Origin of the sequence: Planomonospora sp. ID67723 (assembly GCF_015711605.1) — a bacterium.
Taxonomy (GTDB): Bacteria; Actinomycetota; Actinomycetes; order Streptosporangiales; family Streptosporangiaceae; genus Planomonospora_A.
In genome coordinates this window covers 1,472,003-1,527,962 of sequence record NZ_JABTEZ010000001.1, presented here as the reverse complement: position 1 = coordinate 1,527,962, position 55,960 = coordinate 1,472,003, and the positions used below count along the sequence as shown (strand labels likewise).

Annotated in this window: 56 protein-coding genes, 1 tRNA gene, 2 pseudogenes and 1 riboswitch (2 of these 60 cut by a window edge); of the genes and pseudogenes, 24 read left to right on the top strand and 35 right to left on the bottom strand. The window is 69.5% G+C overall.

The window, feature by feature from the left end:
* Positions 1–147, bottom strand: the 5' end (the start) of a protein-coding gene (locus HS041_RS07280) for an inorganic phosphate transporter (protein ID WP_196439715.1). It extends 858 nt beyond the left edge of the window; 147 of the gene's 1,005 nt are visible here — the first part of the coding sequence; it begins with the start codon at positions 145–147; the stop codon falls past the left edge of the window.
* Positions 148–765 carry a DUF47 domain-containing protein gene (locus tag HS041_RS07275; protein WP_196439714.1) on the bottom strand — a complete coding sequence of 206 codons (618 nt, stop codon included), beginning with the start codon at positions 763–765 and terminating at the stop codon, positions 148–150.
* Positions 766–972: 207 nt separating this feature from the next.
* Between HS041_RS07275 and HS041_RS07270 the strand changes: the two genes are divergently transcribed.
* Positions 973–2,271, top strand: coding sequence for an MFS transporter (locus HS041_RS07270; protein WP_196439713.1), 1,299 nt, complete (start codon positions 973–975; stop codon positions 2,269–2,271).
* Here HS041_RS07270 and dcd read toward each other — a convergent pair.
* A complete protein-coding gene (gene dcd / locus HS041_RS07265) occupies positions 2,156–2,731 on the bottom strand; it encodes a dCTP deaminase (protein WP_196439712.1) in 576 nt (191 codons plus the stop codon). The two genes, HS041_RS07270 and dcd, sit on opposite strands and share 116 nt — an antisense overlap.
* Before the next feature lie 107 nt (positions 2,732–2,838).
* Here dcd and HS041_RS07260 point away from each other — a divergent pair.
* Positions 2,839–2,912 (top strand) — tRNA-Gly (locus HS041_RS07260).
* A gap of 92 nt (positions 2,913–3,004) precedes the next feature.
* Here HS041_RS07260 and HS041_RS07255 read toward each other — a convergent pair.
* From HS041_RS07255 to HS041_RS07210, 10 genes are all read right to left on the bottom strand, one after another.
* On the bottom strand, positions 3,005–4,183 hold the full coding sequence (locus HS041_RS07255) for a tyrosine-type recombinase/integrase (RefSeq protein WP_196439711.1): 1,179 nt from the start codon (positions 4,181–4,183) through the stop codon (positions 3,005–3,007).
* The gene (locus tag HS041_RS07250; protein ID WP_196439710.1) at positions 4,183–4,434 is read right to left on the bottom strand and encodes an excisionase family DNA-binding protein; all 252 of its coding nucleotides are present in this window, start codon (positions 4,432–4,434) and stop codon (positions 4,183–4,185) included. Before HS041_RS07250 ends, HS041_RS07255 begins: the two co-directional genes overlap by 1 nt.
* Positions 4,431–6,107 carry a replication initiator gene (locus HS041_RS07245; protein ID WP_196439709.1) on the bottom strand — a complete coding sequence of 559 codons (1,677 nt, stop codon included), beginning with the start codon at positions 6,105–6,107 and terminating at the stop codon, positions 4,431–4,433. The genes HS041_RS07250 and HS041_RS07245 overlap by 4 nt, the downstream gene beginning before the upstream one ends.
* Entirely contained in the window at positions 6,104–6,307 is a 204-nt protein-coding gene (locus HS041_RS07240; protein WP_196439708.1) for a hypothetical protein, read from the bottom strand. The genes HS041_RS07245 and HS041_RS07240 overlap by 4 nt, the downstream gene beginning before the upstream one ends.
* Positions 6,304–7,716: an FtsK/SpoIIIE domain-containing protein gene (locus tag HS041_RS07235; protein ID WP_196439707.1), complete on the bottom strand. Its 1,413-nt coding sequence runs from the start codon at positions 7,714–7,716 to the stop codon at positions 6,304–6,306. The genes HS041_RS07240 and HS041_RS07235 overlap by 4 nt, the downstream gene beginning before the upstream one ends.
* An 85-nt stretch (positions 7,717–7,801) precedes the next feature.
* Positions 7,802–8,107 carry a hypothetical protein gene (locus HS041_RS07230; protein ID WP_196439706.1) on the bottom strand — a complete coding sequence of 102 codons (306 nt, stop codon included), beginning with the start codon at positions 8,105–8,107 and terminating at the stop codon, positions 7,802–7,804.
* Positions 8,104–8,529 carry a plasmid replication, integration and excision activator gene (locus HS041_RS07225; protein WP_196439705.1) on the bottom strand — a complete coding sequence of 142 codons (426 nt, stop codon included), beginning with the start codon at positions 8,527–8,529 and terminating at the stop codon, positions 8,104–8,106. The genes HS041_RS07230 and HS041_RS07225 overlap by 4 nt, the downstream gene beginning before the upstream one ends.
* Positions 8,530–8,646: 117 nt before the next feature.
* Entirely contained in the window at positions 8,647–9,363 is a 717-nt protein-coding gene (locus HS041_RS07220; RefSeq protein ID WP_196439704.1) for a GntR family transcriptional regulator, read from the bottom strand.
* Between the two features lie 96 nt (positions 9,364–9,459).
* Entirely contained in the window at positions 9,460–9,762 is a 303-nt protein-coding gene (locus tag HS041_RS07215) for a hypothetical protein (RefSeq protein ID WP_196439703.1), read from the bottom strand.
* Complete coding sequence (locus HS041_RS07210; RefSeq protein WP_230878455.1) at positions 9,759–10,193, bottom strand: hypothetical protein; 435 nt, start codon at positions 10,191–10,193, stop codon at positions 9,759–9,761. Before HS041_RS07210 ends, HS041_RS07215 begins: the two co-directional genes overlap by 4 nt.
* A gap of 120 nt (positions 10,194–10,313) precedes the next feature.
* Between HS041_RS07210 and HS041_RS07205 the strand changes: the two genes are divergently transcribed.
* The gene (locus tag HS041_RS07205; RefSeq protein ID WP_196439702.1) at positions 10,314–11,531 is read left to right on the top strand and encodes an NsdA family TPR-like regulatory protein; all 1,218 of its coding nucleotides are present in this window, start codon (positions 10,314–10,316) and stop codon (positions 11,529–11,531) included.
* Here the strand turns inward: HS041_RS07205 and HS041_RS07200 are convergent.
* The gene (locus HS041_RS07200; RefSeq protein WP_196439701.1) at positions 11,512–12,075 is read right to left on the bottom strand and encodes an NUDIX hydrolase; all 564 of its coding nucleotides are present in this window, start codon (positions 12,073–12,075) and stop codon (positions 11,512–11,514) included. The two genes, HS041_RS07205 and HS041_RS07200, sit on opposite strands and share 20 nt — an antisense overlap.
* 170 nt (positions 12,076–12,245) lie before the next feature.
* Between HS041_RS07200 and HS041_RS07195 the strand changes: the two genes are divergently transcribed.
* Entirely contained in the window at positions 12,246–13,139 is an 894-nt protein-coding gene (locus HS041_RS07195; RefSeq protein ID WP_196439700.1) for a hypothetical protein, read from the top strand.
* A gap of 599 nt (positions 13,140–13,738) precedes the next feature.
* Here the strand turns inward: HS041_RS07195 and HS041_RS07190 are convergent.
* The 3 genes from HS041_RS07190 to HS041_RS07180 all read right to left on the bottom strand — a co-directional run bounded on the left by HS041_RS07190 (position 13,739) and on the right by HS041_RS07180 (position 17,365).
* Positions 13,739–15,178, bottom strand: a complete 1,440-nt coding sequence (locus HS041_RS07190; protein ID WP_196439699.1) for a helix-turn-helix transcriptional regulator — start codon at positions 15,176–15,178, stop codon at positions 13,739–13,741.
* A gap of 21 nt (positions 15,179–15,199) precedes the next feature.
* A complete protein-coding gene (locus tag HS041_RS07185; protein ID WP_196439698.1) occupies positions 15,200–16,069 on the bottom strand; it encodes a hypothetical protein in 870 nt (289 codons plus the stop codon).
* Between the two features lie 993 nt (positions 16,070–17,062).
* A complete protein-coding gene (locus tag HS041_RS07180) occupies positions 17,063–17,365 on the bottom strand; it encodes a tyrosine-type recombinase/integrase (RefSeq protein ID WP_374058830.1) in 303 nt (100 codons plus the stop codon).
* A gap of 199 nt (positions 17,366–17,564) precedes the next feature.
* On the opposite strand from HS041_RS07180, the gene HS041_RS07175 reads away from it, so the two are divergent.
* A complete protein-coding gene (locus HS041_RS07175) occupies positions 17,565–17,795 on the top strand; it encodes a hypothetical protein (protein ID WP_196439697.1) in 231 nt (76 codons plus the stop codon).
* Positions 17,796–18,383: 588 nt separating this feature from the next.
* On the opposite strand, the pseudogene HS041_RS40380 reads toward HS041_RS07175, so the two are convergent.
* The 3 genes and pseudogenes from HS041_RS40380 to HS041_RS07165 form a co-directional block, all read right to left on the bottom strand.
* A pseudogene (locus HS041_RS40380) lies at positions 18,384–18,821 on the bottom strand (DUF6461 domain-containing protein); the annotation flags it as partial.
* A 301-nt stretch (positions 18,822–19,122) separates the two neighbouring features.
* Entirely contained in the window at positions 19,123–19,518 is a 396-nt protein-coding gene (locus HS041_RS07170; RefSeq protein WP_196439696.1) for a hypothetical protein, read from the bottom strand.
* Between the two features lie 325 nt (positions 19,519–19,843).
* Positions 19,844–20,293, bottom strand: a complete 450-nt coding sequence (locus HS041_RS07165; protein WP_196439695.1) for a hypothetical protein — start codon at positions 20,291–20,293, stop codon at positions 19,844–19,846.
* A 462-nt stretch (positions 20,294–20,755) separates the two neighbouring features.
* Here HS041_RS07165 and HS041_RS07160 point away from each other — a divergent pair, with 462 nt between their 5' ends.
* Positions 20,756–21,952 (top strand): acyltransferase family protein, encoded by a 1,197-nt coding sequence (locus HS041_RS07160; protein ID WP_196439694.1) that lies wholly within the window; start codon positions 20,756–20,758, stop codon positions 21,950–21,952.
* An 86-nt stretch (positions 21,953–22,038) separates the two neighbouring features.
* Here HS041_RS07160 and add read toward each other — a convergent pair whose 3' ends face one another.
* Positions 22,039–22,983 (bottom strand): adenosine deaminase, encoded by a 945-nt coding sequence (gene add / locus HS041_RS07155; RefSeq protein ID WP_196439693.1) that lies wholly within the window; start codon positions 22,981–22,983, stop codon positions 22,039–22,041.
* 175 nt (positions 22,984–23,158) lie between these two features.
* A riboswitch (SAM riboswitch) is annotated at positions 23,159–23,249 on the top strand.
* Positions 23,250–23,256: 7 nt separating this feature from the next.
* On the opposite strand from add, the gene HS041_RS07150 reads away from it, so the two are divergent.
* Entirely contained in the window at positions 23,257–23,904 is a 648-nt protein-coding gene (locus tag HS041_RS07150) for a GNAT family N-acetyltransferase (RefSeq protein ID WP_255529548.1), read from the top strand.
* Between the two features lie 4 nt (positions 23,905–23,908).
* Here HS041_RS07150 and HS041_RS07145 read toward each other — a convergent pair whose 3' ends face one another.
* Positions 23,909–24,799, bottom strand: a complete 891-nt coding sequence (locus HS041_RS07145; protein WP_196439691.1) for an NAD(P)H-binding protein — start codon at positions 24,797–24,799, stop codon at positions 23,909–23,911.
* Between the two features lie 86 nt (positions 24,800–24,885).
* Here HS041_RS07145 and HS041_RS07140 point away from each other — a divergent pair, with 86 nt between their 5' ends.
* Entirely contained in the window at positions 24,886–25,311 is a 426-nt protein-coding gene (locus HS041_RS07140) for a winged helix-turn-helix transcriptional regulator (RefSeq protein ID WP_196439690.1), read from the top strand.
* Positions 25,312–25,550: 239 nt separating this feature from the next.
* Here the strand turns inward: HS041_RS07140 and HS041_RS07135 are convergent, their stop codons facing one another.
* Positions 25,551–25,928, bottom strand: coding sequence for a barstar family protein (locus HS041_RS07135; protein ID WP_196439689.1), 378 nt, complete (start codon positions 25,926–25,928; stop codon positions 25,551–25,553).
* A gap of 7 nt (positions 25,929–25,935) precedes the next feature.
* On the bottom strand, positions 25,936–26,364 hold the full coding sequence (locus HS041_RS07130) for a ribonuclease domain-containing protein (RefSeq protein ID WP_196439688.1): 429 nt from the start codon (positions 26,362–26,364) through the stop codon (positions 25,936–25,938).
* A 764-nt stretch (positions 26,365–27,128) separates the two neighbouring features.
* Here HS041_RS07130 and HS041_RS07125 point away from each other — a divergent pair.
* The gene (locus tag HS041_RS07125; RefSeq protein ID WP_196439687.1) at positions 27,129–28,031 is read left to right on the top strand and encodes a putative protein N(5)-glutamine methyltransferase; all 903 of its coding nucleotides are present in this window, start codon (positions 27,129–27,131) and stop codon (positions 28,029–28,031) included.
* A gap of 126 nt (positions 28,032–28,157) precedes the next feature.
* Positions 28,158–28,727, top strand: a complete 570-nt coding sequence (locus tag HS041_RS07120) for a DUF6624 domain-containing protein (RefSeq protein WP_196439686.1) — start codon at positions 28,158–28,160, stop codon at positions 28,725–28,727.
* A 123-nt stretch (positions 28,728–28,850) separates the two neighbouring features.
* On the opposite strand, the gene HS041_RS07115 is transcribed toward HS041_RS07120, so the two are convergent.
* The 4 genes from HS041_RS07115 to HS041_RS07100 all read right to left on the bottom strand — a co-directional run bounded on the left by HS041_RS07115 (position 28,851) and on the right by HS041_RS07100 (position 32,391).
* Positions 28,851–29,936 carry a serine hydrolase domain-containing protein gene (locus HS041_RS07115; protein ID WP_196439685.1) on the bottom strand — a complete coding sequence of 362 codons (1,086 nt, stop codon included), beginning with the start codon at positions 29,934–29,936 and terminating at the stop codon, positions 28,851–28,853.
* 35 nt (positions 29,937–29,971) lie between these two features.
* Positions 29,972–30,916: an RNA polymerase subunit sigma-70 gene (locus HS041_RS07110; protein WP_196439684.1), complete on the bottom strand. Its 945-nt coding sequence runs from the start codon at positions 30,914–30,916 to the stop codon at positions 29,972–29,974.
* Positions 30,917–31,005: 89 nt separating this feature from the next.
* The gene (locus HS041_RS07105; protein ID WP_196439683.1) at positions 31,006–31,641 is read right to left on the bottom strand and encodes an HAD family hydrolase; all 636 of its coding nucleotides are present in this window, start codon (positions 31,639–31,641) and stop codon (positions 31,006–31,008) included.
* A 117-nt stretch (positions 31,642–31,758) separates the two neighbouring features.
* Positions 31,759–32,391 (bottom strand): LysE family translocator, encoded by a 633-nt coding sequence (locus tag HS041_RS07100; protein ID WP_196439682.1) that lies wholly within the window; start codon positions 32,389–32,391, stop codon positions 31,759–31,761.
* A gap of 278 nt (positions 32,392–32,669) precedes the next feature.
* Here HS041_RS07100 and HS041_RS07095 point away from each other — a divergent pair, with 278 nt between their 5' ends.
* The 9 genes from HS041_RS07095 (at position 32,670) to HS041_RS07055 (ending at position 40,880) form a co-directional block, all read left to right on the top strand.
* A complete protein-coding gene (locus HS041_RS07095) occupies positions 32,670–33,914 on the top strand; it encodes an MFS transporter (protein ID WP_196439681.1) in 1,245 nt (414 codons plus the stop codon).
* A 124-nt stretch (positions 33,915–34,038) separates the two neighbouring features.
* Positions 34,039–34,737 carry a J domain-containing protein gene (locus HS041_RS07090; RefSeq protein ID WP_196439680.1) on the top strand — a complete coding sequence of 233 codons (699 nt, stop codon included), beginning with the start codon at positions 34,039–34,041 and terminating at the stop codon, positions 34,735–34,737.
* A 290-nt stretch (positions 34,738–35,027) separates the two neighbouring features.
* On the top strand, positions 35,028–35,711 hold the full coding sequence (locus HS041_RS07085; RefSeq protein WP_196439679.1) for a hypothetical protein: 684 nt from the start codon (positions 35,028–35,030) through the stop codon (positions 35,709–35,711).
* On the top strand, positions 35,711–36,430 hold the full coding sequence (locus HS041_RS07080; protein WP_230878453.1) for a thymidylate synthase: 720 nt from the start codon (positions 35,711–35,713) through the stop codon (positions 36,428–36,430). Before HS041_RS07085 ends, HS041_RS07080 begins: the two co-directional genes overlap by 1 nt.
* Positions 36,333–37,121 (top strand): HAD-IA family hydrolase, encoded by a 789-nt coding sequence (locus HS041_RS07075; protein WP_196439678.1) that lies wholly within the window; start codon positions 36,333–36,335, stop codon positions 37,119–37,121. Before HS041_RS07080 ends, HS041_RS07075 begins: the two co-directional genes overlap by 98 nt.
* Before the next feature lie 62 nt (positions 37,122–37,183).
* Positions 37,184–38,155 carry a 2-hydroxyacid dehydrogenase gene (locus HS041_RS07070; protein WP_196439677.1) on the top strand — a complete coding sequence of 324 codons (972 nt, stop codon included), beginning with the start codon at positions 37,184–37,186 and terminating at the stop codon, positions 38,153–38,155.
* A 116-nt stretch (positions 38,156–38,271) separates the two neighbouring features.
* The gene (gene pyrF, locus HS041_RS07065) at positions 38,272–39,105 is read left to right on the top strand and encodes an orotidine-5'-phosphate decarboxylase (RefSeq protein WP_196439676.1); all 834 of its coding nucleotides are present in this window, start codon (positions 38,272–38,274) and stop codon (positions 39,103–39,105) included.
* Between the two features lie 102 nt (positions 39,106–39,207).
* Positions 39,208–40,053, top strand: coding sequence for an inositol monophosphatase family protein (locus HS041_RS07060; RefSeq protein ID WP_196439675.1), 846 nt, complete (start codon positions 39,208–39,210; stop codon positions 40,051–40,053).
* Between the two features lie 173 nt (positions 40,054–40,226).
* Positions 40,227–40,880 (top strand): Pr6Pr family membrane protein, encoded by a 654-nt coding sequence (locus HS041_RS07055; RefSeq protein ID WP_196439674.1) that lies wholly within the window; start codon positions 40,227–40,229, stop codon positions 40,878–40,880.
* Between the two features lie 3 nt (positions 40,881–40,883).
* Here HS041_RS07055 and HS041_RS07050 read toward each other — a convergent pair whose 3' ends face one another.
* The 4 genes and pseudogenes from HS041_RS07050 to HS041_RS07035 all read right to left on the bottom strand — a co-directional run bounded on the left by HS041_RS07050 (position 40,884) and on the right by HS041_RS07035 (position 47,373).
* A complete protein-coding gene (locus HS041_RS07050) occupies positions 40,884–43,103 on the bottom strand; it encodes a heavy metal translocating P-type ATPase (RefSeq protein ID WP_196439673.1) in 2,220 nt (739 codons plus the stop codon).
* A 302-nt stretch (positions 43,104–43,405) separates the two neighbouring features.
* Positions 43,406–43,609: pseudogene (locus tag HS041_RS07045) on the bottom strand (heavy-metal-associated domain-containing protein); the annotation flags it as partial.
* Positions 43,610–43,754: 145 nt separating this feature from the next.
* A complete protein-coding gene (locus HS041_RS07040; RefSeq protein WP_196439671.1) occupies positions 43,755–44,762 on the bottom strand; it encodes a DUF8832 domain-containing protein in 1,008 nt (335 codons plus the stop codon).
* A gap of 130 nt (positions 44,763–44,892) precedes the next feature.
* Positions 44,893–47,373: a GcvT family protein gene (locus tag HS041_RS07035; RefSeq protein ID WP_196439670.1), complete on the bottom strand. Its 2,481-nt coding sequence runs from the start codon at positions 47,371–47,373 to the stop codon at positions 44,893–44,895.
* Between the two features lie 74 nt (positions 47,374–47,447).
* Between HS041_RS07035 and HS041_RS07030 the strand changes: the two genes are divergently transcribed.
* A complete protein-coding gene (locus HS041_RS07030) occupies positions 47,448–48,473 on the top strand; it encodes a phosphotransferase (protein ID WP_196439669.1) in 1,026 nt (341 codons plus the stop codon).
* A complete protein-coding gene (locus tag HS041_RS07025; protein ID WP_196439668.1) occupies positions 48,427–49,968 on the top strand; it encodes an amino acid permease in 1,542 nt (513 codons plus the stop codon). Before HS041_RS07030 ends, HS041_RS07025 begins: the two co-directional genes overlap by 47 nt.
* A 16-nt stretch (positions 49,969–49,984) precedes the next feature.
* Here the strand turns inward: HS041_RS07025 and lipB are convergent, their stop codons facing one another.
* The gene (gene lipB / locus HS041_RS07020) at positions 49,985–50,620 is read right to left on the bottom strand and encodes a lipoyl(octanoyl) transferase LipB (protein ID WP_196439667.1); all 636 of its coding nucleotides are present in this window, start codon (positions 50,618–50,620) and stop codon (positions 49,985–49,987) included.
* A 57-nt stretch (positions 50,621–50,677) separates the two neighbouring features.
* On the bottom strand, positions 50,678–51,334 hold the full coding sequence (locus HS041_RS07015; RefSeq protein WP_196439666.1) for a hypothetical protein: 657 nt from the start codon (positions 51,332–51,334) through the stop codon (positions 50,678–50,680).
* 232 nt (positions 51,335–51,566) lie between these two features.
* Between HS041_RS07015 and HS041_RS07010 the strand changes: the two genes are divergently transcribed.
* Positions 51,567–53,585 carry a sensor histidine kinase gene (locus HS041_RS07010; RefSeq protein ID WP_196439665.1) on the top strand — a complete coding sequence of 673 codons (2,019 nt, stop codon included), beginning with the start codon at positions 51,567–51,569 and terminating at the stop codon, positions 53,583–53,585.
* A complete protein-coding gene (locus tag HS041_RS07005; protein WP_196439664.1) occupies positions 53,578–54,231 on the top strand; it encodes a response regulator in 654 nt (217 codons plus the stop codon). Before HS041_RS07010 ends, HS041_RS07005 begins: the two co-directional genes overlap by 8 nt.
* Before the next feature lie 110 nt (positions 54,232–54,341).
* Here the strand turns inward: HS041_RS07005 and HS041_RS07000 are convergent, their stop codons facing one another.
* Entirely contained in the window at positions 54,342–54,551 is a 210-nt protein-coding gene (locus HS041_RS07000) for a PspC domain-containing protein (RefSeq protein WP_196439663.1), read from the bottom strand.
* Positions 54,552–54,800: 249 nt separating this feature from the next.
* On the opposite strand from HS041_RS07000, the gene HS041_RS06995 reads away from it, so the two are divergent.
* Positions 54,801–55,960, top strand: partial view of a M28 family peptidase gene (locus HS041_RS06995; protein WP_230878452.1) — the 5' portion only. The gene runs 403 nt beyond the window's last position; only the first 1,160 of its 1,563 coding nucleotides appear in the window; its start codon is at positions 54,801–54,803; the stop codon falls past the right edge of the window.

Sequence of the window (55,960 nt, the reverse complement as noted above, 5' to 3'; positions counted from 1 at the left end):
CGCCATGAACAGAGCGGCCCTCGGGGTCAGCGCGCGGGTCGAGACCGAGGTCGCGATCGCGTTCGCGGCATCGTGGAAGCCGTTGGTGTAGTCGAAGACCAGCGCCACGACCACCACGCCGATGACGAGGGCGAGCGAGAGGTCCACTTAGCTTTCCTTGACCGCGATCGACTCGATCGTGTTGGCCACGTGCTCGAACGCGTCCGCGGCCCCCTCGAGCTGGTCGATGACCTCTTTCATCTTCATGACGGTGAGCGCGTCGTACTCGCCGCTGAAGAGCTTGGCCAGCAGCCGCCGGTAGACCTGGTCGGCCTGGTTCTCCAGGCGGTTGACCTCGATCCAGTATTCGTTCAGGTTCCTCATCGAGCGAAGCCGGGGCATGGCCTCGGCGGTCAGCTCGGCCGCGCGCTCCAGGACCTCCACCTGTCCGACGACCTCCTTGGGGAGGTGATCGATCTGGTAGAGGACGATGAGGTCGGCCGCGGCCTCCATGAAGTCCATCACGTCGTCGAGATTGGACGCGAGGCGGTAGATGTCCTCGCGGTCGAAGGGTGTGATGAAGCTCTCGTTGAGCCGGTTCATGATCGCATGGGTGCGCTCGTCGCCGGCGTGCTCGCAAGCACGCATCTTCTCGGCCAGGGCTTCCCTGTCCGATCCTTCGCTGATGATCTCGACCAGTAGACGGGACGCTGTGACGAGGTTGTTCGCCGAGTCGGCGAACAAGCCGTAGTAGCTGTCCTCACTAGGTGTGAGACGCAGGCGCACGTCGATCTCCAGATGTGCGGGGATGGTCCGCAGAGAAGAGTAAGGGTTACCAGCGGAAATGCGAACTTCACCCGCTAGACGCCCCTTCTTCGCTCTTTGGCTACCCTGCGTATGCCTGGTGACACCCGAGCGCGGAGAGCTTGACGACATCTTTCCGCTGACCGATTTGCTGGCCTTTGACCATGTTATGCCGAATACTGGTCGCATATGGGGGTCCGGGGAGTCTGGCGAGAGCGCCCGTTCCGTCTTCTCTGGTGCGGTCTGACGGCTTCCGTCGCCGCCGACCACATCTTCCCCATCGCCGTGGTCGTCTCGCTCCTCCGGGACGGTCACAGCGGGTCCGTGGTCGGCGTGGTGCTCGCCGGCCGCCTGGTGGCGCTCGTCACCTTCGCCGTCTTCGGCGGCGTCTGGGCCGACCGATTACCCCGCCGGGTCGTGATGACGGCCTCCCAGTGCTCCCTGCTGCTGATCGTCACCGTGGCCGCCCTCTGGCCCTCCCCGGAACCCGTGGTCCTCGGCGTGGCGGTCTTCCTCGCCGGCGGCACCGAAGCCTTCTTCCGCCCCGCCTTCCAGGCATGCCTGGCCTCGATCCTCCCGATCCGGCTCCACCGCGCGGGCATCGGCCTGACGAGCGCCTCCTGGCGGCTCGGCGCCGTCGCCGGCTCCGTCACCGGCGCCCTCGCGGTCATGCTCCAGAGCACCCAGACGGCGCTCTGGCTCGCCGCGGCGGGCTTCATGACCGGCGCCCTGCTGCTCCGCCGCGTCCAGGAGCCCCCGGCGGCGCACGAGGACCGGCTGCCGGTCTCCGCCGAGATCCGCGAGGGCGTGGCCGAGGTCTCCCGCCGCCCCTGGATGGCCACCGTGATCTCCGTCACGGCACTGCACCAGACCTTCATCGTGGCTCCCGCCCAGGTGCTCCTCCCGGTCACGACCGTGTCACCGTACAGATCACCCCTGGAAGGCATGTACGGCCTCACCCTGGCGGCCCTCTCCCTGGGCGGCCTGATCGGCGCGCTCGTCGCCACCCGCCTGTCCCCGCGCCGGCCCGGCCTGGTGGCCATGGTCGCGCTGCTGCCGTACGGCCTCGTGCCGCTGGCCCTGATGGAGCCGATCGTCCCCGGCTGGGTCTTCACCTGCTACCTGCTGGCCGGGATCGGGCTGGAGATCTCCGCCATCGAGTGGATCGTCGGCATGCTCGGCACCGTCCGGGCCGACCGCCAGGCCCGGGTGGCCTCCCTCGAATGGATGGCCGCGCTGAGCATGACCCCCTTCGCCCTGGCGCTGACGGTCCCCCTCTCCGACCTCCTGGGCCGCGCCCCCTTCCTCGCCGCCAGCGCCGCCAGCGCCCTGCTCCCCCTCCTGGCCCTGCTCGTGCCGGGGCTGATCTCGTTCAGATCGGGGTGCGATGGAAGTTCAGGTACGAACGGCTCGGCGTCGGGCCCCGCTGCCCCTGGTAGCGAGAGCCGTACTTCTCCGACCCGTAAGGATGCTCGGCCGGCGAACTGAGCCGGAACATGCACAGCTGACCGATCTTCATCCCGGGCCAGAGCTTGATCGGCAACGTCGCGACGTTGGAGAGCTCCAGCGTCACGTGGCCGCTGAAGCCCGGATCGATGAAGCCGGCGGTGGAGTGCGTGAGCAGGCCGAGCCGGCCGAGGGAGCTCTTGCCCTCCAGCCGCGAGGCGAGGTCGTCGGGAAGGCTGATGACCTCGTAGGTGCTGGCGAGGACGAACTCCCCGGGGTGCAGGATGAACGGTTCGTCGCCCTCGGGCTCGACCAGGCGGGTGAGGTCGGGCTGCTCGGTCGCCGGGTCGATGTGCGGGTAGCGGTGGTTCTCGAAGACCCTGAAATAGCGGTCGAGACGCACGTCGACGCTGGAGGGTTGGATCATCTCCGGGGCGAAGGGGTCGATCTTCACCCTCCCGGACTCGATCTCGGCACGGATGTCACGATCGGAAAGCAGCACGGGGGCAACCTACCAACCGGCCGGGCAGGGATCAGCCGGGAACTCGATGTTCCAGACGGTCCAGAGTCGCGTGATTTTCCGCTAGAGTGGGGGCGCGGTTCACCGCTGCGGGTGTAGTTCAATGGTAGAACATCAGCTTCCCAAGCTGACAGCGCGGGTTCGATTCCCGTCACCCGCTCCAATCGCTAAGGCCCAGGTCAGGAACATGATTCCGACCCGGGCCTTGATCTTTTTCTGAGCCTGTTCTCACTCGCGTGCCAGATCCGTGCCAGATCAGTTGATCTTGGCTCCGACGAGAGGTGGATCGTCGCCGTCCTCGCCGCCATCCTGCTGCGGCTTGAGTCCCTCCTTGACGATCTCCCCCAACGCGTCGGCGATCACCCGATCCCGATCCTTTGCGGCGTGCAGATAGATCATCGCGGCCTTGGTGCTGGAGTGGCCCATCCGCGCCATCAACTCCTTGAGCGAGGCACCGGTCATCGCGGCCAGGGTGTTGCCCGTGTGACGCAGATCATGGATATGGATTGCCGGAAGCTCGGCCTCCTTGATCGCCCTGGCCCAGACCTTCGTGAAGTTGCTCCGCCGGAGCTGCGCGCCCTTCTCCCCCACGAAGACCAGGCCGTCAGACTCCGGCTCGCTGAACCGCTGGAGGTGCCAGGCCAGGTCACCCATGATGATCTCCGGCAGAGTGACCACCCGGGCCCCCGCGTCCGACTTCGGCCGGCCGGTGAGCAACTCCCCCGTCTTCATCTCCGAGACGGACGCCTCGATCCTGACCGTCCGCACCTCAAGGTCGAGGTTGTGACGCCGCAGGGCCGCCAGCTCTCCCCACCGCATGCTGCCGAACGTCGCAAGGAGGACCAGAGCGCGAAATCGGGGAGGCACGGCACCGGCGAGTTTGAAGACCTCCGGCACCGTGAGCACGGGCCGTTCCTCCGGCCGCTCCACACCGGCGTTCTTGATCCGGCACGGGTTCTTCTTGATCAGGTCGTCCTCTACCGCCGTGTTCAGGATGCCCCGCAGCAGGCGGTACGCCTTGGCCACGGTGGACGCTCCGGGGCCGCCGTCGCTCAGGAGCTTGGTGTGCCACTGCCGAACGTGACGCGAGGTGATCTCGATCAGGAGCTTGTTCCCGAAGGCCGGGAGGATGTGAAGCCGGAGCAGGCCCTCATAGAGCTGGGCCGTCTTGGGCCGGAGCGTCCGCTCACTCATCCACGAAGTCGCGTAGTCCCGGAAGGCGATCTTCCCGGCGTCCGGGTCCGTCCACTCCTGTTCATGGATCTCCGCCTCCTTCCTGGTGAGCCAGATTTCCGCATCGGTCTTGCTCGGGAAGGTCTGCGGGGCCGTACGTTCCACGCCGTCAGGCCCGGCGTAACGCGCCTGGAAACGTCCGGACGGCAGCTTGCGAACGGCCCCGAACCGGCGACGGTGCCCCTTGTTGTTGCCGCTCATCAGACGGCCCTCCTTCTGCGTGTGGTGATCGGTTCGACGAGCCCCGCCGCGATGAACGCCTCAAGCGCCGCTTCAGGGATGCGGACGTTGCGCCCGACGTGGACAAAGGTGATGCGCCGCTCTGCGATGAGGCGGCGGGGGAAGCGGACCGAGGTGTTCAGCCGTTCGGCTGCCTGCTCCACAGTGAGAAGCCGGCCCTGCGCCAGCTCGGGGAGGGCCGCGGCCGGGATCTGTGCGCTCTTCCTGGTCATGCAGCCTCCCCGACTGCCGAAAGATCGGCGATGGGGTGACCGATGGCTTCCGCTTGCCGGGCGAGGAGGGTTGCTCGCCAGCGCTGGCGGTCGGCGACCATGCGCAGCAGTCGCAGGGCGAGCGAGGGGACGTCGCCGTCTCCGGCCGGGACGGGCTTCCAGAGGTAGCGGTGCGGGTCGATCGGCTCATCGGCCAAGCCGAGGGCTTCCAGGACCCAGGTCCGGCGGTCGCGCTTGTGCTCGGCCAGGGTCTTGTTCGACCACTTCCGCGAGACCAGGACCCGGCGGCCCGCGTAGCCGAGGTGTTCGGGCTTGTGCGCCTTGCCCCGGCACCGGCCCGGCGTCATGCCCGGCTTGGCGTCCTTCGGCTGCACCCCGTACCGCAGCCAGTTCGGGCACGACGGCGAGCACGGCTCGTACCGCAGGGCCTCGACCAGCCGGGCCGCGTGATCCCGCCGAGCGGCGTCATCGGCGTCGAGGCTCTCGCCGAGGGACTTGGTCAGGTACTTCGACAGGTAGCGGATGCACTGATCGGCGTCCGGGGTCCCGGCGAGCACGCCCTGAACGTCGACCTGGTCACCGAAACGGATCACGTGCAGGGGTTCGGCGTCATCGTCGGCGTCGAGCCGGTCGAGGGCCTCATCCCAGGTGGGGAGAAGCTCTCCCGTGGTGGGGTCGAGGTAGTCGCCGTCCTGCCCGTCGGGATAGTCACCACCGTCGGGCAGGTCGGCCCGCGGCGTCCACACCGGCAGGTGATCGCCCTCGAAGCGGATCTCATCGGCCGCCGGCCACCACACCTGGTGATACGTCGCCGCCGTGATGGCCTTGATCTCCGCGCGGGGCAGGGTGCCCCGGATCGCCATGTGGAGATGAGGCGCGAGCCGCTTCTGAGGTTCGACGGATGCGAAGTACTGCACGTCATAGCCCGCCACCCGGCGCAGGTTCTGCACGAACCGGTCGACCAGCTTGGAGAAGTGCAGCGCGTCCCGAGCCGCCCGCCGGTAGTCGTAGGTGCTCGGGTCGACCGGCACGCCCTGCCCCGCCCGAATGCGGCCGTAGGACGGCAGGGTGAGCGTGATGAACATCGACGGCCGGTAGACCTTCCCATCGGTACCGGGGAAGGCTCTACCGAGCGTGGTGGGGCTCATGGCCCGCTTGGGCAGGTCCGGGGCGTCCTGGCGCCGCCGGGTCGAGCGGGAGCGCCGGGAGGCCGCCCGGCCGGAGAGACTGCCCCGCATCCCGGCCGCGTTGATCTCAGCGTCCAGTTCCTGGATCACGTCGTCCCACTCGGCGACCTCCTCGGGCATGCCGTCGCGTTCAGCGGTGTCCCGCTTGGCCTGCACGTCTGCACGGAACTCGATCAGCCATCGCTGCTCCTCGTCCGGCTCATCCGGGGTGGTCACCGGTTCGGCGTCCAAGTGCCAGCCCTCCCGGCACTGCGCCATGCGCAGGTAGCGGTTGCGCTTGGCGCACGGCGGACAGGTGGCCTCTCGGGTGGCCCCGCACGGGACGTTGACGTCCTCGCTCTGCCCGGTACGGACATCGAGCCGCCGCAGCACGATCGGGCGGATGCACACGCCGTTGTGCTTGGCGATCTCCACCGCCACGTCCAGCGCGACCGGCATCCGCTGCCGCTGCGCCCGCGACAGACCCCGGTCGTTCGGGTCGCTCATTCGTTCACCTCCTCACGGTGGATCTCGGCCAGCTCCGCCGCCAGGCGGAACACGGTCCCGTAGGGGTCGACGGTCACGGAGACGTTCGACAGCTCGAAGGCCACCACCCGCTGCGTACGGCGCGGCCCCAGCAGCGCCAGGATCGGCCGCTCGCAGATGCGGGTGATCTCCTCATCGGTGCCGTAGAAGCAGACCCTCACGCCGCCACCGCCTCGGCCATCACGCGGATGTCGGCATCGGAGACGTAGGCCGCGCGCACCCGGATCGGATCGGGCGAGGCTTCCAGGCGGACATAGCCGACGCCCGCTCCTTGCTCCGGGATCGGGGAGATGTGATCGGCCAGCGCGCCCCGGTCCCGGGCGCCGTCACCGAGGACCATGTCCACCTGCTCGGACTCGTCCAGCCTCAGAGCGATCTTGTCGGGGAACAGGTTGCGGATGTTCAGCACGTCCTTGCGCGGGTCCTGGAGCGCCGCCATCACCCCGACCCCGACCGCCCGACCCTGCGTGGTGAGCGTGGCCAGCGCGGCTGTGATGCGCAGTTTCAGGCCCTTGTCGGACTGGTAGGCGGTCAGGAACGCCACCTCGTCGACGACCACCAGGACGAAGGGGTCCTCCGGTGTCGGGGTGTGGGAGCGCTGGAGGCCGGCGAACCGGTCGGCCCGCTCCTGCATCACCGCCACGGCCGCTTCCAGCAGATCGGCGCACTGCTCCGGGGTCGCCGCGTACCGCTCCCCGAACAGGGCACGGCCGAAGGACAGTTCCATGCGCTTGGGATCCAGCGCCCAGATCTGCACCAGGCCCGCACGGACGGCCGGGAGCAGGCCGCGGATGGTCGACCAGATGACCGAGCCCTTGCCCGCTCCGGTGGCCCCGGCGACGAGGACATGGGTGCCGTGGACCTTCAATAGCCACGGGGTGCCGTCCTCGCGGGTGCCGACTCGCACCGGCCCCACCGATACCTCTTCCGGGATCGGCATCGCCGGAAGCGGCGTGACCAGGGGATCATGCCGGGGGAAGACGAGCACCAGGCGGCCCGCCCGCGCGATGGAGACCCGGCAGGAACGCGCCCCGAAGCCGTGCGCCAGGTGGTCGATGCGGTCGGCCCAGTCCTTGACCGCTTGGCCATGCAGCATCTTGACCGTCACGACGTCGGCCCACGAGGTGCAGCGCACCCGCACCAGGTGGGGGAGGTAGTCCCGGCCGCGCAGATGCCGCCCGAGCCCGGAGACGACCATCACGGCCTGCCAGTGCCGCCGGTAGATCCACACGAAGCGCCAGAAGGCCAGCAGCCGCCGGCCGACCAGGCGCAGGAACGAGGGCCGGTGCGCCGAGCACCACAGCGCCAGGGCGGTCACGGCCGCCGCAACCACGACCAGGCTCATGCGCCAGCCGTACAACCACGCCACCGCGCACGGGACGGCGACGACGGCCGAGGCGACCGGGTGCCGCCAGAGCAGCCGCACTAGGCCGGCGACGAGCCGCCAGGCGAAGATGACGAGCGTGACGAACGCCGGGGTGCGAACCACCGCCGGGCGGAAGACCACGGCGGTATCGGGGGTGGTGGAGACGAGATGCTGTGCCTCGTCGCCGGGCATCTTCTTGAACATTAGGCTGGTGTCCTCTCTTGAATCGCATCTGGGGAGAACCGAGGGGCCGCCGGAAGTTGCCGCTTCTGGCGGCCCCGCTTGCGTGTCAGGCCGCGTTGGTGCCGGCCGAGGTGGCGTGTTCGGCGTGCAGGTGCTCGCACATGGCGAGGTAGCGTGCGGTGGCGTCGGCGAGTCGGCGGGCGAGTGTTACGTCCTGGTCGGTGACCGGTCCGCCGCCCGTGGTGGACAGCGACACCCGCGCCTCGGCGCTGGAGATGGTCAGGATCGGCCGCTGGCGTTCGGTCTCCAGCACCGTGACCGCCAGGTCGCCGGTGTGGAAGGAGACGCCGAGCCGGGTCCCGTCGGCGTCGATCGACGTCGTGACGAAGGTGTACGGCTTGTGCTCGCTCACGCCGCGACCTCCTTACCGGCCGTCGTCTTGACCGGGGCTCCGGCCGCGCGGGGAGCCCGCATGGACGTGGCCCGGATGGAGTAGGCCAGGCGGCCGGTGTTCTGGCCGACGTACGGGGTCACGGTCATGCCGTCGAACTCGACCGGCACGAACGGCAGGCCCGGCAGCGCGGGCGGAACAACCGGCTCGACCGGCGACAGGATCTTGACCGACACCGTCTTCTGGCCGGCCTTCACCGCCGGGTCGGCGTCCATCACCGCGACCTGCCAGACGAGTTCACCGGTGGTCTTGTCCTTGGCGTAGACGGTCCGGCTGCTGGTCGAGGCGTCGAAGTCCTTGACCTGCTCGACCGCGCCGACGATGTAGCAGCCGTGCGGGAAGACCTGCTCGAAGCTGATCGGAATGGGTCCCTGGATAGCCATGATCACTCCTTTCATTGGGAACGCCCTTCATTCGGACGTCCACTTGTGCGGACAAGTTGAGAGTAAGCGATCCCACTCGTCCGCACAAGTGAATAAGCGGATCGAGTGGGAGAGCCGTCAGGTCACCGGGTAGACGTCGAGCAACTCATGCAGGTCCCCCGGCATGGCCACGCTCATGGCCAGCAGCACGGTTCCCGAGGCGTCGTGCACCGTGGCCAGCACCCCGAGCACGGGCGTGGACGAGCCGAGCACCTCGGCTTCCTGCTCGGTCGACATGCGCGCGGTCAGGCGTTCGGTGATGTGGTCGAAGCGCAGATGCTTGACCGCCTGGAGATGCTGGCGGATCCCGTGCCGCAGCGGTTCGGGCTTGTCCAGGTCGGTGCCGAGTGCCACCTCCAGCGGGAACCAGAAGGTCTCCACCGCGGAGCGTCGGCCGCCCTGCTTGGCCACCCTCCGGCGTTCGATCACCGGAGTCCGGGCGTCGACCCCCAGCAGGCGCGCGACGTGCCGGGGAGCCGGAACGCGGCGCACGTCGGTGATGCTCTCGGCGCTCTCGGCGTGCTCGGCGGTCTCCAGCGCGGGCCGGATCCGGTCGGCCGAGGTCTCCGGCCGGCCTTTGACAAACGAGCCGCGCCCGTGCTCGCGCTCGATCCACCCTTGCATGGCCAAGGTCTGCAACGCCCGCACCACGGTGGTCCGGCCGACGCCGAACTCCCGGACGAGCTGCGTCTCGGACGGCAGCATGTCACCGGGCGCGTATTCACCATCGGTGATGCGCTGCTGTATCGCCGTCATCACCTGGGCGTACTTCGGTGGGGCGAAGTCCATGCTCATCTCAACCGCCCGATCACTCTTCCACTTGTCTGCATAAGCACAGTACCGGCGGAGTGGAGACCTGTCAGGACCTCAGCACCCACGGGCATCTCGAGGTCAGCGGACCAGGCCCGCCACCAGCGCCGACCACATCTCCCGCGCTCTGCGGCACGACCACGCCTCACTGTAGGAGACGGCCCGCCCGCCGTCCCGGTCGACGGTGCGGCGGATGAACGCCAGTCCGCCGGCCTCGCACAACTCGTAGAAGGTCACCCGGTGCTGATGGCAGGTCCAGGCCACCACCCGCACCCGGCCGAACCGCGCCGCGCCGTACCAGGTCAACGCCCGGTGCTCATCCCGCACCGGAGGCAGGTGCAGGGACGGGCACGGCGATTCCCAGCCGAGGGCCCGAGCGTTCACGAGGTGACCCGCTCGAAGCGCACCGTCCCGGCCGGGTCCACCGTCGCCGTGAAGATGATCCGCCGGGACCAGTCGTCCGGGACGGTGCCGAAGTCGTAGACCCGGTGGACGATGCGCCCCCACACCGTCACGTCGGCCTGCGCAGGTTCGGCCGCCAGGCGGCGCAGCGCCGTGCGCAGGGTGTCCATCGCGGTGGCCTGCCCGGAGTTGGTCCCGCACGGTCCCAGCTCGTCGACCCCGGCGGAGGTGGAGAACACCTCCCATTCGAACATCTCCACGACTTGCGTGCTCGGGTCGTTGCTGTCGCAGTACAGGCAGTCCTCGCGCGCGGACATCTCCAGGTGCAGCCCCATGGCCGCCACGCATCCCCGACGAGTGACGATCTTCCAGCCGCGCCCGTCACACGCGGTGCACTTAACCGGTGTTGTCATGCCGGAAAGGATGTCCAACCAGACTTTCTCCGCCTATTCCACGCGGATATACCAGGGTGAGATATAGAGTCCGGCCTGTAGCGATGCACCACCTCGGGGACTGGCAACCGGAGGACGGGAATGCACGGGAACGCGTTCGACCCGATCGAGATCCCCGCTCAGGTGTGGGACCGCGAAGAAAGCCGGGAAATCCTCAAAAGCCGGGATGTAGCCGGGTTGTTCAACCTCGCTGTCAAGTACAGCGGCGCCACCCAGGTCCGCATCAGCACCGCCACCGGCATCCCGCAAGGCCGCATCAGCGAGATCATCCGCCGCCAGCGCCAGGTCACCGACCTGGAGGTGTTCGAGCGCATCGCCGCCGGCCTGGGCCTGCCCGACCACGCGCGCATGCTCTTCGGCCTGGCCCCGCTCGATACCGCCTCCCCGACCGGTGACCACGGAGGCGAGCACCAGGAGCAGATCGAGGAGCTGACGGCCCGCCTCGAAGCCTCCGCCGTTGTCGACCCCGTCATGGTCATGATCCTGACGATGGAGACCAACAGCCTCCGGCTGATGGACCGCCGCGTCGGCGGAGTGGCCATCGCCGACAAGATGCGCGCTCAGATCGCCCACATCGAACACGTCCACCGCCACGCGGTGCGGCCCGGCATCCGCGCCCAGCTCGCCCACGTCCTTGCCGAAACCTCGTCCCTGGCCGGCTGGCAGGCCATCAACACCGGTGCCCTGGCCGATGCGTGGGATCACTACGAGCGCGCCAAGGCCGCCGCCCGCGAAGCCGACAACCCCGCCGTCCTGGCCTACGTCTCCGGCGAGCAGGCATACGTGCTCATGGACCTGGGACGGCCGGCCGAGGCCACCGAACTCCTCCAGTACCTGCACGCCACCCATCGCGACCGCATCCCCCCGCGCCTGCGGACCTGGCTGGCCGCCGCCGAAGCCGAGGCCGCCGCCATCCTCGGGGATGAGGCCACCTGCCGCACCGCGCTGGAGCAGGCCGCCGCCCTGCTGCCGGACGGGGCCGCCGACGAGGACATGCCGTACCTGTCACTGGATCGCCATCACCTGGCCCGCTGGCGCGGCAATTGCCTGGTGCGCTTCGGCGATCCTGGCACGGTCGAGGATCTGCGCTCCGCGCTGGCCGGGATGGACGGCACCTACAACCGCGCCGAGTCTGCCCTCCGCTGTGACCTGGGCCACGCCCTGTTGGCCGGAGGGGAGCCCGAGGCTGCCCAGCCGCACATTCAGCGCGCCCAGCAGTTGGCGACCATGACCGGCTCCCGTCGTCAGCGCAAGCGCATCGAGGAGTTGTCCCGGGCGGTCAAGCGCGCCTTGAACTGAGCCGCGCCTGAGCCGCATACAGCCCGATCAACGTCCCTGACGTCCAGATGTCCCCGCGGGCGATCATGTCCGGGATCTCCGCCATCGGGATCCACTCGATGAGGTCCGCTTCCACCTCTTCACCGGTCGGCTTGCCGACGAGGTCAGCACCGCGGACGAGGAACAGGCTGTGCTCCGAATCCACCATGCCGGCCATCGGCTGGTAGGTGACCAGGTGCTCTGTCTCCTTGGGCCGGTATCCGGTCTCCTCCTCCACCTCACGGACGGCCGTCGTCATCGGATCCTCGCCCGCGTCGACCAGGCCGCCCGGCAGCTCCCAGCCCCACCGGTCGAACAGGAACCGGTGCCGCCACATCATCAGCACCCGGTCCTGCTCATCGACCACCACCGCGATAGCCGCCCGGTCCAGATGCACCGCGTGATGCTCGAACCGCTCCCCATCGGGGATCTCCACGTCGACCAGGCCCAGCCGGATCCACCGGTTGTCGTAGACCAGGCGTTCCCCGTGCACGATCCAGCGCGTCTGCTCTTCGTTGGTAGCCACACCGTGAAGTTACCGGCCGAGGTCGTCGACGTACATGGGGACCAGGGGGTCACCGACCCTCCTGGTTAGCTGGTCAGCTATAACATACGTTGCCGCACGCTCCGCGAGATATTTCCCTCTCCCAAGAGAAGGCACAACCCCAAAAGAACCATCAGCGTTATTATCTGCGAATGACTCGCGGAGAGTATGACCCCGTACCGTTCGGATCGGGGCAAACGACACGAAGGGAGATTATCAGCCGAAAATGGTTGATAAGTGTCGGATTGCTAGGATTGATCTTGGTGGTGGGTTCCGCGATCACCGCACTTCTATGGCCAGAACTAAATTCTATATGGTCATCCCTTCAACTTGAACTGGGAGCCACACTTCTTCTTTTCTCCGTTCTGTTCCACGTTGAGCGGACGTTTGTTCGTCGAGAAGTTAGGACGATTGCCGAAGACTTGATTCGGGCAATTACCCCAGATGATATCCCAAGAATGGCGAAAGAAGATCCCGAACAGCTCCAAAGGGTCGCAGATCCCCATGGCCCGGTCGCTATTGCCGAAGAGTGGAGGGAGGCGATTCTTCAGGGAGACTTCAAAAAAATTTGGCAGCTAAGCGAAGACAACTGGAAGCTCTGCCGAATTCAAGCATGGATTTATAATAATAGAGAACAGCTCAAGGCGTTCGATCGAGAAGACCTAGATAGGCTCGCCGAAGACCTCCTACAAAAAACGGAAAAGAGTCGCTTATGGCGCCCTTTTATTAAAAGCGAGAAGCTTCAATTTAAAGAAGCTTGGGGAATTGCAAGAAAAGAGCTCTGGGGTGTAGCCGGTAAGAGAAGATGCCTTGGGCCAAACTATGAGCTAGTTATTCTAACCCCGCTAGGGGAAAGAGAAACTGGCTACATCGTGAATGCCCCGGCAGGGTTGCCGGCAGCGATGCAGCTCCTCATGCATAAGTCGGATGGTCAGTGGAAGCTAGCAGCGTTTGGCGCTCATGCTCCTCCATTGCCGGGTTGGCCGCCAGCATGGTGGATTGAAGGAGATCCAGCCGCAGAAGCTGCGACGGATGAGGACGGATGAGCTCGCCGATTACCTATGAGTGGTGGTTGGCGATTCGTCTAGCACATATGCAGGCATTGCCGAATTGTTCTTGTAGGGATCAAGGGGCGGCGGCGCTGCGCGCCGTCGCCCGGCCCTGCGCCTGCCAGCGCGCGCCGGGCATGCGGCCTGGGGGCCGGTCCCGGCACGCGCGCAGGACTCCGGGCCGTCGCCGCACGAGCGCCGCGCCGTGCCTCCGGCGTCCGCCAGCACCTGGGTCACGCCGCCGCCCCAATGCGTCACGACGATCGCCATAGGGTGGCCGGAGTCTGATGTGGTCGGGGGCGATCGAAGATCCGGGGTTCGTTCCTCACCCCAGCTCACCGAGAAGCATGGCTCATCTATCGGCGCAGCGAGCGGCTGGCGCGCCGCCGTATTTGACCCTCTGCCACACGCCGCCGGTGCACTATGCGCCAGCTGTAATTAGGTGCTGCTCTATCCCCTACCCCTCCTCGATTGTGCACGATCCCCAAGGACCGTCAAGGTCCGTGAAGATTAGGAGACTTTCTACGGAACCTCTGGCTCTGAAATGAAATCAGCTAAATTTCATGTGCGACCATGCACTCTGTCTACCGCTGACTCTATTCGATATATTGTTGTTTAATTTTCACGAGATCTTGCCGACTAAAGATGGTTCCATCTGGATGCTTTTCCATGGCTAGCGCCAGGAGGCCGTTTGGAATCTGACGGCGCTGTGAGTCAATGAAGAAGGTAGACGATGCTATGTCATCCAATAAACAGTTAAAAAGACTTGCCAGATAGGAGGGGCCAGTGCCGGAGTAACCCCATGTGGCCGTGATGCCGTCGGAACCACCAGGGGCAAGGTATGTTCTTCCGTCGTAGGTGCAGATCCATACATCCTTGTCCAGAACAATAGATTGAAGAGGTGATGTCGATGGTAGCTTTTGTGGAACAGCTGCGAAATAACGCCCGTCATTGGCGCGGTAGGCCGGTAGGTTTGTTAATGGATCTCGAAGGAGGATGTCGTCGGAAGACGCGCCCAGCCATACAAATTCAGCACACCATGGGGTTTCGCAGAGAGACTCCAACCAGTTATCGACTATGGTGGAATTCCCAGGAATCAGTTGGGTTACAGAGGAAAACGAAAGAATTTTTTTATCGATCCATCCCTTTGTTTCATCGATGCATTGAGCTGCGAGCTCATCGGTTCGCGCACCGATTTTTGCCCATGCTTGCCTGCGAATTTCTAGACTTGGAACAGGGGAAGGTTCGGGCTCGGGAATTGGTTTAACTGGAAATGTTACATCTTTGAAGTCCTCGTATTTTTCCCAGTGACTCAGTTCCCATTCGGCTGACTTCATTGCTTGATAGCGAATGCGACTAACGAAATGGCGAAGCGTAACTGAAACAGGATCATCCTCTTGATAAGCATTTGCGAGCCTAAGGAGGAGTTTCTCGTCAAGACTGTTTTGTGCGCGCCCCATGATAGTAGGGCTGCCTGGCACCCAACGCATCATCAAATCATGATCCTGTAAAGCTGTTGGCCAGAAGGGTGCAGGATAACCTAAGGCCCGTTTTAGCTCTGCCCAACTAGGAAGATTGCTGTACTCGGGATCAGCGGGACTGAACTCCTGCAGCGTCTTACCAGTGAAGCCCCAGTCAGGACCCACGAGCAATATAGAGAAAGCATGGGAAAGAAGGCGAAGAATTTTTGACGATTTATGGTAAAAACTTGGATGGGCTGGGTAGACAAGGCATATTTCGCCATACTCGGTGTCCCAGGACAAAACCGCGTAATCCTCGATGATGCGAAGACCAAGGTATGGGCGTGGAGTCGGTGGTGGTCTTAGGTCTTTGAGCTTATAAGGATTAGCCATAAGATGACCACGACGTCCTGCCCACTGTTCTACTGCACGTTGCGACCAACGGTCGTGCCCCTCCTCGTCACGCACCGGGAGAGGGAATCCGAGCTGCCCTACGAGCTTCCAGGTATCGGGCTGTGACAGCTTAAGAAGAGATGCAACCTGCGCGACTGTCAAAAAGTCGGGCTGGCCCGCCATACGCTGCTCCTAACTGTGGTTCTACAAGACAGTATGCTCATGTCCAATATAAGATGAGATCTGTTCATGTAGCTGGAGTGCTGCATTATTCAATGTCTCGTACATGGCGTTCGCTTGTTCGCTATCCATGATTGCGGCATGCAATCGGTGCACAATCCCGTCAAGGTGTGATTCCATAGATTCGAGCTGATCGCCATGTTGCTCTAGCTCGTCGAGTGCAATCCCGGCGGATATTGTCCAATTGCGAGGGCTATTTGTTGGATCCCCTCCAGGTGGTGCGATCCAGTCTAGGACTTCCTGGAAGTGGTCGAGTATCTCGGCGTCTATTAGAGCTGTGTCAGATACAGCATGCAGTCGTGGCTGAACGTACTCGCGCAATATCGTTAAGTTGCTACGCATACCTTCAACCGTATCTGCGATAGTCGTCGGAGAAGCCCAAACATGGGTCCAAGCATCGCGACACCTAGAGCCTAGATCTACAATAGTAGAAATATTTTTTTCTGTTATCCTGCGCTTCTCTGGCGGGTTGATTAATATCTCTTCTATGGCATCCAACGCCTGGCCGCGAAGCTTAAAGAATAGAGATGATCCTTGTTGGAAAGTTATGTGATATGGCCGAGCTTGAAGTTGATTCGAATGAGCTACTATTCGAGTGGAGGAATCAAGTGCAAGGCTAGCAAGCGAGCGTCTCTGTTGCAGTTCTTCTCGATGAATCGTAATCTGATAGAGGACGATCACACCTACAGGTACAGCAAATAGAAATCCAGTGAGTGAGGATAGTAGGTTAGTAAAGAAAGGGCTGTTTTCCCATGCGCCCAGTGCATCTCCCACCAGGCCTGCCAGGCCGAGGGCTAACCCGATCCCCAACATGAAGGCTGCTATGGTCTTCATGTTGGTAGGGCTATTCAGCCAAGCTGATCTTATGAACAGCCCAGCTCGTTTGATAGACTCGACTGCCTGAGCTCTACGGTCAACCGTCACATACATACACTAGATCGGCCATGGCGCTGTGGGGTACGACTTCCCTCTGTACGTGCCGAAGTCGGTCAGGGCAGTGCCGATTACCCGTTCGTTACTCGGCGGCTTGTAGTAAGACGATCGATGCCGAGGCCCTACTTCTGCTCATCCTGGCATCGGGTGACCTCAGCTAAGGCGACAGCAGCGCTGGAGATGGGGCCACCCACTGGAACGAAGCATCTCGCAGATATCACGCTACCCGTGGGGTATATCTGGGATGATCTTGTGTAGTAGGGGTGAGGAGCGTGGTTTTGCCCAGGTGGGAGGACCCGTCCCCGTTGGGAATGCAGCCCTCTTGAAAACCGCTAAGCCTCCGGCGGGGGCACTTCGGCTCCGGGATGATCAACGTTGCAGCACGAAGGCCGTAGGTGGTTGAGGTGGAAGCTGGATCTTCCCGTCTGCCTCGTCCCAGGCAAGCCCAACATCTCGACTCCTCCGGATCAAGGCCGTCTGTGATCGTTGGCATCCCATGGCCGAGGAACGTCTACCGGCCGGCGTACACGCGAAGACGGCCTTGATCCTCCGTCCCCGAGCTGTTGCCCCTCCGGGGTGGGACGAGGCAGACGGGAAGATCCGGCGGGGGAAGTGTGCGCGTCCGCGCATGATCCGAAGCTTGATCGCGTGCCAGATGCGTGCCAGAACAGGCGGGGAACCACGGTCACTCACGGGGAATCACGGGGGCTGGACTCGCCCTGACCCGCACCCCTGTTTTCCCAGCTCAGGGCGGCAAGGTCAGTAGATGATTCCCAAGCTGACAGCGCGGGTTCGATTCCCGTCACCCGCTCCAATCGCTAAGGCCCAGGTAGGGAGCATGATCCCCACCCGGGCCTTGATTCTTTCCGAGCCTGCTCTCACTCGCGTGCCAGATCAGTTGATCTTGACCCCGACAAGGGGCGGATCATCGCCGTCCTCGTCGTCGTCCTTCTTCGGCTTGAGCCCTTCCTTGACGATCTCCCCCAGTGCGTCAGCGATGGCCCGATCTCGGTCCTTCGCCGCATGCAGATAGATCATCGCGACCTTGGTGCTGGAGTGGCCCATTCGCGCCATCAGTTCTTTGAGCGAGGCCCCGGTCATCGCGGCCAGGGTGTTGCCCGTGTGCCGGAGATCATGAATGTGGATTGCCGGAAGCCCGGCGTCCTTGATCGCCTTGGTCAAGGCGGCGGCGCGCACCGACCGCCGGGTCCGCCATACCCGACCAACTCGCCGTACCAGGGCCGCACCGCCTATCACACGCGAGGACCTGGCTGCTTCAAGACCTTCCGGAGGTTCGGCATTCACACAGGCCGGTCGGATCTTCTACTGTCGTTGTTAGCCAACCTGGGAGATCTTGCACCCGCGCTGTAGAAAGCGGCTGAAGAAAGGAAGCACCGTGAACGCGTTCACGTGGGTTCTTATTGTGGTGTTCGGTGGAGCAGCTGTCATCCTGATCCGGGACGGGTTGATCTCCAGACGCCGGCCTGGCCGGAAGCGCATCTCCGTGCCGGTCAGCATCTTGAAGGGTGCCCGCCTCCATGAAGCTCAGGGTGGCGTGGATGGGGTCATGCTTCTGAACCAGGAAGCTCGGCGTGCTCACGACCTAACCAAGAACCTCAATTACTGAACTGACTAGACGGTGGGAACATGGCAGCCACCCAGTACCACCCTCACGATCGCCTGCGGGTGGCTGATCACCGTACGTGGCTTGGGGGCGATCGACGGTCTGGGGCTTCGTTCCTCCGCCCCGGCCCACCGAGCACCGTGGCAACGAGGAGCGAGGTCTCCCTGTAGGCCGCGTGCCAGATCCGTGCCAGAACAGACGGGGAACCGCGGTCACTCACGGTCGACCGGCCCGCCCTGACCTGCACCCCTGTTTCCCCAGCTCAGCCCAGCGTGATCAGTAGCCGGCTCCCAAGCTGACAGCGCGGGTTCGATTCCCGTCACCCGCTCCACGAGTGAAGGCCCAGGTCAGGGAGCAAATCGCACTCGGGCCGCCCGCCGTACCGCGCCACGCCACGCCACGTCCAACCAACCCGCCGTACTGGGACCGCACCGCCGTCCCAGCTATCGGTGCAGGACCCGCCAGAGCGCGGCCACGACGGCCAGCACCAGGACGGCAAGAATCAACAGTTCAAACCAGCCCAAGCCGAACACAGGCACCCCTTCTCGGCCTCGATCACCGAATTTACGGTGGTCCTCCGGGCGAGCCCGGTCAAGACCCTTCGCCTCCGGCGGAGGCGCTCTGGCTCCGGGATGATCGCCAACGGTGCGTTCGCTGCCGCCGATCTGTCGGTGGCCGAGGCAGGGGCCCGCTCATCCCGTCTGCCATCGGCCCGGGACAAGCCGAGCAGACCACGGACCGGGGCGCCAGATCGTTCGCCCGCAGGGCGCCCACCTGGCGCCCGGCTCGCGCCTTACCTCCCCTGCGGGATTCGACGAACTCCCGCCTACTTCCTCGTCGGCCTTTGCACTCGGCAACCGTCCAGTCCCCGATGCGAGCGACCGTGATGATCTCCTCAAGGCTCTCCGCCACCTGGTGTGCGGCGACCTCTTCATTGGAGATGAGTCGGATGTCCCGTTCCTCGGCACCAAGTCGGTGGAGGACCTCACGCTCGTCCAGTCCATGAACGAAGGTGATCGTGTAGGCGGGGCCGAGCGGCCCGTCCTCAGGCCGGTCGTAACGGCTGGGCCGACTCCGAAGTCTCGCTCATTCACGCGAACCACCTCGTACGCCTCAGGGTTCGCAGCGAAATATGCCTCATGGACGTGAGGCCGCACCGCGCCCCTCGCCCCGGCTCCGCAACCGTAGGCCTCGGCCCGCTCCTGGATACACGGAGTGCCGACAAGGTGGACGATCCGAGTCGTCCGCATCGATCGGGACGGATAGTCCAACATGTTCCAGCAACCTGCACGAAATCCCGAACAGGTCTCGAGAACACCACGCGGGAAGATCAGGGGGTGGAAGACGTGCAATGCACGACCGTGCCCGGGGAAGGATCGACGGGAGGCTCATCGCAGATCAATATCTCCGGCGGAGTCATCGCAAGGCTGATTCCCTGCCCGAGCGGCACGATGAACGCAGCAAGCAGCCAGTACGACAGAGCGGGCCGTCCCGCGACAAGCCGGTATGCCAGAACCGCCATCAGGCCGAACACCAGTGAGACGAACAGCACCCAGACCGCCGTACCGTCAAGCCGAGGTGACCCGTCTGGGATGTACCACCCGGTCATAACAGCGATCACGAGAGAGACGTGAAAGATCGCTCCGAAGACCAGAAGCGCCAGGGTGATTCGGATGATCCGGCCGATGGCCAGGGGCCTGGGTTTCCGCATAAGATCATTCAGCATTCGCTTCCCGCTTCCCGCTCAATGTTCTTACGGGGAAATGCCGAGAATGCGACCAGAGCAACGCCGGCGAAGACAGCGGGAAAGAGCAGCTAGGTAGTTCGCCAGAGACGCTGCGGCCAGGATCACACCGATCCTGATGTTCGCCATAAGGCGATGAGAACGGGACGCCTCGGCCTTCGCCACGGTCTTCGCACTTTCGTCGGTGACAGATTTCCCCAACGATATGCGTTGCCGGATTGTGCTTATGAAGATCAAGTCGGCGGCGCGGAACCGCCGTACCGAAACAGCCTGCCGCACCCGCGCCACGCCGCCGCGGCGATGAGCTTCAGCCAACCCCGTTGTCAATGATCCGCCACGGCCGACCCGCATCGGCGCGGACCAGCGTGTATCCCCAGACCGTGGGACCGTTCGGCATGGAACCCTCGTCGCTGTGCCGGAGCACGAACTCCACGGGGACGTACACCGCCTCTCGGTAGCTCCCATCGTCCGGAGCCGCGTAATCGCGTTCCGGCCGCGGCGCGCCGATCCGCACGTGGGAGAACTTCGCGTCGTCGAACAGGCTCTCCTGCCGTTCGGCGAAGGACGGGGTCGACAGTTTCCTGCCCGCCGCGCTGTCGTGAGCATTGATCGCATCGATGTAGGCCGACACCACGGCCTGAGGAGACGCACCGACGGGAAGGACCGGTCCGTCGTCGGCATCCTGGCACCCCGCGACCGCCATGACGCCCATGAGGGCCAGGACGGACACGGCGACAATCCTGGCGAAGACCACCACAGGATCCATTCGTAACCTGGCTCTGGCGCGCAGAGCCCTCTGACGAAGTCACCAGATCGTATGCAACGGTCAGCCGTGCCACGTCCCATGATGGGTGGCGCAACCCTGCGGAGCAGGGGCGGTGCTACGCGTCGCCGGTGGTGGCGCCCTTCGGCGCGGGCCCTCGCACGGCGATCAGCCCGCACGTGCCGGGCGGCCAGCGCGTGCGCGCGGTCCGAAGCCGGGGACGCGCCGTTCTCCCCGGCCGTGATCCACACGGCGATCGACTCGGGCGGCGGCGGACATCGGCATGAGATAGGCGGTCCGGCCGACCTGCGGCTGTCCGATGACCCCGGTGCCGGTGCGGCCGCGGACGAGCAGGTGCGGCCGCGCGCGGCCGTACCTGCTCGTACTTGGCTCGTCGACCGCCGCCGTTTACGGGCGGATGCATATTTTTAGGACATTGATCGCTAACATCACCGGATGCTGACTATCCCGGTGGCAAAGCAGCAGACCAGTCGGCGCATGGCCTGGCTCGACGCCCTCCGCGGTATCGCCGCTGTGGTGGTGGTCTTCGAGCACGCCTTCAAGTTCCTGCTGCCCGAGGCGCGGATGCCGGTAAAAGCGGTTTTCGAGCCCGGATGGTACGGGGTAATGGTGTTCTTCCTGGTCAGCGGCTATATCGTGCCGGCGTCGCTGGAGCGTCGGGGAAGTGTGCGAGCCTTTTGGATTTCTCGTCTCCTCCGGCTGTATCCGCTGTTCGGGGTATGCGCGGCGGGTGTGGCGCTGCTGATGGCGGCCGGTTGGGACGGCCTGCACATCTGGTGGAGCTCGCGGCCGATATCCATGACGCTGGGGCATCTGACGATGCTGCAGAACCTGTTGTATATGCCGAACCTGGTCAATGTGCTGTGGACGCTGTCGTACGAGATGGCCTTCTACCTGCTGGTGACCGCGATGTTCAGTCTCGGCGTGCACCGGAGGAGCAGTGCGGGCGTGCTCGGTTTCACCGTGTCGGCCGTGCTGGGTGCGGGAACGCTGCCGGTCGCGCTGCTTTCGGCCGGTGGATCGGGGCGGATGCTGGCGGTGGCGCTGGCGGTGGCCACGCTGGTGGCGACGGGGCTGACGGCGGTGCTCGCGGGTTCAGGCCGGGTACGGCAAGCGGGCGCGGTCGTCATCGGAGTCACCGTGCTGGCGCTGCTGGCGGTCAACCAGAGCTATCCGGCCCCCGGGCAGGGGCTGCTGATCCTGGCGACCATGTTCGCCGGCACGGCGCTGTACAGGGCCGAGCAAGGCGAGATCTCCTGGAAGGAGGCGGGATGGGTGGTGCTGGTGCCGCTGGCCGGGATCTGGCTGGCGCGAGGCGAATTCGGCCTCCAGACGGCGATAGCCGCCGCCTGGATCACCTTCGTCGCCGGGATGGCCCTGCGGCGCCGCAGGGTGCCGGAGGTTCTGAGCTGGCTGGGGCTGATCAGCTACTCGATCTACCTGCTTCACCCGCTGCTGCTGGAGAGTGTCGAGCGGTTCTGGCCCGAGCCGCTGGTCGTGCCGCTGGGGCTGCGGTTACTGGCACTGGCAGGCGTGGTGGGGCTGCTGCTCGGAATCAGCACGCTGACGCAGCGTTTCGTGGAGGCTCCGGCGCAACGGCTGGGTAAGCGCCTCATCTCAGGTGACGGTTGACGTTCCGGAGGTGCACCCGTGAACAGCGGGATCGTCACCCTGTCCGCCTTGGAACCCGATGATCCCGTGTCGGGGGTGTCTGACCGCTACGGGCCGCTGAGCCAGGCAGCCGCTCCCGCCGTGATCTGCTCCTTCACCTGAGGCGGGGCGAAGGAGGCCCCGGCCCCGGCCACAGCCAGCTCGGCCAGCTCGGCGTCGGTCAAGCCGAAGACCTCGCGCAGCCGGCTGTACTCGTCGGCCAGCGCCGTCTCGCCGTCGGTGTTGATCGTGACGACCAGCCCGGCCGCGCGCAGGCGCGGCAGCGGGTGCTCGGCGAACGTCGGAACGAGCCCGAGCAGGACGTTGGAGGTGGGACACACTTCCAGCGGGACGCCGCGCTCGCGCACCTCGGCCACCAGCGCCGGGTCGTCCAGCACCCGGATGCCGTGCCCGAGCCGCTCGCTGTGGCCCGGGCCGAGAGCCTCGCGGATGCTGGCGGGCCCGGCCGCCTCGCCCGCGTGGTGGACCAGGTGCAGCCCGGCGTCCTTGGCCGCGTCCAACACCCCGGTGAACGGCGCCAGCGGGTGGCTCTCGTCACCTGCCAGCCCGATGCCGATCACCTCGTCATACCGGGTGGCCAGCTTGAGCGTCTGCCACAGCCGCTCCACCGGCCGCCGGCGGGAGTGGTCGAGCAGCACCCGGCACTCGATCCCGTGGCGCCTGCCCTCGGCCAGCCCGTCCAGCACCGCCTCCAGCGGCATCTCCAGCGCCCCGACGCGCTCGCCGTGGGAGGCGGCGGTGAAGGTCACCTCGGCGTAGCGGGTGCCCTGCGCCGCCTCATCCTGGCAGAACTCCAGCGCCATCCGCCGGAAGTGCTCGGGTGTGCGCAGCAGCGCGCGCACCCGGGCCCGCTGGTCGGCGAACTCCCGGAAACTCGTGAACGGCCCCTCCGGCTCGGGCGGCCCGCCCCACTCGCGCACGGTCTGCGGCCGCACAGTGCTCTCCAGATGGACGTGCAGGTGGGCCTTGGGCAGCAGACGAAGATCCCTCACCTCTCCAGCCTAGATCAAACCGTCCGGCGCGACCCTGACGGGAAGACGTCCGTGTCCCTGGCGGATTCGAACCCCCGTCGACGGAGCCGGGCGGGGAAACGCGCTTCCCCGCCCGGGCGCCGTGCGGCATCGCGTTGACCGCCGTCGGCGGGCTCAGGCATGATCTCTTCTCCGAGATTCATCCAGAGGATCCGAGGGACCTGGCCCAGCGACGATCCGGCAACCTGCCCCGAGGGAGAAGGTGCCACTGCCAGGAACGATGAGAGGTGCCTGATGACGTCGCGGCTCGATGTTCCCGTGCTCCACGGATCGCTCGTCCGGTTGGAGCCGCTCACGATGAGCCACGCGCCGGACCTGGCACGGGCTGCCGAGGAGGACCGGTCCTCCTACGCCTACACCCTGGTCCCGCGGGCCGCCGAGGTAGCGGCCTACGTGGAGGGTCGGTTCGCGGAGGGAAGCGGGGGATGGACCCCTTTCGCGCAAGTGCGCACGAGCGACGGGACGGCGATCGGCTGTACGGCGTTCTGGGATCTTCGGACGTGGCCGGGCCGGCAGGACCTGCAGGCCGTCGAGGTCGGCGGGACCTGGCTCGCCGCGTCGGCGCAGGGCACCGGGATCAACACCGAAGCCAAACTCCTCCTGCTCACCTATGCGTTCGAGACGCTGGGCGTCGTCCGCGTCGACCTCAAGACCGACGCCCGTAACGAGCGGTCGCGGCGGGCGATCGCGGGCTTGGGCGTCCGCTTCGAGGGAGTGCTGCGCAGCTGGTCGCGCTCCTGGGCGCCTGGCGAGGAAGGGCTGTTGCGCGACTCGGCCATGTTCTCGGTGATCGCCGGCGAATGGCCGACCGTCAAGTCAGCGCTCCGGGCCCGCCTCACCGGAACCGGCCGCCGCGACCGGCCGAGTGGGTCCGCTTCCTGAGTGCTCACTCCGGCGGACCTCCATGGGCCGCCGTGACGGCGGTCTCCAGAGCGGAGCGCGGGGCACGGTCGAGCAGGGCGCGCAGGTCGCCTCCGGTCTCCGCCATGAACCCGCCCGCGATGGCGGAGTAGGTGCTCACCAGCATCGGGACCTGGAAGGGCGCCAGACCGAGGGAGGCGAAGTCCTCGCGGGCCTGGGCGAGGGTGCCGGGTTCGTAGGAGACGGCGGCCCCGGTGGCCGCGGAACGGGCCCGTGCGAGATCGGCACCGCCGACGGCCTCCTCGCCGACCAGCTCGTACACCTGACCCGCATGCGCCGCGGCGTCGGTGACCACGCGGACGGCGGCGTCGGCGAGATCCTCCCGGGCGACCGCGGCCAGCCGTCCGCTCCCCAGGGGCGCGGTGATCCTGCCGTCCACGACCGGGGTGAGCGCCGCGAGCAGTTCGGCGTAGAGACCGTTGCGCAGGATCGTCCAGCCCGCCGTACCCGACCGGAGCCTGCGCTCGGTCCAGCGATGGGCGAGGGCGTAGGCGAGATGGTCCCCGGCGGCGCTGAGACTGGTGTAGACGATGTGCCCGACCCCGGCCTTCTCGGCCGCGTCGATCGCGGCGCCGTGCCGGGCGATGACGGCGTCGTCCTCGCCGTACCCCGCCGAGACGAGCAGCAGCGTGTCCACGCCCGCGAAGCCGTCCGGCAGCGAGGCGGGGTCGTCGAAGTCGATCCGGCGCACCGGTACCCCCGCGGGGAGGCGTTCCGGGTTCCTGGTGCCGGCGACGACGTCACCCGGGACCGGGCGGACCGCCGTACCGGCCACGGTGCGCCCGGCCGTACGGCCGGCCAGCCGGTCGACGACGAGCCTCCCCAGCGCGCCCGAGGCGCCGGTGACAAGGATCATGAAAGTTCTCCTCCGAGCGAGTGGTTCCCTTCGGTAACTGGGACCATCATCGGGAACCAGCACGCGCGCCATAAGGAGGCATCTTCATGTCAGTCGGGCACACGGAGGTAACCACCGGGCCGACCACGGGCCCGGTCGTCTCCTGCGGCGGTGAGCACGAGGACTGCGGCATCCGAGAGGTCCTCGACCGGATCGGGGACAAGTGGTCGGTCCTGGTGATCGTGGAGCTGGCTCAGGGCGTGCGCCGGTTCCGGCAGCTCCAGCGGGCGGTGCCCGGCATCTCCCAGCGCATGCTCACCCTCACCGTCCGCCGCCTGGAGCGCGACGGCCTGATCTCCCGGACCGTGTACGCCACGGTCCCTCCTCAGGTGGAGTACGAACTGACGGCGACGGGCCACAGCCTCACCCACCTCGTGAAGGCCCTGGCCGACTGGTCGGCCGAGCACCGCGAGGGCATCGCCGCCTCGCGGCGCGCCTGGGACGCCGCCCACCCCGGCTCCGGCATCCGCTGACGGCGGCCTGCCGATCCGGGCTACGGCTACGGCTACGGCTACGAGGTCAGGCTCTGTGCGCCGACGCGGGCTTCGCCGTCGTCGAGCGGTTCGAGGACGCCGACACGAGGACGCCGACACGAGGACCCCGACACGAGGACCCCGACACGATGCTCTTCGAGATGAGGTAGCGGCCGCATCGGTTCCCGCCGTGGTGGATGACCGTCAATCGGTCACCCGACCGCCGTTTCCCCGGCCGATCACGCCAGGGCGGTGGCGGCCCGCCGGCGGAGCAGGGCTTCGTGGCCGGGGTCGGTGCACAGCGTCATGGTCAGTCCGGTGTCGGCGGCGTCGGCCAGGACGGCCAGCAGCGTGGCGAACTGCGCGGGAGGCTCGGCGCTGAGCAGTTCCTCGGCGTGCTCCACGACCAGGGCGACGCCCCCGGCGCGGGTCGCATCGCGCAGGGAGTCGGCGAGGGCGTCCCAGTTCCGGCCGAAGTAGTCGGGGAGATGCAGGACCCGCGCCAGCTCCTCGAAGAAGGCGGCGCGGGTCTGGCACGCGCGTCCGTCGACGACCACCGGTGCCGGGCCGGTGGACACCGTCAGCCATCGCGGCAGCGGAGGTGCGGCGGACGCCATGGAACTCCTAGAGCCTGTAGAAGTCGGTGTAGTGGTTCGGCGAGAACCAGGTCACGCCGGTGCTGCGGTTGACGACGATCCGGTACGCGTCACGCGAGGCGCCCCGCTCCCGGGGGTACACGTCGTACTCGTGGTACGTGGCGCCGCCGGGGAGCTGGCCCTCCCGGTTGTAGAAGCGACCGCCGGTGTAGTTGTACCTGCCGTCCTGCCAGGAGTACCAGCCTCTGCCGGTGGGGTAGCCCTTCGAGGCCCAGATCGCCCTGGCCGAGCGCGCGTCGGAGCACCGGGAGACGGTGCATGAGCCGAAGACCGACGCGTCGGCGGGGGTGACGGTGACCGGGGTGACGGCGGCCAGCCCGGTCAGGGACATGGCGGTGGCCAGGACGGCGGCCAGCCGTACCGGCCAGGAAGGACGAGGGCGTCGTGGAGTGTGCACGGAACCTCCTTGCGGAGTATGTGGGGGGACACCTCTCAGGATCATCGCCCGGCCCGGCCCGGATAAAGACAAAAGCCGCTAAAGGTATGGCGAACTCTCCGTGGCACCGGTACGGCTCACCGGAGGAGGCGGCCGGTCACCGCAGCGGCAGCCGTACCGCGCCGGATGGGCGGTCCGTGACAGGGCACTGGGAGTGCTCGCCGCGGGGTGCCTGGCATCGGCGGTGCCCGGTGCCACGACGGCCGAGGCCGGGACCACCGGCGCGCAGGAGACGAGTGGGGCCCCGCCCGACACCTGCGCGACCGGATATGTCTGGCGCGGCGCCAGGGCCGATGACCACGTCTGCGTCACCCCCGCCATCCGCGACCGCACGGCCGGGGAGAACGCCACCGGCGTCTGGCACGCCTGCACGCCGTCGACACGAAGCACCTTCTGCGCGGGAAGAGCTCGTTCACTCCTCCGCTCGGCGCGTACGTGCAGGTGCGGGAGAACGGCGGCGCGTGGTCGCCCCGGGTGCCGATCGCCTGGCGTCGGTGCGCCCTTCTGTGACGGCCGCCCCGTCCCGGCGGCCGGTCGGGAGACAGGCCCGCGGGAGCTTCTCGGTCTCGTCCGGCTCGGGTAGTGTTACCGTCTCCAGTAGTGATCGTTCCGAGGAGGTGAGACCCATTACCGCCAGATCAGGCCGGGTGCTCCCGCCTCACGGCCACACGGTTCGCCTGGCGTAGGCGGCCGGGGAGCGCCCGTCGGCATTCCGAAGGGTTCCCATGTCGCTTTCCTCGCCGCCTTCCCCGTCGTCCCTGTCCCGCTCCGACGTCGTCACCGCGCTCCGGGCCGCCGGCTGCGTCTTCGCCGAGGACGAGGCGCACCTGCTCATCTCCACCGCGCGGACATCCGACGACCTCGCCGCCATGCTGCGGCGGCGCGTCGCCGGGCTCCCCCTCGAACACGTCCTCGGCTGGGCCGAGTTCTGCGGCCTGCGGGTAGCGGTGGACCCCGGGGTGTTCGTGCCCCGCCGCCGCACCGAGTTCCTCGCCCGCCAGGCCGTCGCCCTCGCCCGCCGGATCACCGGCCGCGCCGCCCCGGGCAACCCGGACGCGGCAGACCCCGGCGACCCGGCGGCCCCGGACGCGGGAGGACCGGGGAGCCCCGCCCGGCCGCGCGCCGTCGTCGTCGACCTGTGCTGCGGCTCGGGTGCGGTGGGCGCCGTGCTGGCCGCGGCCCTGGAGCAGGCCGAGCTGCACGCCGTGGACATCGAACCCGCCGCGGTGGAGTGCGCCCGCCGCAACCTCTCCGCCGCCGGCGGCCTGGTGTACGCGGGTGACCTCTACGAGCCGCTTCCCGCCACACTGCGCGGCCGCGTCGACGTCCTGGTCGCCAGCGCGCCCTACGTGCCCACCGAGGCGATCGGCCTGCTGCCCGCGGAGGCCCGCGTGCACGAGCCGCGCGTGGCGCTCGACGGCGGCGCGGACGGGCTCGACGTCGTGCGGCGGGTGGCCGCCGCGGCGCCGCACTGGCTGTCCCCGGGCGGTTGCCTGCTGGTCGAGACGAGCGAACACCAGGCCCCGCGGACCGCCGAGGCCGTCGCCCGTGCCGGGCTGGTCCCGCGGGTGGCCGGTTCCGACGAGCTGAACGCCACCGTCGTCATCGGGAGCAGGGTCGCCCTGTGAAAGAACGCCGCGCCGGGAGGTCACGAGAAGGGGCGGCCGTACGACCGGGGTCGGGACAACCCCTCGCAAGATGCCCGATTCGCGTTGTACGTTCAGCTTCAGGTCCCCTTCGGAAGAAGGCCCACGATGCGTGCACTGCTGGCATTGCTCCTCGTAGCGCTCCTGGCTGTCCCGGCCTGCGGTGACGACTCCCCCCGCGAGCCGGAGCTGCGGGCGGAGCTGCTGAAGATGCTGGAACGGGACCAGGCCGTCAGGACGTCGCCCGACGTGCCGACGGAGGAGTGGGACCGCGTGGACAGCGCCAACGCCGCGCGCATGCGTCAGATCCTCGACGAGCACGGCTGGCCCGGCTGGTCGCTGGTCGGCAAGGACGGCTCCACCGCGGCCTGGGCCCTCGTCCAGCACGCCGATCTCCAGCCCGACCTCCAGCGCAGGGGGCTGGAACTGCTGCAGAAGGCCGTCGACGACGGCGACGCCTCCCCGGGCGACCTGGCCTACCTGGTGGACCGGGTCCGGGTCGCCGAGAACAAGCCCCAGGTGTACGGCACGCAGTGGGAGCCGAGGGAGGGGGGCGAGTGGAAGCCGCGGACGCCGATCGAGGACGAGGCCGGAGTGGACGAGCGCCGCAGGAAGGCCGGGCTCAAGCCGCTCCAGGAGTACCTGCGCGAGCTCAAGTCCCTCCCCGGGCAGGGGTGAGCGCCGGTCTCGGCACGCTCCCAACGCGCCGAACCGCGGAGACCGCGGCGGTCTACGGGGAGACGATCGCCCGCACCCGCAACGCGGGCGATCGCGACTTCCCGCACCGCCGCCGGGAAGGCCTCACAGCACGATCCGGGCCACCCGATCGACCGTGCTGAAGTCCCCGGCGGAGGCGCGGTTCTTGGTCACCCCGACCGCGATGCCCGTGGCGGTGTCCGCGAAGGCCGCCGTTCCCCCGCTGCCCGGCATCCCGAAGACGGTCGGGCGGTCCAGCATGCCGACGGCGTATCCCAGCCCCCAGGTCGCGGGCATGCCGGTGACCTCGTCCGTGCCGGACGCCGCGGGCGAGGTCGCCTCGCGCAGCCGTTCGGCGGAGATGAGCCCGCCCATCAGCGCGTCGTACACGCGGGCCACCGCCCGCGCGGTCATGGTGGCCCCCGAGTCGGAGGTCAGGATGTCGGGCCGGTTGCTGTAGGCGGCGTCGGGCATCGCCGCCATCGGCGCGGCCGTGTAGCCGTCGACGACCCTGAAGAACGGGATCTGGGCGAGCATCTCCGGCGGCATCTCCATCTTCGTCTCCGGCTGCGCGTCCTCGATCACGGCCAGTCGCGGCAGTTCCGCGGGCGGCACGGCGAGGAACAGCTCGCCGGAGACGCCGAGCGGCTCGGCCACCTCCTCGCGGAGCACCTGGGAGATGGTCCTGCCGGTCGCCCTGCGCACGATCTCCCCGGCGATGAACATGAAGGTCTGCGGGTGGTAGCCGAACCTGGTGCCCGGCTCCCACCAGGGCGTGGCGGCGGCGATGGCCGCGCACATCCGGTCCCAGTCGGCGACGTCCTCGGGGGTGGTGTCCACCGGCACCCCCGGCACGCCGGCGGAGTGCGTGAGCGCGTGCCGCAGCGTCGCCTTCTCCTTGCCGTTGGCGCCGAACTCCGGCCAGTACGAGGCGATCGGCGCGTCGTAGTCGAGCACCCCGCGCTCGGCGAGCACGTGCACGACGGCCGAGATCACTCCCTTGCCGGTGGAGGTGACGTAGACCGGGGTGTCGGAGGTGAAGGGCCGGCCGGTCGACGGGTCCGCGACCCCCGCCACCGCGTCGACCAGCAGCTCGCCGCGGCGGTAGACCGCGACCTGCATCCCTCGCTCGGCTCCCGACTCCACCAGCTCGTCGATCGCGGCCTGGACGTCCTTCTGAAGATCGGACATGTCCGTTCCCCTTCCTCGGTGACTCGTTGCTCCTCCTAAGACGAGGCAGCCGGGGGAAAGGAATCGGGGAGGCCGAACTCGGGGAACATGTCGTGCCCGAACGTGGTGATCTGGGTGATCAGCCCGCCTTCGACGCGCAGGACGCCGAGCCAGTACGGGCGGTACAGGGAGTCGACGGGCCTGCGGAGGTAGGCGGCGACCGCGGGCTGCCGGTTGGCCCGGGTGGCGACCAGCCGCCAGTCGCCCCACGCCCCCTCGCCGGCCATCGCGGGTGTCCAGGACGCCATGAACGCCTCGCGTCCGAGGATCCACATCGGCGAGGGCGGCATGGTCTGGTAGACGTCCGCCCGCAGCAGCTCGGGCAGCAGGGACGGGTCGGCCTGTTCGAGGGCGTCGACGTAGCGCCGGACCACGGCGGCCTCCTCCTCCGTCGCGGACGCCAGCCGCTGCCCGGGCAGGTGTTCCCGCAGGACCGGCCGGGCCCGCTGGAGCGCGCTCTTGACCGCGGCCACGCTCGTCTCCAGCGCCTCCGCGGTCTCCTGCGCCGACCAGCCGAGGACGTCGCGCAGGATCACCACGGCCCGCTGCCGCGGCGCCAGGTGCTGGACCGCGGACAGGAAGGCCAGCTCGATCGTCTCCCGCTCGATGACGGCGTCCAGCAGGTCGTCGGGGTACGGCTGCAGCCACGGCACCGACGTCCTGGTCGGCCACTCCAGCCACGAGTCGGCCACCACGGGCGCCTCGCGCGGCTCCGGCCGCCGCGGACTCGCCCGCAGGAAGTCGAGGCAGGCGTTGGTGGCGATCCGGTAGAGCCAGGCCCGCAGCCCCTCCTCGCTCTGCAGCGAGTCACGCCTCCGCCAGGCCCGCAGGAACGTCTCCTGCACCATGTCCTCGGCCTCGTCGAACGAGCCGAGCATCCGGTAGCAGTGCACGTGCAGCTCCCGCCGGTGCTGCTCGACGGCCTCGCTGAAATCCCCCACCTTCTCCTCCCGAACTCCTCCCGAGCTCCTCCCGAAGCGATCGATCCGGCAGGCCGGCTCCCGCGCCGGGAGACCGGGCCGCACCCGGGCTACGGGGCGACCGGCCGGGGCCCGCCCTCCAGCAGCGGCGCCAGCGCCTCGCGCAGGTCCGCGGCCTCGCGGTAGAGCACGCCGGTCATGCCGAGGGCCCGGGCGGCCTCGACGTTCTCCTCACGGTCGTCCACGAACAGGCACCGTACGGCGCTCGCCCCCGCCCGCTCGGCCGCGATCTCGTAGATCCGCCGCCCGGGTTTGGCGGTTCCCACCCTGGCGCTGCTGACGACCTCGTCGAAGAAGTGCGCCAGGCCCAGCGCCCGCAGATCGTCCTCCAGCTGGAACGTCGCGTTCGTCACCAGCACCACCGGCACCCGCTCCTGGGCCCGGCGCAGCAGGCCGAGGACCTCCTCGTCCAGGTGGGCTCGGGCCCGGGCGAAGGCGTCTCCCAGCGCCGCGGCCCGCTCCGGGGAGCCGAGCGTCCCCTCCAGCCCCGCGACGATCGACTCCCTCCACTGCTCGGTGGTGATCTGCCCCTGGACGACCGGGGCGAGCCGCTCGGGTGCGAGGGCGACCTTCGCCGTGGTGCCCTCGGCGATCCCGTAGAAGCGTTCGAGCCCGGCCAGCTCGCCGGCGTCGTAGTGGCGGATCACACCGTCGAAGTCGCACAGCACGGCGGCGTACAGGCTCATGGTTTCTTCTTTCGTGCACGAGAGAACAGGGGGACCGGCGGGCCGGAGCCGTCACGCCGCACGCTATTGCCCTCCCGCCGGATGATCAACAGGCTTGTCCCCCCGCAGCGGCCGCCCTCAGTCCTGTACGGCCAGGCGCACGCCGAAGCCCACCACGACGACGCCGGTCAGCCGGTCCAGGGCGCGCCTGACCGGGGGCCTGCCCAGCCAGCCGCGCAGCAGGACGGTGAAACCGATGAGCAGCACGCTCCACAGCAGGCCCTCGATCACGTGCACGCCCGCCAGCAGGGCTCCCATCAGCAGGTGGGGGACGTCGTCCGGCATGAACTGCGGGAGCACCGCGATGTAGAAGACCCCCATCTTCGGGTTGAGGAGGTTGGTGAGCAGGCCGCTCCGGAAGGCGGGGAGGAACCTCTCGCCCTCCTCCCCGCTCTCCGGGACCTCGGCGGCGGCGCGCCCCCGGCGGCTCTCCCAGAGCATGCGGGCTCCCATCCAGACCAGGTAGGCGGCTCCGGCCCAGCGCAGGACGTCGTAGGCGAGCCGGGAGGTCGCCACCAGGGTCGAGATGCCCGCCGCGGTCGTCACCCCCCAGACGAGGGTCCCGGCCTGGATTCCGAGGACCACCCCCCAGGCGGACCGCCTGCCGGAGAGCATCGACGTGCGCAGGATGAGCGCGGTGTCGAGGCCGGGTGTCATGGTCAGCAGCCCGACGACGAGGGCGAAAGAGACGACCGCGGTGTAGATGTCCACGGGAGACCATCGTATGACGACCGTATGGCGGCTCAGACGACGTTCATCAACCAACCCACATCAGTGGTGCAGAACGCCTGAACCTTCCCATGACCATGCATCCCCGGGTGCCCTGCGCCGAAAGCCGCTGTCCTCTCGCGGGCCCCGCGGCATAGACTCGATGCCATGAGACACCGACATTGATGAACGCCTAGAAGAGGTCGACGCGGGGCACGCTGCCGCGGACCACCCGGGACGCCAGCCGCCCGGAGTCCGAAACGTCCCCACGGAAAGACCTCATGATCATTTCTTCCTCACGCGCGCCCGGCGCGCGCGCGAAGCGGCTGGCAGCGACGCTCTACGTCTACACGTTCCTCGACGATCTCATCCTGCTCTACCCGGTGTACGCGCTGCTGTTCGCCGAGACCGGGCTGTCCGTCACCGAGATCTCCTCGCTCTTCGTCATCTGGTCGGTGACCGGCATCCTGCTGGAGGTCCCCTCCGGCGTATGGGCCGACGCGGTCTCCCGGCGGCTCCTGCTCTGCCTGGCCCCGCTTCCGGCGGCCGCCGGCTACGCCCTCTGGGTCGCCGCCCCCTCCTACTGGGCGTTCGCCCTCGGGTTCGTCCTGTGGGGCGTGCGCGGGGCGATGGGCTCGGGCGCCTTCGAGGCGCTCGCCTACGAGGAGCTCGACCGGCTGGGCGCGGCCGACACGTACATCCGGGTGATCGGCCGCGCCGAGGTGGCCGGCCTCTGCGGGGTGGGGGTCGCCACCGCGACCGCGGGACCGGTGTTCGCCGCCGGCGGCTACCCGGCGCTGGGCGCGGCCAGCGTGATCGCCTGTCTGCTGTGCGCGGCCGCCGGCATGGCCCTTCCCGAGCACCGCTCACCGGCCTCGCCGGACGGACAGGGCGCGGACGCCGGGGACGGCGGGCCCGGCGGTTACGCCGCGATCCTGCGTGCCGGCCTCGCCGCGGCCCGCGGTGACCGGGCCGTACGGCGCGCGCTGTTGCTCATCCCCGCCGTGACGGCCGTCTGGGGCGCGCTGGAGGAGTACGTCGCCCTGCTCGTGGCGGAGACCGGAGTCGCGGCGCAGGCCGTGCCCCTGTGGGTGCTGCTGGTCTGGGTGGGGGTGACGGCCGGGGGCTTCCTCGCTCCGGCCGGGCGGCGCCTGACCACCAGGGCACTGGCCTGGACCCTCGCGCTCGCCGCGTTCGCCCTGGCCTCCGGGACGGCCGGCGGGCATCCGGCCGGGCTGGTCCTGGTCGCGGCGGCCTTCTGCGTCTTCCAGATGACGAGCGTGGTGGTGGACGCGCGGCTCCAGGAGAGGATCGCGGGGCCGAGCCGGGCGACGGTGACCTCCATGGCGAACCTGGGCACGGACCTGGTGACGGTCCTGGTCTACGGCGGTTACGCGGCCGCCTCGGCGTTCGCCGGCCACGGCTTGGTCTTCGCCCTGTTCGCCGTGCCGTACCTGCTCCTCGCGCTCGTACTGGGGTACGGCGGGCGCGCCCGCGAGGTGGCGGGCGGCACGACGTCGGCGTGACGAGCTTCCGCACGTCCGGATAAAACATCACATCAGGACCATCACGTCGAGACGGTTCATCCGTCTGCTCTCGTGCCAGAATGGCTCACCCCGAGAGCTTCGCGTGGACGGATGCCGCATGGGCGTGAACGATCTTCAAGGGAGAGATCCGTACCAGGTTCTCGGCGTTCCCCCCGACGCCACCCCCGAGGATCTCCGGCAGGCGTACCGGCGGCTCGCCCGCCGGTACCACCCGGACAAGAATCCGCAGGGCCAGGCGGCGTTCGCGGAGATAGCCAGCGCGTACGGCCTGCTCTCCGACCCCGGGCGCCGCCTGCGCTACGACGCCGCGCGGACCGTTCCGTCCTCCGGAGGGCCGGAGGACGACAGCGGACCGGGAGACGACACGGGAGACGACAGCGGGCCGGCGGCCGCCGACGGAGCGGGACACCGGAGCGGAGCGGAGTACGGCGGCGCAGCGGGACACCCGGGCGGAGCCGGGCCACCGGGCCGCGAGGGGGGCGGGCCGCGCGGCGCGGCGGGATCGAGGGCGGGGACGGCGGGAGCGCGGCCGGAGAGTCCGGCAGCGCGACTGGAGCGCCTGTACGGACCGCGCCCGACCGTCCGGACCGCCGCCAAGCTGGTGCTCTTCCACCTCCCGGCGGGAGGTTTCCTGTCCGTGCTGGTCAGCGCGTTCATCACCTTCCCGTACGGCGACGCGGCCCGGGATCTGGGCAGGATCGCGGCCGTCCTGCTCTGGCTGGCCCTGTGGAGCTTCCTCGCCGCGGCCAAGCTCAAGCTGTGGCTGCTCTACCGCCGCACGACGGGCACCGGCCGATCATGAGCCGCCGGGCCCCGCCGTGACCCCTGCCTCACGACCGGCGCTCCACGGCCGTTCCGTCCCGCCGCGTGACCGCTCCGCCACCCTCGGAAGAGAGCCCCGCTCTTCTCCCTCCGTGAAGGATCCCCGTTCTTGGCAGAACCTCCCTATAGAGGCTCTGAGCTTGGCAAAGTTATCCAAGATAAGTCGGTAAAACCCGCGCGTCGAGCTGACAAGTGCGTCAAAATTTTCTTACTGGGAAAGTTCACCAACCCGCGAGGCTGGGGCCCCCGATGAAGAAGATGTTGCCGCGTATGAGCGCGGAGTCGCTGCCGGAGAGACTCGACAACCTGCCCGTGGACTCCAAGGAGTTCCTGCAACTGGTGTCCGTCGATTTCACCGGGACCTACAACGTCTATCTGTCGGCCAAGGACGAACGCCTCAAGATGACCCGGCTCTCCATGAGCCTGCTCTCCGCGCCCTTCGCCGCCGCCATCGCCCTGGCCAGCACGCAGGTGGTCGATCCCCTGGCGCTCACCTCGTGGGAGAAGATCCCGGAATACCTGTTCGCGACGGTCGTGGCGTTCGGGCTGCTCAGCGTGCTGCCGTTCCTGCGGCTGATCGAGGCGGTCAACGCGCACATGCGCACCGCCCGGGCGCTCAACAACTTCCGGCTGCTCTACGTGGTCCAGCTCAAGGACCACTTCTCCGCTCTCGGCTGGTCCCCGAACCTGCCGGTGGACCCGCGCTACCCGGAGACCTACGCGCCGCTCGCCTGGCCGGGGATCAACGTGCTGATGCTCTCCGTGGTGAACAGCGCCTACATCGCGGTCGGCACGCTCGGCCTGTTCGGCGCCGACCCCAACCCGGCCGTGCTCATGGTGGTCATCGCCCTGCTCGCGTCGGTCCACTACTTCGTCTACTACGTGCGGGCCAACGTCTCGCGCCAGCGCAGGCTCCCGCAGAACCCGTTCCATTTCCCCAATGTGGAGACTTGATGGCAGACCTCCTCCGATTCGCGTCCTGTGGGGAGACCTGGATTTGGCTCATGCGCTACATAAGGGAGTACGGCAGGCCCGCCGACGACGACCGGGGCCCGGTCATCGAGGCTCCGGCGGTGTTGTTCGAGATCGACGATCTCGGCTGGGACGACCCCGTCCTGGAGACCCACGGCGACTCGGGGAAGATCTCGCTGTACGCCAGCAAGTTCAACGAGGTCACCGTCGTGCCGCCCTTCAAGTACAGCTACGGCGGCCGGCTCCGCCGGCTCCTCGGCGTGGACCAGCTCCGCTGGGTCACCGACATGCTGCGCGCGAAGCCGTACAGCAAAAGCGGCTGGATCTCACTGACCGTGCCCGGCGAGCAGCCGGACGCGGTGCCCTGTCTGACCAGCCTGGCCTTCCGGCTCCGCGAGGGCAAGTTGGTGATGACCGCGACATTCCGCTCGCAGAATGCCTTCACCTGCTACCTGAACTACGTCCCGCTGCGTAGTATCCAGTGCGAGGTCGCGGACGATCTCGAAGTGGGATGTGGGTCAATGAGGGTTTTCGTCGACGTTCCACACATCTACGCCGTGGATGTGGAGAAAGTCGAGGAGATCCTCCGGCTGTCGGAGCACGATGAGCTCGGCGAGGGAGAGTCGTTACCGGGTCCTGCTGGTCGATCTGGACGGGACCGTGGTCGACTACGCCCGGACCGAGGCCGGTGCGCTTCGTGAGGTTCACCACCGCTTCTTCCGGAGCGGGCTGAGAGCCTTCCTGCACGACTTCCACGCCGCCAACGAACCCCTCTGGGCCGCCTACCGCGAACGCCGCATCGACCTGGCCGAGCTGCGGCTGGAACGCTGGGCCCGGCTGGGCGCCGGACCCGCGGTGGCGGCCGCGTTCGAGGAGGCCCTGGGCCGCAACGTCGCCCTCTTCCCGGAGGCGAACAGGGCCCTGCGGCGGCTCTCGCGGCACTTCCGGCTGGCCCTGGTGACCGACGGCATCGCCGAGGTGCAGCGGGCCAAGCTCCGCCGTACGCGCATCGGGAGGTTCTTCGAGCACGTGGTGATCGCGCCCGAGGTCGGCCTGCGCAAGCCGGACGGCGCGCTGCTCCACCACGCCCTCTCCCTGCTGGAGGCCAAGTCCGACGAGTCCCTGATGGTCGGCGACTCCCTGGCGGGCGACGGCGGCTGCGCGCGGGAGGCCGGAGTGGACTTCTGCTGGGTCGACCGCGCCCGCGCCTCCCGGGCCGCCGGTGCCGCCTCCGGGGTTCCCGTCCGCTGGACCGTCCCGGACCTCGGCGCCGTCCGGCGCTCCGTCACCGCCCCGGGGCCCGGGGCCGTCAGGCGCTCCGTCGCCTTCTCCGCCCCGGTCATCGCCGCCCTCGCCGCCTCCACCGCGGAGAGCGCCGCGGACGCCCTGTGAAGAACGCCGCGGAAGCGGCGGAGAAACGCCGTGGAATCACCGACCCGCCAGGAGCCTCCCCCATGTCTCTCAAGAACGTGCTGGTCGCCGTCGCGCCCCATGTCGGCGGCCGCCAGGCGGGGTCGGCGCTCGGCGCCCTCTTCCCCGGGCAGGCGAAGGTCACCGTGGTGGAGACCCTCGACGAGAACCCCGAGGCGCTGCGCGAAGCCCACGTCGTCCTCACCGCCCTGGTCCCCGTCACCGCCGGCCACCTCGACGCCGCCCCCGCCCTGGAGCTGGTCCAGTGCTCCAGCCACGGCTACGAGCACGTCGACGTGGCGGCGGCCAGGCGGCACGGCGTGCCGGTGTGCACCATCGGCTCCAGCGACGCCGAGCTGCACAGCGTCGCCGAGCAGACCTTCGCGCTCATGCTCGCCCTGGCCAAGCAGCTCGTCCCGGCCCACAACGCCCTGGCCGGAGGCGAGTGGGCCCTGCCCCGGCTGCGCGGCTCGCTGACCGAGCTGTCGGGCAAGACCCTGGGCATCGTCGGCCTGGGGACGATCGGCCGGGAGGTCGCCCGCCGGGCCGCGGTGTTCGGCATGTCCGTGGTGTACGCCTCCCGCACCCCCGCCGCCCCGGAGGTGGAGGAGCGCCTGGGCGCGCGGCGGCTGCCGCTGGAGGAACTGCTGCGCGTCTCCGACTACGTGAGCCTGCACGCATCGCTGAACGACTCGACTCGCAGCCTCCTCGACGCCGGCCGGCTGGCCCTGCTCAAACCGACCGCGTTCGTCGTGAACACCGCCCGCGGCGCGCTGATCGACCAGGACGCCCTCGCCGACGCCCTGGAGCAGGGCCGTCTCGCCGGGGCGGGGCTCGACGTCTACGACCCGGAGCCCCCCGGCCCCGGCCTGCGCCTGCTGAAGGCTCCGAACGTCGTGCTCTCCCCGCACGCCGGAGGCGTGACCCGGGAGGCCGTGGTCCGCATCGCCCTCGCCGCGGTGCGGAACGTGACCGAGCACCTCGGCGGCGGGGAACCGCTCGACGTCGTGAACTGACCGCCGGTCGGCCCGGTCGCCGCCGGAGGCGGTGCCGCCGGCCGGGTCGTCTCTCCCGCGGACCGGGCGCGCCCTGCCGCGTGCCCCCGGACCGGGTCCTGGCATGCTGGGGTCTCATGACGTCATTCGGGGAGCGGCTGCGGTCGCGCATCGACAGCCGGGGTCCGCTGTGCGTGGGGATCGATCCGAGTACGGCGCTGCTGCGCGCCTGGGGGCTGGACGACTCTCCCAGCGGGCTGGAGAAGTTCGCCCGCTCGGCGGTCGAGGCGGTGGCGGACCTGGCCCCGGTGGTCAAGCCGCAGTCGGCGTTCTTCGAGCGGTTCGGCAGCCGGGGCGTCGCCGTCCTCGAGTCGGTGATCGCGGACGCGAGAGCCAGGGGCGCACTGGTGATCATGGACGCCAAGCGGGGTGACATCGGCAGCACCACCGCCGCCTACGCGCAGGCCTACCTCGACCCGGCCGGTCCGCTCGCGGCCGACGCCGTCACGGTCAGCCCCTACCTGGGCTTCGGCTCGCTCCGGCCGATGGTGGACACGGCGCTGGCCCACGGCGCCGGGCTGTTCGTGCTGGCCAGGACCTCCAATCCTGAGGCGGGCGAGGTACAGCTCGCGACGGGCCCGGACGGGCGGACCGTGGCCGCCACGGTCATGGACCACGTCGCCGGGCTGAACCGCGGCGCCGCCCCGCTGGGCTCGATCGGCGTGGTGCTCGGCGCGACCCTGGACGACCCCGGCTACCCGGTGGAACGCCTGGGCGGCCCGATCCTCGCCCCCGGCGTGGGCGCGCAGGGCGCCACCTTCGCCGACGCCGCCCGCCTCTTCGCCGGGGCCCGGCGCGACGTGCTGCCCTCGGTCTCCCGCGCCGTCCTCGCCGAGGGGCCCGACCCCGCCCGCCTCCGGGCCGCGGTCTCCCGCCTGGGCGCCGAAGCCCGCGAGCACCTGTCCGCCTGAACCCCGCCGCCCGCGCGTCCGCCCTCCGCGCCTTCGCCGTACGCGTCCCTTGAGGTCCGGAGGCGGCGGCCGTACGGCGGGCCCGCCGACCGAGGAGCCCCCGTGACCGACCAGCAGGATCGCACCGCCGTGGCCGACCGGCCGGATCTCGCCGCGGTGAGCGGCGAGCTGGATCTCGCCGTCCGCACCGCCGTGGCCGCCGGGCGGCTGATCGCCGAGTACTCGGCGGAGGGCGGTGCGCTCGCCGACTACAAGGGCGGGTTCGAGCCGGTCACCGTGGCCGACCTCGCCTCCGACGGACTGATCAGGGACGCCCTGGCCGGACGGCGGATCCTGTCGGAGGAGAGCTCCTCCGCGACCTGGGACTTCGGCGGCCCGCTCTGGGTCGTCGACCCGCTCGGCGGCACCGCCGACTTCTCCCGGAACCACCGGTGCGTCTCGGTCTCGATCGCCTTCGCCGTCGACGGGGAGGTCCTGGCCGGAGTGGTGCACGCGCCGTTCCTGGACGAGACCTTCACCGCGGTCAAGGGCGGAGGGGCCCACCTCAACGGCCGGCCGATCACCGCGGGGGCCCCGGAGGGCCTGGGACGCTCGGTCGTCGGCACCGGCTTCCCGCACGACCGGTCCGACGTGGAACCCCTGGTGGAGCGGGTACGGCGGCTGCTGACCCATTGTGAGGACATCCGCCGTTCCGCCTCGCCCGCGCTGGACGTCTGCTGGACGGCCTGCGGCCGCCTCGACGCCCACACCGAGGACCTCCGTCCCTGGGACGTGGCCGCCGCCGGGCTGATCGCCGTCGAGGCCGGAGCCCGCCGCGGCACCCTGCCACCGGGAGAGCCGGGGACACTGGAAACCGCCGGCGTCCTGCCTCCCGACCTGAACGGCGAGGGCTTCGTGGTGGCGGCCCCGACGATCTACGACGACCTGGTGGCCCTGCTGTCCGGTTGATCCGGAGACTTCGGACCTTCACCACCCGCAGGCGTCACCGGCTGATGACCGTGATGTCATCGATGTCCGAGGTCAGCACGATGGCGGGTCCCGGTGCAAGGCGATGGAACCACCTCAACGATCCGATGGCCCTGCTGTCTGATTTACGCATTACCGGCCAGTATGGTGTGCGCGTGAACGGGACGAACGCGTATCGAATCGTGCTGGTGGCCGTGGGCCTGGCGGGGCTCGTCTGCACCTGGTGGCCCGCCTCCGATCCGCTCGGCCCGCCCGTCTACTTCACCGTGCAGAGCAACATCATGCTGGTGGCCTACTACCTCTGGCTGCTGTGGCGAGGGGTCCCGTCGGCGCTCCTCAAGGGCGCGGTGACCCTCTTCATCTCGATCACCGGCCTGGTCTTCCACTTCGTGCTGATGCACGGCGCCAGCCCGCTCGGCATGCTCCCGGACGGCCGGGGCGACGACGTGCTCGACATGGGCAACCTGCTCCTGCACTACGTGACGCCGATCATGGCCGTCGCCGACTGGCTGGTCTTCGACCGCGCCCTGCGCCCGTCCTGGACCGTCCCCCTCGCCTGGCTGGCCTATCCCGGCCTCTACCTGGTCTTCGCGCTGGCTCGCGGCACCCTGCTCGACCCCGGAACCGAGCGCCGCTACCCGTACCCGTTCCTGGACGTGGACGAGCTCGGCTACGACGGCGTCGCCCTCCAGGCCGTCGTCCTCACCACCTTCTTCGCCGTTCTCGGCTACGGCCTCGTCGCCCTGCACCGCCTGGCCTCCCGCACGGCGAGGCCCCGGGTCCCTCGGGAACCCGGGGCCTCGATGTAGGGCTCATCTGAAGCGGCGCAGGCGCAGGCTGTTGCTGACCACGAAGACCGAGGAGAACGCCATCGCCGCACCGGCGATCATCGGGGTGAGCAGGCCGAGTGCCGCCAGCGGCAGGGCGGCCACGTTGTAGGCGAAGGCCCAGAACAGGTTGCCCTTGATCGTCGCCAGGGTCCGCCGCGACAGGCGGATCGCGTCGGCCGCCACCCGCAGGTCACCGCGGACCAAGGTCAGATCGGAGGCCTCGATCGCCACGTCCGTGCCGGTGCCCATCGCCATGCCCAGATCGGCCTGGGCCAGCGCGGCGGCGTCGTTGACACCGTCACCGACCATCGCGACCGTACGGCCCTCGGCCTGCAACCGCTTGACCACCTCCACCTTGTCGGCGGGCAGCACCTCGGCGATCACCTCCTCGATGCCGACCGCGGCGGCGACCTGACGGGCCACCGTCTCGTTGTCACCGGTCAGCAGCACCGGGCGCAGACCCAGCGTGCGCAGGGCGGCGATCGCCTCGGCCGAGGTGGGCTTGACCACGTCGGCGACGGTGAGCACCGCGCGGGCCGCACCGTCCCAGCCGACCGCCACGGCGCTCTCGCCCCGGGCCTGCGCCGCGGCGAGCTCGCGCTCCAGACCGGCGGGCAGGTGCTGAGACCACTGGGCCAGCAGCCGCGGCCGGCCCACCAGCACGGCGTGGCCGTCCACGAGGCCCTGCACACCGAGCCCTTCGACGTTGGCGAAGTCCTCGACCGCGGCGGTGGAGGCCGCGGCGCGGGCGATCGCCTGGGCGATGGGGTGCTCAGAGGCCGACTCCAGCGCCCCGGCCAGGCGCAGCACCTCCTGCCGGTCGGTGCCCTCGGCGGTGAAGACGCCGGTGAGGGTCATCGTGCCGGAGGTGACGGTGCCGGTCTTGTCCAGCACGACGGTGTCGATCCTGCGGGTGGACTCCAGCACCTCGGGGCCCTTGATCAGGATGCCGAGCTGGGCGCCGCGGCCGGTGCCGACCATCAGCGCGGTCGGGGTGGCCAGGCCCAGCGCGCAGGGGCAGGCGATGATGAGCACCGCGACCGCGGCGGTGAAGGCCGCGGCCGCCCCCTCACCGGTGCCCAGCCAGAACCCCAAGGTGGCCGCCGACAGGGCGATCACGATCGGGACGAAGATCCCGGAGATGCGGTCGGCCAGGCGCTGCACCTGGGCCTTGCCGGTCTGGGCGTCTTCGACCAGCCTGGCCATCTGGGCGAGCTGGGTGTCGGCGCCCACGCGGGTGGCGCGCACCACCAGGCGTCCGCCGGCGTTGACGGTCGCGCCGACCACGGTGTCGCCGGGCCGCACCTCCACCGGCACCGACTCGCCGGTCAGCATGGAGGCGTCCACCGCCGAGGAGCCCTCCTCCACCACGCCGTCGGTGGCGATCTTCTCGCCGGGCCGGACCACGAAGCGGTCGCCGACGGTGAGCTCGTCGACCGGGACGCGTTTCCCGGAGGCCAGGGTGACCTCTTTGGCGCCCATCGACAGCAGCGCCCGCAGCGCCGCACCGGCCCGCCGCTTGGAGCGGGCCTCGAAGTAGCGTCCGGCCAGGATGAAGGCGATCACGCCGGCGGCGGCTTCGAGGTAGATGTTGCCTGCCCCGTCGCCTCGGGTCAGGGCGAAGGCGAAGCCGTGTTTCATGCCGGGCGTGCCCGCCGTGCCGAGGAACAACGCCCACAGCGACCAGCCGAAAGCCGCCAGCGTGCCCAGCGAGACGAGGGTGTCCATGGTGGCGGCGCCGTGGCGCAGGTTGGTCCAGGCGGCCTTGTGGAAGGGCCAGCCGCCGTAGAGCACGACCGGCCCGGCCAGGGCCAGCGACAGCCACTGCCAGTGGGTGAACTGCAGCGCCGGGATCATCGCCATCGCGATCACCGGGACCGACAGCACGACGGAGACGGTCAGGCGCTGCCGCAGCGGCGCGAGCTCGTCGCCTCCGCCCTGCGCCTCCTCCCCGCTCTCCTGCCGCACGGCGGGCAGCTCGGCGCTGTAGCCCGCCTTCTCCACCTCGGCGACCAGGTCCTCGGGGCTGACGTCCCCGGTGTAGACGACCTTGGCCTTCTCGGTGGCGTAGTTGACCGTCGCGCTCACGCCGTCGAGCTTGTTGAGTTTGCGCTCGATCCGGTTGGCGCAGGAGGCGCACGTCATGCCGCCGATGGCGAGCTCGATCTCGCCGCCGCCGGCGGGCGGCCTGGTGGTGGTCATGGACATCGCTTCTCCCGTTACTCGTCTCTCAATGGTGCGCGGCCCGGAGCCGCGGGGGGTAATCGGGGCCCGCCCCGCCTCCCGGGAGCCCGGCTTCCAGGAGGCGGGGATCAGGGGCCGCGGACAGGGAGGACCCTGCGAGGACCCTGCTCGGCTGACAGTGCTGCCGGCGGTGCTGCCGGCGGTGCTCACGAGCAGGCCGTCCGGGTCCCGGGGACCGGGCCTTCCGGCCGGTCTCAGGAGCAGCAGCCCGAGCCGCAGCAGGCGTCCGCCTCGGCCTCCTCGGCCGGGGCCCCGGCCCTGCCGGCCAGCTCGTAGCCCGCCTCGTCCACCGCGGCGCCCACGGCCGTGTCGTCGAGCGGGGCGCCGCTGGTCACGGTGACCAGCTTGGCGGTCAGGTCGACGTTCACCCCGGTCACGCCCTCGATCTTGCTCACCTCGGCGGTGACCGAGCTGACGCAGTGGCCGCAGGTCATACCCTCGACGCGGTAGGTGGTGACGGTCATGGCTCTCGCCTTTCTATCGACGGTTCCGAGGCCCTGGGAACGGGCCCGGCTGGATGGACTCCGGTGGGCGGCGCTCCTCGCGGCGGACGCGGCCGGTGGCTTCCCCGCCGCGATGAACACCTCACCCCCGTAGGGTATTTCCTGGTCAGTGGTCGTGGTCACCGGGGTCGTGCGAGCCCTCCGGGGACGGGGTCGCCTCGGCGTCCTCGGTCGCAGGACTCCCGTCCGCCTCCGGAGCGTCCTCGCCGGCCGGGACGGCCGCGGCCGTCCCGGCGGTCGCGGTGAACTCCGCGGTCCGCACGGTGCCGCCGTGCTTGAAGTCCAGGAAGAGGCGGTAGGCCCCCGCGCTGGGCACCTCGGCGTAGAAGGTGATGCCGGGGCCGGGCGCGGTCCGCCCGTCGCCGGGCTCGCCGTCGGGATGGACGTGCAGGTAGGCCAGGTCCCCGTCGCGCAGTGCGACCAGGTGGCCGTAGGCGCCGAGGTAGGGCTCCAGATCGGTGACCGGCTTGCCGTCCTTGCTCACCGAGAGCGTGAGCCTGCTCGTCCGGCCGGGAGCCAGGTCTCCGGCGAGGGCGACCGTGTAGCCGTCCACGGCGGCGGTGCGGACCGGGGCGGCGAGCGGCTCGGGCCGGTAGTCGCCGGGGGCCGACAGGTCCATGCCGAGCGTCATCCCGTCCGCCCCCTCCGGGGCGAAGTCGGCGAAGGCGCGGTACTCCCCCGCCTCGGGCAGGGTCAGCGGGACCGACCAGACCCCGCCGCCCTTCTCCTCCGGGTGGAGGTGCTGGAACCCGGACAGGTCCCGGCGGACCACGATGAAGTGCAGCTTCTTGTCGTGCTCCGGGGTGAAGCGGGTGACCGGCCGGCCGTCGGGCCCGGTCACCGAGAAGCGGAAGTCCACCGGCTTGCCCGGTTCGACGACGTCGGTCCGGGGCACCAGCGTGTAGCCGGCCGCCGAGACCTGCAGGCCGCCCGGAACCGCGGGCTTCTCCGCCTCCCCGCCGGTCTTCGACGGGCTCGCGGAGTGACCCGCGTCGTGGGAGGCCGCCGCCGGCGTCTCCCCGACCGGGCCGACGACCCGGCCGACGCCCAGCGCCCCTCCGAACACCGCCGCCAGCCCGAGCACGTATGCGCCCACCTTGGTTGCGCCGTTCATCTTCTCTCCCCTCGTTGATACCCCTATGGGGTATCTTCATGCCCCTAGAGTGCCACACCTCTCTTCGTTTCGCAACCCCCGGGGGGTATGTGGAACGGATCACCCGGCGGCGGCCGGCGGCGCGGCGCGCTCAGGCCGGGAGCCTCCTGACCCGCTCGGCGGCCGGGTCGTAGAGGGGTTCGACGGCGACGACGGCGTCCACCCAGGTCCCGGTGACGCCGACCTGGACCCGGGTGCCCGGGGCGGTTCCGGAGGGCAGGTAGGCGTAGGCGATCGAGCGGTCCACCCGGTGGCCGTACCCGCCGCTCGTCACGCGGGAGGCGGGCTCGCCGCCGAGCCGTACCGGCTCGCCGCCCAGGCAGACCTGCCGGGGATCGTCGAGGACCAGGCAGAAGAGCGTGCGGGAGGGCTCCGCGAGCGCCTCCCTGCCGAGGAACTCCTTGTCCCGGGCCACCGCGAAGCCCAGGCCCGCCTCCAGCGGGGTCGTCTCCGGGGTGATGTCCAGGCCCCAGACCCGGTAGCCCTTCTCCAGGCGCATCGAGTCGATCGCCCGGTACCCGGCCGGGCGCATGCCGTACGGCGCGCCCGCCTCCATGAGCGCGTCCCAGAGCGTCAGGCCGTACTCCGCGGGGCAGTACAGCTCCCAGCCGAACTCGCCGACGAACGTCACCCGCTGGGCCAGCACCGGGACGCTGCCCACGCTGATCTCCCGGGCCTTCAGGTAACCGAAGGTCAGGTCGTCGGGCGAGAGCTCGCCGAGGATGTCCAGGGCACGCGGACCCCACAGGCAGTAGCAGGCGTACGCCGAGGTGACGTCGCGGACCTCCAGGCCGTGGCCGCGCAGCCAGGCGGCGTCGTGCACGCCGAAGGCGGTCCCGGTGACCAGGCGGAAGCGGTCGGCGGCCAGCCGGGTGACGGTCAGGTCGGCCTCGATGCCGCCGCGCGCGTTCAGCAACTGGGTGTAGACGACCGAGCCGACGGGCCGGTCGAGCCGCCCGGCGCAGGCCCGCTGGAGCCCTTCGAGGGCTCCGGGCCCCGCGACCTCCAGCTTCGCAAACGAGGTCTGGTCGAACAGCCCGGCCGCGTCCCGCGTGGCCAGGCACTCGGCCCGTACGGCGGGCGACCAGACCCGCCCGGCCCAGCCGAGCGGCCGGGTCTCCGCAGCGCTGTCCGGCGGGGCGGCCGTCGTGCCGTCCGCACCGGCCACCGGCTCCGGCGCGGCGTTGCACCCGAACCAGTTGACCCGCTCCCAGCCCGCCTTCTCGCCGAACGCCGCGTCCAGCTCCGCGTGCCGCACCCACGCGGGAGAGCGGCGCAGCGGGCGGGCGGCCGTGCGCTCCTCGCCCGGGTAGACGATGTCGTAGTACTTCGAGTAGGAGTCCAGGGCCCTGGCCCGGGCCCAGGACGCGGAACGGGCATGGCCGCCGAAGCGGCGCAGGTCCATGCCGAAGACGTCGTACTCGGGGGAGCCGTCCACGATCCACTCGGCCATGACCTTGCCCACGCCGCCCGCCGCGGCCAGGCCGTGCACGCAGAACCCGGCCGCCGTCCACAGGCCGCGCACCGCGGTCTCGCCCAGCAGGAACTCTCCGTCCGGGGTGAACGCCTCGGGGCCGTGCACCGCCTTCGCGATCCCGGTACGGCCCAGCGCCGGGACCCTCCGGGTCGCCGACTCCCACGACTCCTGGAATTTCGGCATGTCGGCGGGGAACAGCGTCCGGGGCTCGGCCAGCGGCGCGGGCGTGTCCCAGACCTCGGGGGTCCGGATGTACCCCCCGACGAGGATCCCGCCGGCCTCCTCCCTGAAGTAGACGATGTTGTCCGGGTCCCTGACCGTGGGCATGGATGAGGGGACCCCGAAAGGCTCGGTGACGACGTACTGGTGCTTGATCGGAACGACCGGGATGTCCACCCCCGCCAGCCGCCCGACCCGCCCGCTGGCCGCCCCGGCGGCGATGACGACGACGTCGGCCCGGACCGTCCACTCTTCCCGGTCCGGCTGCGCTCCTCCCGCCCCCTCCCGCCCCGCACCGGCCGCCAGCCGCACCCCCGCGATCCCGCCGTTCACGACGTCGAGGCCGACCACCTCGGTCCCGGTTCGGATCCGCACGCCCAGCTTCTCCGCCCCCGCCGCCAGCGCCCTGGCCAGCAGCGCCGGGTCGAGCCAGCCGTCGCCCGGCAACCAGAGCGCGGCCCGCACGTCCGCGACCTCCAGCAGCGGCGACAGCTCCCCCGCCCGCGCGCCGGAGAGCACCTCCAGGTCCAGCCCGTAGGTCTCGGCGGCCCCGGCCAGGCGCAGCGACTCCTCCACCCGCTCGGGCGTGGTCGCCAGGCGGAGCCCGCCGACCCCCCGCCAGCCGGGGTCGAGGCCGGTGAGCTCGGCCAGCTCGGGGTAGAGGCCGGCCGAATACATGATCATCTTGGTCTGGGTGACGGTGGAGCGGAGCTGGCCCACGAACCCGGCCGAGTGCCAGGTGGTGCCCTCGGTGAGCTCGTGCCGCTCGACCAGGAGCACCTCGCCCCAGCCGAGCCTCGCCAGATGGTAGGCGACGCTGCAGCCGGCCACCCCGCCGCCGATCACGACGGCCCGCGCGGAGTCGGGAAGTTTCAAGACCGGAACCTCTCTGTAACGACTCGTCCGCAGAATCGGATCAATGGTCTGAAGGTAGGCCAAAGGAGCCCGGCATGCCAGATGTCCTCACCGCCGTCCACGAAGCCGTCCTCGGAGCCGTCCGCGAATGGGCCGGGCAGCCCGTCGCCGAGACGCCCATCAAGGGCGGGCTCAGCCACCGGATCTCCCGGATGGACGCCGCCGACGGGCAGCGCTGGCTGCTGCGGATCCTCGACCCCCGCGTCTCCGCCGCCGGGCTCGGCATCCCCCTCGACCAGGAGATCGCCAACACCCTCCGGGCCGCCGAGGCCGGGGTCGGCCCGCGGGTCCTGCACCGGATGCCCGGCGCCCTGCTGCTGGAGTATCTCGACGGCGCGACCCTGGACGCGCCCGCCGTGCGCGCACTGCCGGGACCGGTCGCGGCGGCCTGCCGCCGCCTGCACGCCGGCCCCCGCTTCGTCAACGACTTCTCCGTCTTCCGGAAGCTGGAGGAGTTCCTCGCCCTCTGCCGGGCCCACGGCCTGCGCGTCCCCACCGGTTACGAGGACAGTCTGCCCGCGGCCGCCGAGATCGGACGGGCGCTGGCGGCCGACCCGCTGCCGGCCGTACCGTGCCACAACGACCTGCTGCCGGAGAACTTCATCCGCTGCGGCGCGGACGTGAAGATCGTCGACTACCAGCTCTCCGGGAACAACGACCCGGCCTTCGAGCTGGGCGACATCGCCGCGGAGGCGGACTACGACCCCGACCTCACCTGCCAACTGAGCCGGGCCTATTTCGGCGAGGACAGCCCACGACTGGAGGCCCGGGTCCGGCTCAACCTCATCATGTCGAACCTCACCTGGACCCTCTGGTTCTCCGTCCACCACGGGCTGCTGAGGGAGCAGGCGGCCGCCGCCGACTTCGACTACGAGGCCGAGGCGGCCGACAAGTTCGCGCAGGCCGTACGGGACCTGGACGATCCGGGCTTCGGGCGGCTGATCGACGACGTCCGGGGCTCGCGCCCCGGGTTCCCCACCCCCCGCACAACGCAAGAAACGCAAGGAGGCTTGAATGACCGAGCCGACCCCGGCGGACGAGGACGCGAAACGACTCGCTGAACTCGGCTACAAGCAGGAGCTCTCCCGCACCTGGAGCGGCTTCTCGAACTTCGCCATCTCCTTCTCGATCATCTCGATCCTGGCCGGATGCTTCACCACCTTCGGCCAGGCCTGGAACAACGGCGGGCCGATCGCCATCTCCTGGGGCTGGCCGCTGATCTCGATCTTCATTCTGATCATCGGCCTGTGCATGTCGGAGCTGGTGTCGGCCTATCCCACCGCGGGCGGCATCTACTGGTGGGCCGCGAAGATGGGCAGGCCGGTCCACGGCTGGTTCACCGGGTGGTTCAACCTCATCGGCCTGATCGCGGTGACCGCCTCGGTCGACTACGGCTGCGCGACGTTCATGAACATCACGATCAACCGGTTCGCCGAGGGCTTCGAGGTCTCGCTCGGCAACACCTTCATCCTGTTCGCGGTGATCCTGGTCCTGCACGCGCTGATCAACGTCTACAGCCACCGGCTGATCTCGGTCCTGCAGAACGTCTCCGTCTACTGGCACGTGTTCGGCGCGGCCGCGGTCGTGCTCATCCTGGTCTTCGGCCCGGACTCGCACCAGTCGATGTCGTTCGTCTTCACCGAGACGATCAACAACTCCGGCTTCTCCGACTCCTCCTACTGGTTCTACGTGCTGCCGCTCGGCTTCCTGCTGACGCAGTACACGATCACCGGCTTCGACGCGTGCGCGCACGTGTCGGAGGAGACCCAGGGCGCCTCCACCGCCGCCGCCAGGGGCCTCTGGCAGTCGATCTTCTACTCGGCCATCGGCGGCTGGATCCTGCTGCTGGCCTTCCTCTTCGCCGCCACCGACGTCGAGGCGGTCAACGCGGCGGGCGGCTTCGTGGGCGCCATCTTCGAGTCCGCGCTCCCCGGCAACCTGGCCACCGCGATCTTCGCGATCTCCACCGTCGGCCAGTTCTTCTGCGGCATGAGCTGCGTGACCTCGATGTCCCGGATGACCTACGCCTTCGCCCGGGACGGCGCCATCCCCGGCTGGCGGCTGTGGTCGCGGGTGGACGCCAACCGCACCCCGGTCAACGCGATCGTCTTCGGCTGCACGGCCGCGCTGATCCTCACCCTGCCGGCGCTCTACGAGGCGCCGAACGGGCTGCCGCTGGCGTTCTACGCGGTCGTCTCGGTCGCGGTCATCGGGCTCTACCTCGCGTTCCTGATCCCGATCTGGCTCCGGCTGCGGATGGGCGACCGCTTCGAACCCGGACCGTGGACGCTGGGCTCGAAGTACAAGGTGATGTGCTGGATCGCGATCGTCGAGATCGCGGTCGTGTCGGTCTACTTCATCATGCCGCTGGTCCCGCAGGCGGTGCCGTTCGGTGAGGGCTTCACCTGGACCGCGGTCAACTACGCGCCGATCGTGGTCGGCGTGATGGTCCTGGCCGTGGGCCTGTGGTGGAGGCTGTCGGCCCGGCACTGGTTCACCGGGCCGCGCCGCACGATCGACGAGGTGCCCGAGGGGGACGTCAAGCCCGTCGGCTGAGCGCTCCCCTCGCCCGTCAGCCGGCCTCGAAGGCCTCCGCCACCGCGGCCCGCACCCGGTCCATCGGTACGGCGGAGGTCTCCCGGGCCAGCGAGGTCATGTCCACCTCGGGCATGCCGCACGGCACCGCCCAGTCCCACGGGGACAGGTCGCCGTCGACGTTGAGGGCGAACCCGTGGCTGGTGACGCTCCGGCTCTGGCGCATGCCGATCGAGACGATCTTCCGGCCGGTCCCGGTCGTCCACACCCCGGTGAGCAGCTCCGAGCCGGGCGGGGTGTCCCGGCGCTCGGCCGGGACGCCCAGCTCGGCCAGGGCGCGGACGAGCCGGAGCTCGACCTCGCGCACGTAGTCGACGATCCCCTCGCCCTCGCCGAGCTTGACGATCAGGTAGCCGACCAGCTGGCCGGGGCCGTGGTAGGTGAGCTGCCCGCCGCGCCCGGTGCTCACGACGGGGATGCCGCGGGACGGGTCGGGCAGGTGCTGCTCCAGCGTGCGCCTGCCGACGGTGTAGACCTGGGGGTGGCTGAGCAGCCAGAGCGTGTCCGGCCGCTCGTCGCGCTGCCGCTCGCCGACCAGGTCGGCCATCCGCTCCATGGCCTTCTCGTAGTCGACCAGGTCGTCCTGGATCAGGGACAGGGGGCGTTGCCTCATGCCCCGAGTCTATTTTCCGCGGGAGTCTCCCCGTCCCGGGACCCGGGAGACGCCCCGTCACCGCCGCGGGAGCGCGAGCCCGGGACGCCAGGCGAGGAGGGCGCCGAGGGCCGCGTAGCCGACGAGCAGGTGGGCGCCGCCGACCCAGCGCGAGACGTCGTCGCCGAACACGGCGAACACCGGGACGGTCACCACCGCCCAGCTCTCGGCGAGCAGCGGCCACCAGCGCAGCGGCCCGCGCCACCGCCCCGCCACCGCGAGCTTCACACCGATCACGAACATGCCGAGCATGGACAGCGGCCAGAACGCGTCCAGGGCGGCCAGCCACGCGCTGTCCCGGTGGGCGTCGGGCAGCACCCCGTGCAGCAGCGACCAGACGGAGGCGAGCGCCAGCAGGACCGCCTCGACCTTCAGCATGTTCCGGGCGAACCACGTGACGCCGGTCGCCATGGTCCTGGCCTGCGCGGTGAGCAGGGCGAACACGCCGAACTGGAAGGCCAGCCCGGTCAGGTCGCCCACGCGCCCCTCGAAACCGCCGGCCGTGGTCCCGTACAGGAAGATGCTCGTCGCCCAGAGCGTCGCGCCGGCGGTGAGGGTGAGGCCGAGGCGACGGACGGTGCCCGGCGCGACGGACGGCGGCATCCCGCCGGCGGGCGGGTCGGCGGGCACGTCGGTGCGGGCCCTGGCCGGAGAGGTGCTGACACGAGCGTCCATGGGGATCGGATCCTTTCCGGGGCGCCGGGTGCGCCCTCGTGGAACCAGGTTCGGCGCGGCGCGCCCCGGGCCGGCAGAGTCCGGCGCCCCGACGTTCCGGGACGTGCCCCGGGACGGCGAGCGGGACAGGAGTCCCGGGACATATCGCCACAAATCGGGTGTAATGCATGTTGTGACGAACACGGGAGGCATCCGGCCGGCCTTGACTCCGGCTTCGGCTTCGGCTCCGGCCATGGCCGCGGCCGCGATCGCGGCGGTGACGGCGGCGGCGACCGTGGCGCTGGACGTCAGGGGCGCGCACGTGCGGATCCCCGCCTCCGCCCAGCTGGAGCCCGGCTGGCCGACCACGCTCGCCGGGCTGGCGCAGCTCGTGCCCGGCGTCCTGCTGCTGCACCGGCTGCCGCGCCACCCCGTGGCCTGGGTCATGACCGGGTTCGGGATGTTGTGGATGCTCGACGCCCTCGCCTCGAGCTGGGCGGTGCACGCCGTCTACGTGTCGCCCGGCGCGCCGGGGGCCTCGGCGGCCTACTGGTTCTACGCCCGCTTCGGGGCGTCGCTGATGCTCGCGCTGCCGGTGCTCATCCTGCTGTTCCCCGACGGGCGGCTGCCCGCGGCCCGACTGTGGCGCGGGCTGTCGCTGGCGAGCCTCGCGCTGACCGGGCTGCTGACGCTGCTGCTGGTGACGGCTCCGGCGGCGGTGCTGGTGCGCTTCCACGCGGCCGCGCTGCCGCCGGAGATCGCCCGGCTGGATCTCGACCCCTTCGTCGTCGCGTTGCCGTACGCGTTCTGGGAGCCCGCGCTGCGGATCGCCTACGTCGGCGCCCTGGTGAGCCTGGTGGTGCCCTTCGCGGTGACGGTGCACCGCTACCGGGCCGCGGGCCGGGAGCGGCGGGCCCAGATCCGCTGGCTGATGTGGGCGGCACTGGTGGACATGCTCGTGCTGCTGCTGCCGTTCCGGGTGCCTCCGCAGCTCCCGACGCTGCTGTTCGGGCTGTCCATCGCCGTCACCTCCGCCGCCGTCCTCGTCGCGGTCACCAAGTACCGGCTCTACGACGTAGACCGGCTGCTGTCGGCCACCGTGACCTACGCCCTCCTGGCGGGCATGGTCGTGCTGGTCGACGTCGCGGTGTTCACCGCGGCCGGGCGGGTGCTCGGCGAGCGGGACTCCGCGCTGACCGCGATCGCGATCGTCGCGGTGCTCTACGCACCGCTGCGCACCCGGCTGGCGCGGGTGGTGAGGCGGCTGGTGCGCGGGACCCGGGACGACCCGTACGCGGCGGTCTCGACCCTGGCGGAGCGACTGGAGCTGGCCGCCGACCCCGACCGGCAGCTCCTCGCGGTGGCCGCGACGCTGACCGAGGCGTTCCGGCTGTCCTACATCAGGGTCGAGATCGAACAGCCGGGCGGGAGCCGTTCCGTGGTGGAGCACGGCTCGCCGCGCGGCCCCTCGGTGACGCTGCCGGTGGCCTACCGGGGCGAAGTGGTGGGCCGGCTGCTGCTGTGCCGCACCGACCTGACGGAGCGCGACCAGCGGCTCCTCGGCGACCTCGTACGGCAGGCCGCGGCGGCGGCGCGCGCCAGCGAGCTCAGCACCGACCTGCAGCGCATCCGCGCCCGGCTGGTCGTGGCCCGCGAGGAGGAGCGGCGCCGGCTCCGCCGCGACCTGCACGACGGCCTCGGCCCCAGCCTCGGCGCGGTGGCGCTGCGCATCGAGGCCGCCAGGAACCTGGCCGCGACCGCACCCGACCGGGCCGACCGCATCCTCGCGCAGACGGCCGCCGACGTCGGTGGCGTCCTGAACGACGTGCGCAGGCTGGTGCACGACCTGCGGCCGCCCGCCCTGGACGAGCTGGGCCTGCTGCGCGCGATCGAGCAGCAGGCGGACCGCTTCCGCTCCCCCGCGCTGGACGTCGTGGTCGGCGGCGAGGGAGCGCTGGAGAGGCTGCCCGCGGCGGTGGAGGTCGCGGCCTACCGTATTGTGTCGGAGGCGCTGGCCAACGTGGCCAGGCACTCGGGCGCCGCACGGTGCGAGATCACACTCGCCGCGCGGGACGGGAGCCTCGACGTGACGGTACGCGACGACGGCTCGGGCATCAGGCCGGACGTGACCGCCGGCGTCGGCATGCTCTCGCTCCGCGAGCGCGCGATCGAACTGGGCGGCGACTGCGAGGTCGGCTGCCCCCCGGAGGGCGGGACCCTGGTCAGGGCGCGGCTCCCGGCCGGACGGGCGATGGAGGTCGCAGATGTCTGACGAGGCGATCCGGGTACTGCTGGCCGACGACCACCCGGTCTACCGGGACGGCCTCGCCCTGCTGCTCGGCTCGATTCCGGGCATCGAGGTGGCGGGCACGGCCGCGAACGGGCTCGAGGCCGTGGAACGGGCCGTCGAGCTGCAACCGGACATCGTGGTGATGGACGTGAGCATGCCGGTCCTGGACGGCATCGAGGCCACCAGGCGGATCACCGCCGCGAGCCCGCACATCGGGATCGTGGTGCTGACGATGTCGGAGGAGGACGCCACGCTGTTCTCCGCGATGCGCGCGGGCGCGCGGGGCTACCTGCTCAAGGGCGCCGGGCAGGCCGAGATCGTCCGCGGGATCACCGCCGTGGCCCACGGGGAGGTGATCTTCGGTCCCGGCATGGCCCGCCGCGTGGCCGACTTCTTCACCGGCGTCACGGCGGCCCCGGACGAGGCCGTCTTCCCGCAGCTCACCCCCAGGGAACGGGAGATCCTCTCACTCGTCGCCGCGGGGCGGTCGAACGCGCAGATCGCCTCAGCGCTGTTCCTGTCGCCGAAGACGGTGCGCAACAACGTCTCGAACATCTTCGCCAAGCTGCACGTCGCCGACCGCGCCGAGGCCATCGTCCGGGCCAGGGACGCCGGGCTGGGCCGCTGACCGCGGGGGGCGATCGCGGGGAGCGGGAGCGGCGTCGGCCGCTCCCGTCCCCACCGGCCGGACCACGGCGGCTCAGCCGGCCGCCCGTGCGGGCGACCGGCGCCGGACGGTCACCGAAGGCGCGTGGAGTACGGCTCGGCGGTGCTCACCGACGCCTTCGGAACGAAGATCCACATCAGGACGTAGGCCACCCAGAGGGGTCCCGGGAACAGCGAGAGCAGGAACCACAGCACCCGCACGGTCGTGGGGGACCAGCCGAGGCTCTCCGCGATGCCGCCGCAGACGCCGGCGATGATCTTGTGGTTTCTCGAGCGGTGCATGTCTTGTCTCCCCGGATCGTGGTTTCTCACCCGGTAGAACGAAGGGCGAAGAGACTCCCGTTCCCGGTGGATCCCTGAGAAAACCCTGTCAGGGTCGGATTCCACAGCGCATCGTCCACTGCGATCACTCGGGCTCCATAACTATTCGCGAATCTCCACGATTTCCCCTAGGCGAAGGTGATTGATGACGGTACGTTCCGCCTTAGTACGGAATGGGGACCCCCCACGTAATACTCCCGAGGAGCGTTCATGCGCTTGAGATTCCGACGCGGCATGGTCCGAGGCCTCACCCTCGCCACGGCCCTCGCACTTCCCCTCGCCTTCACCCCGCAGGCGAGCGCGGCCGCGGTCGATATCCCCGACGTTCTGGCCAACGCCGTCGCCCACAAGATCAAGGGTAAGAACGTCAAGAAACACCTGGACCAGTTCCAGGCGATCGCCACCGCCAACGGCGGCAACCGCGCCGCCGGCACACCGGGCTACGACGCCTCGCTCACCTACGTGCAGAACAAGCTGCGCAAGGCCGGCTACCGGACCTCGACCACCGACGTCGAGTTCCCGGTCAAGTGGGAGGAGTTCTCCCCCTCGGTCCTGCAGCAGACCGCCCCCGAGGCGAAGACCTATACCAACCCCACCGACTTCGTGACCGTGCACTCCTCCAACGGCGGGGACGTCACGGCGCAGATCCAGGTCGTCGACGCGGTCATCCCGGTGCCGCCGACGCCCAACACCTCCACCGCGGGCTGCGAGGACGCCGACTTCGCCGGGTTCGTCCCCGGCCGGATCGCGCTGATCCAGCGCGGCACCTGCCCGTTCGTCGACAAGGCCACCAACGCCAAGGAGGCGGGAGCGGCCGGTGTGATCTTCTTCAACGAGGGCCAGCCGGGCCGTACCGACCCGCTGGAGTTCGACATCGTCGAGTGGCGCCTCGGCTTCCCGATCGTGATGGCCAGCACCGCCGTCGGCCTGGACCTGGCCGACAGCCCGAACACGACGGTGCGCCTGAAGGTGGACGCCAAGACCACGGTCGGCCAGACCAGGAACCTCATCGCCGACTCCCGCTGGGGCAAGAGCGGCGAGATCGTGATGGCCGGCGCCCACCTGGACAGCGTGTCCGAGGGCCCGGGCATCAACGACAACGGCTCCGGCACCGCGGCCGTCCTGGAGACCGCGCTGAAGATGGCCTACGTGCCCACCAAGTACAAGCTGCGCTTCGCCTTCTGGGGCGCCGAGGAGCTGGGCCTGCTCGGCTCCGAGCAGTACGTGGCCGGACTCTCCCAGGCCGAGAAGGACAAGATCCGGCTCTACCTGAACTTCGACATGGTGGCCTCCCCGAACGACGCCACCTTCCTCTACGACGGTGACGACTCCGACGCCGAGGGCGCGGGCCCCGGCCCGGAGGGCTCCGC

Coding starts and splice junctions, on each gene's coding strand:
- HS041_RS07235 (WP_196439707.1), bottom strand. CDS start 7,716: ATGTTCAAGAAGATGCCCGGCGACGAGGCACAGCATCTCGTCTCCACC.
- HS041_RS07135 (WP_196439689.1), bottom strand. CDS start 25,928: ATGGCGTCCGCCGCACCTCCGCTGCCGCGATGGCTGACGGTGTCCACC.
- HS041_RS07150 (WP_255529548.1), top strand. CDS start 23,257: ATGACGTCGCGGCTCGATGTTCCCGTGCTCCACGGATCGCTCGTCCGG.
- HS041_RS07185 (WP_196439698.1), bottom strand. CDS start 16,069: ATGAAGACCATAGCAGCCTTCATGTTGGGGATCGGGTTAGCCCTCGGC.
- HS041_RS07010 (WP_196439665.1), top strand. CDS start 51,567: ATGGCCGCGGCCGCGATCGCGGCGGTGACGGCGGCGGCGACCGTGGCG.
- HS041_RS07195 (WP_196439700.1), top strand. CDS start 12,246: ATGACTCGCGGAGAGTATGACCCCGTACCGTTCGGATCGGGGCAAACG.
- HS041_RS07070 (WP_196439677.1), top strand. CDS start 37,184: ATGTCTCTCAAGAACGTGCTGGTCGCCGTCGCGCCCCATGTCGGCGGC.
- HS041_RS07190 (WP_196439699.1), bottom strand. CDS start 15,178: ATGGCGGGCCAGCCCGACTTTTTGACAGTCGCGCAGGTTGCATCTCTT.
- HS041_RS07075 (WP_196439678.1), top strand. CDS start 36,333: ATGAGCTCGGCGAGGGAGAGTCGTTACCGGGTCCTGCTGGTCGATCTG.
- HS041_RS07105 (WP_196439683.1), bottom strand. CDS start 31,641: ATGAGCCTGTACGCCGCCGTGCTGTGCGACTTCGACGGTGTGATCCGC.
- HS041_RS07140 (WP_196439690.1), top strand. CDS start 24,886: ATGTCAGTCGGGCACACGGAGGTAACCACCGGGCCGACCACGGGCCCG.
- HS041_RS07120 (WP_196439686.1), top strand. CDS start 28,158: ATGCGTGCACTGCTGGCATTGCTCCTCGTAGCGCTCCTGGCTGTCCCG.
- HS041_RS07040 (WP_196439671.1), bottom strand. CDS start 44,762: ATGAACGGCGCAACCAAGGTGGGCGCATACGTGCTCGGGCTGGCGGCG.
- HS041_RS07220 (WP_196439704.1), bottom strand. CDS start 9,363: ATGAGCATGGACTTCGCCCCACCGAAGTACGCCCAGGTGATGACGGCG.
- HS041_RS07015 (WP_196439666.1), bottom strand. CDS start 51,334: ATGGACGCTCGTGTCAGCACCTCTCCGGCCAGGGCCCGCACCGACGTG.
- HS041_RS07250 (WP_196439710.1), bottom strand. CDS start 4,434: ATGACCAGGAAGAGCGCACAGATCCCGGCCGCGGCCCTCCCCGAGCTG.
- HS041_RS07000 (WP_196439663.1), bottom strand. CDS start 54,551: ATGCACCGCTCGAGAAACCACAAGATCATCGCCGGCGTCTGCGGCGGC.
- HS041_RS07145 (WP_196439691.1), bottom strand. CDS start 24,799: ATGATCCTTGTCACCGGCGCCTCGGGCGCGCTGGGGAGGCTCGTCGTC.
- HS041_RS07245 (WP_196439709.1), bottom strand. CDS start 6,107: ATGAGCGACCCGAACGACCGGGGTCTGTCGCGGGCGCAGCGGCAGCGG.
- HS041_RS07005 (WP_196439664.1), top strand. CDS start 53,578: ATGTCTGACGAGGCGATCCGGGTACTGCTGGCCGACGACCACCCGGTC.
- HS041_RS07080 (WP_230878453.1), top strand. CDS start 35,711: ATGGCAGACCTCCTCCGATTCGCGTCCTGTGGGGAGACCTGGATTTGG.
- HS041_RS07210 (WP_230878455.1), bottom strand. CDS start 10,193: ATGACAACACCGGTTAAGTGCACCGCGTGTGACGGGCGCGGCTGGAAG.
- HS041_RS07030 (WP_196439669.1), top strand. CDS start 47,448: ATGCCAGATGTCCTCACCGCCGTCCACGAAGCCGTCCTCGGAGCCGTC.
- HS041_RS07115 (WP_196439685.1), bottom strand. CDS start 29,936: ATGTCCGATCTTCAGAAGGACGTCCAGGCCGCGATCGACGAGCTGGTG.
- HS041_RS07170 (WP_196439696.1), bottom strand. CDS start 19,518: ATGCTGAATGATCTTATGCGGAAACCCAGGCCCCTGGCCATCGGCCGG.
- HS041_RS07125 (WP_196439687.1), top strand. CDS start 27,129: ATGTCGCTTTCCTCGCCGCCTTCCCCGTCGTCCCTGTCCCGCTCCGAC.
- HS041_RS07160 (WP_196439694.1), top strand. CDS start 20,756: ATGCTGACTATCCCGGTGGCAAAGCAGCAGACCAGTCGGCGCATGGCC.
- HS041_RS07225 (WP_196439705.1), bottom strand. CDS start 8,529: ATGGCTATCCAGGGACCCATTCCGATCAGCTTCGAGCAGGTCTTCCCG.
- HS041_RS07095 (WP_196439681.1), top strand. CDS start 32,670: ATGATCATTTCTTCCTCACGCGCGCCCGGCGCGCGCGCGAAGCGGCTG.
- HS041_RS07270 (WP_196439713.1), top strand. CDS start 973: ATGGGGGTCCGGGGAGTCTGGCGAGAGCGCCCGTTCCGTCTTCTCTGG.
- HS041_RS07025 (WP_196439668.1), top strand. CDS start 48,427: ATGACCGAGCCGACCCCGGCGGACGAGGACGCGAAACGACTCGCTGAA.
- HS041_RS07255 (WP_196439711.1), bottom strand. CDS start 4,183: ATGAGCGGCAACAACAAGGGGCACCGTCGCCGGTTCGGGGCCGTTCGC.
- HS041_RS07050 (WP_196439673.1), bottom strand. CDS start 43,103: ATGACCACCACCAGGCCGCCCGCCGGCGGCGGCGAGATCGAGCTCGCC.
- pyrF (WP_196439676.1), top strand. CDS start 38,272: ATGACGTCATTCGGGGAGCGGCTGCGGTCGCGCATCGACAGCCGGGGT.
- HS041_RS07205 (WP_196439702.1), top strand. CDS start 10,314: ATGCACGGGAACGCGTTCGACCCGATCGAGATCCCCGCTCAGGTGTGG.
- HS041_RS07085 (WP_196439679.1), top strand. CDS start 35,028: ATGAGCGCGGAGTCGCTGCCGGAGAGACTCGACAACCTGCCCGTGGAC.
- lipB (WP_196439667.1), bottom strand. CDS start 50,620: ATGAGGCAACGCCCCCTGTCCCTGATCCAGGACGACCTGGTCGACTAC.